The sequence below is a fragment of the Shewanella livingstonensis genome (assembly GCF_003855395.1).
GTDB lineage: Bacteria > Pseudomonadota > Gammaproteobacteria > Enterobacterales > Shewanellaceae > Shewanella > Shewanella livingstonensis.
This window is the reverse complement of the sequence record NZ_CP034015.1, coordinates 2,244,797-2,302,467: the sequence shown is the minus strand read 5'-3', so window position 1 is coordinate 2,302,467 and position 57,671 is coordinate 2,244,797. Positions and strand designations below refer to the sequence as shown.

Here is a 57,671-nt window from a genome sequence, read left to right as displayed (position 1 = left end):
TCCAGCACAAATGCGTATAGGGCACATTATAAAGCCCGCGACAGCGAATGCGACCATGATTTAATCTAATTTGTTCGCTATTTAACCAAATAAGCAAGTTTCGAAACTTTTTACCATGTTTTCTAAACCAATTTGATCATCTTCATCGAAGCGATTCAATAATGGGCTGTCAATATCTAACACTGCCACTACTTCGCCCTTCTGTAGAACAGGGATGACTATTTCAGAATTACTGGCAGAATCACATGCGATATGGCCATCAAATTGATGAACGTCGGCCACCCGTTGAGTTTTATTTTCTGCAGCGGCAGTGCCACAAACCCCTTTACCAATATTGATACGTGTACAAGCAACTTTACCTTGGAAAGGGCCTAATACTAATTGTTCACCACGCTTGATGTAAAAACCAGCCCAATTAAGGTCGGTTAAGTTGTCATTTAGCAATGCTGAAAAGTTTGCCATTGCCGCAATCAAATCATCTTCACCTTCAAGTAAAGCTTGTGCCTGACGATTTAATGTTTGGTAAAATTCGGTTTTCATTTCTATTCCTTAAGCTAACATTCACTCAAATAGTAAGTGATTAATGCGGCTATTCTGCTGATGTATTTTTAGCAGTCGTTTTTTTGGTTTTAGCTGTAGGAGCGTTTTTAACCTGTACTGCGCCTTTTAGCAAGTTAGAAAGCTCATCTTTATTGTTTGCTAGATAAAATGCTAACTGTTCGCATTTATTTTCATCAAGCCCGAGATCTGCCTTAATAAAAAATGGCACTAGGTTATCGGAAATATCAAGCATCTTATCGTAGGCATCAGCCTCTTTCTTCGATATAAATGTCATCTTTTCCACCCCTTCTCTGACCACGACAAATTGGGTTATCACTGCCATGATGTAATCCTCACTGTTTTTATATACAGTGTATAGAATCTCACATAGTTAACTTATGATGCAAGTGTTCTGATTATTCTGATATTATCAAACTCAGAAAATTGAGATTGTTTACCAACAGATTCATTTATCTGCCAATATAAAGCAAAGTAGAGACTAAGTTCTTTGTGTCCCAATAATGTGTTTCACTATGGATTAGACTAATTCTTCATGCATGAATTTGATGATCATGATTCAATAATCTTATGCCACTCATGTGACCTGGCTGTGAGAAAACGAGCTTTGCCGTCTAGCTCACGGGCTATTTGTCCGCGTTGTCACACTGTTCTGTACGATTCTCCTTATTGCTCTATTAATGGCATGTTGGCGTTATGTATTGCGGCGTTAATTATTTTTATCCCGGCTAATTTATTGCCAGTTCTCGAAATCCATTTTCTTGGCAGCGTGCGAACCACCACTGTGATCCAAGCCGCTGTGACCGTTTGGGCGGAAGGATATTGGGTTGTAGGATTAGCGGTAATGGTTGCAGCTGTTATCGCTCCAGGATTATTAATATTGTCGATTTTGACCCAAGTCATGATTGTTAAATTAAAACTGCATAGCTCATTTTGGCAAAGGGCTTATAGCACCTTATTAAAGAACCATGGTTCGATATCACAAATGACCATGTTAGAAATTTATGTTATTAGTTTTCTAGTATCAGCATTCCAATTATCTGACTTTTCAGATGTTTACTTCGGTATGGGCACCTTCAGTTTTACGATGTTGTTTGTAATCATTTTATTTTTGCAACGTGAATATAATCTAGAGCACATGTGGAGTTATGTGGATGCCTAATACACCCATTTCAGCGACTAATAACCTCTCAACGACAAGTGAAGCGACTGTTGTAGACTGCAATGATGTTACAACAACGAAAACTCAACCGCATCTACAAGGGCAAAAAATAGGCTTATGCCTATGTCCAGTCTGCCGAAAACTGAATTTGACCAGCAACAATCATTGTCGACGCTGCTTTAGCCAATTGAGCAATCGCAACTATGCCAGCATCCAGCAGAGTTGGGCGTTGTTGATCACTGCAACCATTTTACTTGTGGTAGCCAATATTTATCCGATCACCTTATTAACGAATCGTGGAGTGGTCACTAACGACACTATTTTTAGTGGTATTAGTCATTTAGTGCAAACTGGCATGTTTCCGATTGCGATTATTGTTTTTACTGCCAGTATTTTAGTGCCTTGGCTTAAAATTATTGGTTTAGCCACTTATTTAACGGCTATTAGCTTTAACCTACCAGTATCAAAAAGAAAATTAATGGTTGGTTTTCATATCATTGAATGGATCGGACGTTGGTCAATGCTCGATTTATTCGTTATTTCATTAACAGTAGCCTTAGTTAATATGGGGCAACTATTAGATGCAAAACCTGCACCTGCTGCCACTGCATTTGCGTTAGTAATATTACTGACACAACTGGCGGCAAAAGTGTTAGATACGCGTTTACTTTGGGACCGTTTGGAACAATCTGATGACACAAATTGAATCGCCGAAAATTGTTAAGAAAAAATTATTCTCACCAATATGGTTATTACCCGTAGTTGCACTGATTTTAGGTGCTTGGCTCGGGGTAAAAAGCATTAAAGAATCTGGCATTGAAATTTTGATCCACTTCCCGAGTGCTGCCGGAATAGATATTGGCAAAACCTTAGTAAAGTACCAAGGTTTGTCGGTGGGTAAAGTGACCGACATTGGTATTGATGATGATCTCAAAGGCGTTAACGTAAAAGTAGTCATGGATTATCGTGCTGATCCATTCTTAAACAAAAACAGCCTTTTTTGGTTGGTTAAACCTAAAGCGAGTATTACCGGAGTTGAAGGATTAGATACGTTGTTTTCGGGTAATTACATTGCCATTCAACCTGGTGATGGACGCTCTGCAACAGAATTTGAAGCACAACGAGAAGCACCCGCTATTTTGCCTGGTAGTGAAGGGATTATGGTTGAGCTTAAAGCGCTTAAACTGGGATCTATTGATGTTGGCTCACCCGTCTTTTTTCGTCAAGCACCGGTCGGCAGTGTTGTTAGCTATCGTTTAGACGGAAATAAACAGATTATTATCAGCGCGTTTGTTCAAGAGCAATATGCCCATTTAGTCAATAAAGACTCTCGTTTTTGGAATGTGTCTGGCTTAAAAATAGATGCCTCTTTAGCCGGTATTAAAGTCAGTACCGAAAGTATTGCATCCATTTTAGCCGGCGGGATTAGTTTTGATACCGGTAGCTACACTGAAAAAGCCCAAAATGGCGATGCTTATACCCTTTATGAAGATGAGGTTACCGCCATTGGAGGGGTACATTTTAGTTTAACTGCAGCTGGCAGCGATGATGTTAAACAAGGCACCAGCATTATCTATCGCGGTATTGCTATCGGTGAAATTGAAAACGTAACCCTAACCGACACTGGAGTACTGTTTATTGCTCGAGTTGAACATCCGTACAAAGCATTAATTACCGCAGATAGCCAGTTTTGGCTAAGTGGCGCCGAATTATCATTAAAAGGGGTTAAGCACGTCAGTAGACTAGTCACTGGCAATGTTATTAATGTTTTACCCGGCACCCAAGATTCTGTCGATGCGATGCAATTTGAACTAGCATCACATGCTCCTGATTTACTCACACAAGACAAGCTTAAACTGACGATAGTGGCCAACACGCATACTGGTGTCAGTAATGGCGCACAAGTTCGTTATAAGCAATTACCTATTGGCCAAATTATCGGCATTAGTTTAAGCAAAGACTTTTCAACGGTTGAATATCAAATTGAAATTCTGCCAGAATTTAAAAACTTAGTCACCAAAGGAAGTTTTTTTGTACCAGAAAGTGCTTTAGCCATTAACGCTTCATTAGATGGCATTAAGGTTAAGACACGTGATGTCACCACAATGCTCGAGGGCGCGATTAGCTTAATTCCAGGTAGCAATAAAACCCTTATAACAGCTAATAGCACATTAACTTTACATGAATCAATTGAGTCAGCACAGACGCTATACGCTCAACAACAGATGACGCACTTTACTTTAACCAGTATTGATGGCGCCGACTTGTCTGAAGGCTCACCTATTTATTATAAAAAAATGCAAATTGGCTCGGTGAATAATATTAATTGGTTCGCTAAAACGGATAAATTTAATATTGATATTAATATCGACAATAGATTTACAGCCTTAATAAAAACCAATACTGTTTTTTGGCGCAATGATGCTGTCGCCATCAATGCTAGCTTAGCGGGTGTTGATATCAATGTTGCACCACTAAAAGGTGCAATAAATGGCAGCATTACCCTTGGGCATATAGATGACACAGTTGATACACACAGCAATCAACCAAATCTACGTTTATATGACACAAAGTCACTCGCACTTTTGCAGGCTAAGGTGATTCATCTCACCTTACCAGTAAGTACAAAGGTAGCCGAAAAAGCGGCTATCCGTTATCAAGGTCATAAGATTGGTGAAGTATCTTATGTGAAGCTAAACCAAGATTTAAACACCCTCAACGCACAAGCTTATATCTACGGTCAATATGCAAGCCATTTTAGTGCCATTGACAGTGAATACTTTATTGTCGATGCACAGATTTCATTAGCGGGTATAAATGCGCCAGAAACACTGTTAACAGGCCCTTACATTGGGGTTATCCCAGGCGACAGTTTAGAGTTAGTTGATAACTTTATTGCTCAACCTCACTCTAACTTTGAGGCAACTGTGCCTAAGGATGCTTTAGCATTCCAACTCGTTGACGATCAGTTAGGCTCAATTAAAGTGGGTACGCCACTATTTTTCCGTGGTATTAAGGTGGGTCAAGTTGATGGTTATCAATTAGATGACTCAGGTACAGAAATTACGGTGTTTGCCCATGTTAATGCTGAATATGGTCACTTAATTAATCAAAGTAGTCAGTTTTGGGATGCATCAGGGATTAAGTTAGATGTCGGGTTATTTTCTGGAGCACAGTTAGAAACCGGCTCCCTAGAAACCATACTGGCTGGCGGAATTGCATTTGCAACACGCGATGCAACCTCTAACAGTAACCGTATTGACGCTTCAAGCCGTTTTGCCTTACATAAAAATATGCAAGACGAATGGACACAATGGCGGCCGACACAAGCTAAATAAGCTCATCTTGGGATAATACCGATTAGTACAAATGCTAAAGGCCGATATACTTATCGGCCTTTGCTTTTATTACCCGACAATATCATAAGCTTAGCTTGTTTTTAGCCTAACCATAAAACCAATAACACACAGCAATAGCTGCACTAATACCAGCAAAGTCTGCGGCTAAACCACAGCCTAATGCATGTCTACCATTACGAATACCAACAGAGCCAAAGTACACCGCAAGCACATAGAATGTGGTTTCGGTACTGCCTTGTAAAATAGCCGCTAAACGTCCTGCAAATGAATCGACACCATGATGACTCATGGTTTCTAGCATCATCGCCCGCGCGCCAGAACCACTAAAAGGCTTCATTAAAGCTGTAGGCATCGCATCAATAAAGCGCGTATCGGCACCAAGTGCGCTTACGCCGCTAGCTAACAACTGTAATGCATAATCTAATGCACCAGACGCGCGAAGAAAACCAATGGCTAATAACATTGCCAATAAATAGGGAATAAGCTGAATTGCTTGGCTAAAACCTTGCTTAGCGCCATCGACAAACTCATCATACACGGCAATTTTGCGGTAACCCGCAACTAAAATAAAACTCAAAATAAGTAATAATAATATGCCGTTACCCAACACCATGGACACTTGGCCAATTGCATCAGCCGACAATGTCACTAAGTAAGCAATGGCAGCCATGAATACACTCATAATAGTGGCGGCATAAGCCAAAATAACACTATTTAATAACGAGATACGTTGCACTAACGCGACAACTAATAATCCCACCACAGTGGAGACACTGGTGGCTAACAATATTGGCAGAAAGATATCTGCAGGATTAGCGGCACCTTGTTGGGCGCGATAAAGGAACACAGTTACCGGTACTAAGGTGACAGAAGATGTGTTTAATACTAAAAATAAAATTTGCGCATTGGTTGCTACCGATTTTACCGGGTTAAGTGTTTGCAAATCGTGCATCGCTTTTAAGCCTAGAGGCGTTGCGGCATTGTCTAATCCGAGCATGTTTGCCGTGAGATTCATACTAATGCTGCCATAGGCTAGATGTCCGCGAGGTACCTCAGGCATCAACTTAGACAGCAAAGGCTCAAATATGCGCGCAAACAAACCAACGACACCAGCCTTCTCACCCACTTGCATCAAGCCCATCCACAGGGCTAATACGCCAATTAATCCAATTGAAATGTCTGCTGCTAATTTAGCACTGGCAAATAAGGCTGTAACCGACTCACTTAATACATTGACGTTACCATCAACTAACTGGATCACAATAGACAAGGCTGCAATAATAAAAAATAATAACCACACTCTATTTAACACACATATCTCCATCACCTAGGCAGTTTTATTAACGTCAATATACAGCAATCATTGACGATCAGGGTGTACAATTCCGTGATATGATCGCCCCAATTACTGCAAAAATACGTTATCGTTTATTATTATGGCCCAATTAAATACAAACTTTATCAATCACATTGAGAAAGAGCTACCCGCTCACTTATCTTTAGAAGAGTTTATCGCCTATTGCGATAAACCACTTCGTAAATCTATTCGGGTGAATACGCTAAAAATTTGCACCCTACAATTTATCAGTATAATGACTCAAGCAGGCTGGCAACTATCGCCGATACCTTGGTGTGAAGATGGATTTTGGATTGAAGGTAAAGATGACATTCAATTAGGTAATGCTATCGAGCATATTCAAGGATTATTTTACATCCAAGAAGCTAGCTCAATGTTGCCGCCTACAGCATTGTTTTCAAATCAAGAACCCGCTGAAATTGTGTTAGATGTGGCTTCAGCGCCAGGTTCTAAAACGACTCAAATAGCGGCCTTAATGAATAATAGCGGCTTATTAGTTGCTAATGAATACTCTGCTAGTCGCGTAAAGGTATTGCATGCCAACGTGCTTCGTATGGGCGCAAGTCATACTGCCCTGACCCATTTTGATGGCAGAGTATTTGGTGAGTATTTATTTGAATCATTTGATGCCATTTTACTTGATGCACCTTGTGGCGGTGAAGGTACGGTTCGTAAAGACCCATTAGCATTAAAACATTGGGATATAGAAGATGTTACTGCTATTGGTGAAACCCAAAAAGATCTCATTGAATCGGCATTTTTAGCGTTAAAACCCGGCGGGACATTAGTGTACTCCACCTGCACGCTGAGCCAGTTAGAAAATCAACATATTTGCCAACATTTACAACAAACTTATCCTGATGCGGTTGAATTCATCTCGTTGGCATCGTTATTTGAAGGTGCAGAAAAAGCGTGTACCGAAGAAGGTTTTTTACATGTGTGGCCACAAATTTACGATAGTGAAGGATTCTTTGTCGCTAAAATTCGTAAAACCGCCTCGATTGAACGAACTAAAAAACAACCTAAACCACAAAAAAACTTCCCATTTTCGGTCGCAAATGATAAACAAAAAACAGAGTTGAAACAGTATTTTAAAGATAGTTTTTGTATCGACTTGCCCAACGATGACATCATTATGTTACGAGACGATGAATATTGGTTATTCCCGACTCAATTTATGCCTTTTATCGGTAAAATGCGCTTTCAGCGTATTGGCCTCAAACTTGCTGATGCGATGAAAAAGGGCTACAAAGCGAAACACGAAGCTATCATTGCCTTATCAGTATCAACAGTTGATGCCCCAAGAACCATTGAGTTGACGGCTCCACAAGCTAAAGACTTTTTAATGGGCCGAGATATTGCTATTAACAGCTTTGATGACACAGCACAACAGCGTTTGGCTGTCACCACGCAAGGGGAAATGTTAGTCAGCTATCATCACGTTGTTCTTGGTGTAGTAAAACACTTAGGCCATAGACTGAAAAACAATTTACCGCGTGAATTAGTCCGCGACAATGTCAACATCAGCCTATAACACAACCGTTAAAGCGATTAGAAACATTAAAGCGACTGAGGATAATAAAGTACTCACAATCAATGGTTTTGGGAAAGCACATACCGAGACTAATATTTTTTGATTAAATTATATGCAAAAACCATTTTGTCGGACTATAGTTTATTCATGTTTGATTCAATATATGGCATTTTAAGCGCGCTTAGCGCTTAAAATGCCATAACAGTAGCGCAAGGCTCTTAATCGAGCCCTTTCCCTAGGCCCAAAACAATTGGATAGTTTTGGGCCTTTTTTTGTCTTATGATCTAATCAACAGACAGGGAGCGATGAATTGCTTATTTTTACCAGACTAAAGTCAGCGTCCAATCAACTTAGCCGCATCCTTAAATAAATTAAAAAAGTTATCTGTGGTGTACTGAGCTAACTCTTCAAATTTTTCACCACGTAATTCTGCAACAAACTCTGCCACATCACGAACAAAAGCAGGTTGATTTTCTTGGCCACGATGCGGCACTGGCGCCAAATAAGGTGAATCAGTTTCAACCAATAATCTGTCTTTCGGCACTTGGCGAATAACACTGCGAAGTTCGCCAGCATTCTTAAAGGTTACGATGCCTGAAACAGAAATATAAAAACCTAAATCAATCGCCGCTTTGGCCATTTCCCAGTTTTCAGTAAAGCAATGTAACACACCACCCACTTTGTCTGCGCCACCGGCTTTAAGCATATTAATGGTATCTTCACGGGCATCACGCGTATGGACAATTAACGGTTTATTGACCTCAACGGCTAAAGCAATCTGCTGTTCAAAACATTGTTGTTGCAAGGTTTTAGTGTCATTTGAATAGAAGTAATCCAAACCCGTTTCGCCAATAGCTACCACTCGAGGATCTTCAGCAAAACGTTTAATCTCTTCAATATTCAAACCCTCTTGCACATCTAAAGGATGCACACCAGAAGATAAAAAGACATTATTAAAGGCTGACATTTTGTCTCGCATGGCTTCAAAGCCTTGTTGGCGAACATTGACGCACAATAGATAATCAACACCTTGGGATTTGGCATTGTCCATAATGGATTGTAAACTGGCTTGATCTGGAGCCGCTTTTAAGCGGTCAAGGTGACAATGGGAATCAATTAGCATGGGAATTCTTTCACAACTACATTAAATAAAACTCAATGTGCAAGAATACCTAGCTACATAGTGCAGGTCAAATCGCCAGAGGCAAGTTCACTCGATAATAACTTTTCAATATGATGTTTATGGCTTTCAACATCGGTTTTAATTTTAACCCCTATACCCGCAGGTCGCCCACCCGATGCGCCTAATGGATTAATCCATACTACAGCGCCTTTAAATTCATTGGTCTGGGTTGCATTAGGTAATCGATAAGCAATAGTAAGCTCTTGGCCTAAAAAATGACTTTCTGTAGTCGCAATAAATAAACCTGCAGGCTTAATAAACGGCATATAAGCACGATAGAGTTTATGTAATGTATCGTAGTTAACAACAAGATCGACCATAAGTAATTATTTTATTTCCATAAAAAGTTAAAAGTCAGTATAACCAAAGATATTTAATTAGTTAACTGCCTAAATGCGAGTACATATTGCTGGCATAATGCTTGGGGATTGACGCTTGGCATCGTTTCAAGCTTATGGCACATCCTCATTACTCTCCCAGCAAGCTCAATCACTTTAGCTTGAACCAGTGGATTTAACGACTGACGGCCAGCAGGATGAGCTTTTATCTTACTACTTTTTAACACATATTGGCGTAAGTACAAATACAAAACATTAAGTGCATCAACAATTTGTTGCTCAGACACCTTCAATAAACTATTGCTTAAATGACCGGTTTTTAAACTTTGAGCCCAATCTTGGCGAAATATCAGTAGTTGTTGATAATGCTGACCGCGTAAACTACTCGCTAACGCGAGTGGCCCACCAACAACACTAAGACACCAAGTCACATCGTGAGTTTTACCCTCTGCATTGGCTGCGGGTAACAACTGCTGCTCAGCTAACCAGTGATGGATAGCTAACTTGGTGGGTTCAACAAAATTCAGTACTTGGCAGCGACTCGTAATAGTGGCTAATAACTGGGCAGATGTGTTTGTTTGCAAAATAAGCACAACATCTTCACCAGGTTCTTCAAGGGTTTTCAGTAATGCATTGGCCGCGGCTAAATTTAGTCGCTCGGCGTTAACGAGTACCGCTACGCGCGCACCACCTTGTTGAGCTGTTTGGGTTAATGCTTGGCAGAGCTGACGAATTTGATCGACTTTAATTTGGTTGCCATCTGGTTCAATAATATATAAATCAGGATGGTTACCGGCAGCTAATAACAAACAACTTTTACATTGGCCGCAAGCACCTACTGGGGTAAGTTGTTGGCAAAGCACAGTATGAGCACAAGCCTTAGCGAGCTTATCACCCCCTAACGCTTGATCAATATTGAACAAATGAGCATGGCTGCTTTTTCCACGATAATGTTGATCAACAAAACGTTGATGTGGATCGGCTAGCCAAGGTAATTGGTCAATCTGATAATCACTCATGTGCCACATTTATCCTTGTCGAAATCTATCAAAACTCACCCATAAGAGTGGGCAATCTATGTTGCAACTGTAGCCGAATATCATCATGAACTTGTTCCATTGATTGGCTGGCATCAATCACTACGATGCTGTCATCGTCATGGGCTAATTGTAAGTAGGTTCGTCTGGCTCGCTCAAAAAAGTCAATCGCTTGTTGCTCTATTCTATCGAGCTTGCCACGACTGGCTGCACGGCTTAAACCGAGTGTAGGGTCAATATCCAAATACAAGGTGAGATCAGGTTTAAAGCCTCGTAAACACGCATCACTAACCGCTTTCACTAATGGCATTAACCCTCTGCCACCGCCTTGATAAGCCAATGAAGATAAATTGTGCCTGTCTCCCAACACCCATTGACCCGCGGTTAATGCTGGTTTGATAACGTTGGCGATAAGTTGTGCTCGGGCAGCATAAATCAGTAAACATTCTGCTTCGTCACATAATGGATCCGTTTCATCGGCAATTTTGACTAAATCGCGAATTTTTTCTGCCAATGGCGTACCGCCGGGTTCGCGAGTGCACACAGGAGCCCGACCAATATGCTGCTTAATCATATTGTTAACAAGAGCTATCGCACTTGATTTACCAGCACCTTCTAATCCTTCAATGACAATAAACTTGCCTTGCTGTTGACTCATTTTCTTTTTCTCTGGAATTCGTTTACGGCATTGTTATGGGCTTTCAATGTAGTTGAAAACACATGGCTGCCATCATTGCGCGATACAAAGTAGAGGTAATTTACTTTAGCGGGATTAGCCGCTGCAAATAATGATGCACGGCTAGGAGCGGCAATAGGCGTTGGCGGTAAACCATCAATGGTATAAGTATTAAATGCCGTAGCTTGACGTAAATCTTTACGGGTAATGTTGCCTTTATAACGTTCACCCATACCATAAATTACCGTAGGATCGGTTTGCAGGCGCATGCCTTTTTTAAGTCGATTATTAAATACCGCCGATACCCAATCGCGCTCTTCAGGTTTACCGGTTTCCTTTTCAATAATCGAAGCAATAATCAATAATTCATAAGGAGACGATAAAGCCAAATCAGGATCACGACCTTCCCACGCTTGCGCTAAGCTCACTTGCATCATGTTGTAACTGCGATTTAAAATAGTCTGTAAATTATCATCAGCATGATAATGGAATGTTTCCGGATAAAATTTACCCTCAGGCAAACCAGAAGTATCACCATTTTGTAATAACACTTGGTTAAAGTCGTCGTTATTGTTTGCTAGATGTTCAGTCGTTGAGAGTGTCTGTTGCCACTCGGCAATGGTTTTACCTTCAATTAGTGTCACACTAAAGACCACTTGTTGACCTAGATATAAACGTTTAAATAATGCTTCTAACGTATCGCCGGGGATCAATTGATATAAACCCGTCTTAATATTGGCAAATTTAGGTTCAAGTTTAACCAAATATTTAACTTTCCAGCTATCAGTAATCAATGATTGTTGCTCAAGCTGCTGCGCAAGTTTAATCACTGTTGTGCCAGGTTCTACCATTAACGTTTGGATTTCATTTAACTGTAATGGTTGTTTTTGATAAGTAATTAATCCGGACATGAGCCAATATCCACCGAGGCAAAGCACCGCAAATAAAGGAATAAAACTGGCTAATAATAATGTTTTTATGGTTCTAATCATAATGATAAATTCACACTCAGAACGTGCCTGAATCGCGATGTCTGCGTCCAACGGCTAAATTGAAAATCGTCTATGGCGGTTACATCAATAATGCCAAATAAACTGTTCGTTATAAATATATGCTCAGCGGCTTTAATATCACTAAGCGTGAGTTGCGTTGCCATAACAGCAATACCATGACAGAGCAAAGTATCAATCATTATTTCACGCATCACCCCGCTTACGCCTGCATGGGTTATTGCTGGGGTAAACACTTGATTATTGTTAATGACAAAAATATTAGCAATAGATGACTCTATCACATTACCGTCACAGTCAAACACCAACCAGTCTTGGTGAGTAAGAGGTAAAGGTTGGGATTTAATTAACACCTGCTCTAATCGATTAAGGTGTTTCATTCCCGCTAAAAGCGGCTGTCTACCGAGAGAAATAGGCGATGATGCTAGCGCGATACCGCTTTGCTGCCAATCATGATAATGATCAGGAATAGCATGAACTGACACCACTTCGGTCACGTTGGTATTGATAGGAGCTTGATAACCACGTCCGCCCACACCACGAGTCAGCAAAAGCTTTATACAATGTTGTGGATATTGCTTCGCAAGTTGGTTCAGCTGCTGTATTAATAAGTCGCTTGGACACCACTCAATACCTAAACGCTCACAGCTTTGCTGCAAACGACAAAGATGCCCGTCTAGGAATAACACCCCTGCGGTCATATCAGTGGATGCTGTGCGCATGGTTGCAAAAACACCATCACCATAAGCAACGCCACGATCAAATGGATTTATGAGTCCGTTTTCAATGTGGTTAACCCAAACCGGCGTCATTATTTATCCTGACTGATCCGGCTTGCGACAGCCTCTTGTTGATCTTTATATTTTGAGCTTTTACGAGTGTTATAAGGACGGGCAACCGCGGAACTTAAACGTTCAAAATTGAGCGCGCCTATGGTCATTCCCGGACGAAGTGCCAACGGTAATTTGCCACTGTTAAAAAACTCAAGTACTATTTTACCTTGCCAACCGGGATCAATACGATGCGCAGTTGCATGCACCATTAAGCCTAAGCGCGCAAGCGATGAGCGACCATCTAACCACCCTACTACGTCTGCAGGTAATGTGACACTTTCAAAGGTTACCGCTAAGGCTAACTGACCAGGATGAAGGAAAAAAGCTTGATCCTCAGCAATTTCTATTTTATCACTCATGACTCGATCAAGTGCTATTTGCATTTCTGCACTAGGACCACTCAAATCTATATAAGGTGCAGTATGGTCTTTAAATACTCGAAATTGGCTGCCTAAACGTACATCCACACTCACTCCAGAAATGGCTTCTATGCCAGGACGTGGAACGATAATAATGGTGCCATTGTCTAAACATTGTTCAATTTCTATATCGGTTAAACGCATGCTGCACTCTCTCCCAAATAAGGCTATTTAGCCAACAAATGCTGAATTCTCGTTTTTAAAATATCAGTGGCAATACGATTTTTACCGCCACGTGGAACGATAATGTCAGCATATTGCTTTGACGGTTCAATGAACTGTAAAAACATCGGGCGTACGGTTCGTTTATATTGTGAAATAACCGTTTCCATTGTTCTGCCACGCTCAGCAACATCACGAGTTAACCGACGTAAAAAGCAAATGTCTAATGGCGTATCCATAAACACACTGGCATCCATTAACTCACGTAACTTAGGGTTGGTTAATAACAGAATGCCTTCTAGAATAATCACTTTTTTAGGCTGCATATTAAGCGTTTCGCTGGTGCGAGTATGCTCAGTATAGCTATAACAAGGAATGCTAGCCGCTTCACCTCGTTTAAGCTGAGTTAAATGAGTTGCTAACAATTGATGATCTAACGCTTTTGGATGATCGTAATTGGTTTTTACTCGATCTTCCATGCTTAAATGGCTTTGATCATGATAATAGGCATCTTCGTTAATCACACCAATTTGATTGGTTCCTAAATCACGGCACAATTCTTCAAAAATTGTTTTAGCAATTAAACTTTTACCTGAAGCCGACGCACCGGCAATCCCAATAATGACACACTGCTGAGAATTCATCTCTTAACCTTACTCGTCTTCTGATATGCTAATTTTTACGGTTGATTGTACTTGTTGAAGTGCTAGCTCAGCCCCAAGCTTGCGGGCAATTTCGCGATATATCCCTGATACTTCACTTTCTGGTTCGCTCATCACACTCGGCGTACCATTATCCATAGATTCACGAATATTGATGTGCAATGGTAGTGAGCCTAATAGCGGCACGTTATAACGTTCTGCTATTTGACTACCACCATGAGTACCAAATGGGTGTTCTTTATGACCACATTCTGGACACAGATGAAAACTCATGTTCTCAATAATGCCCAATACTGGAATATTGACCTTATTGAACATGGTAATGCCTTTTTTAGCATCCGCTAAGGCAATGTCTTGTGGCGTAGTCACAATCACTGCACCGCTAACGGGCACTTTTTGCGATAAGGTTAATTGAATGTCACCGGTTCCTGGCGGCATATCGATGATTAAATAATCCAGTTCAGGCCATTGGGTTTCATTTAACAGCTGCGCTAGCGCCCCTGCTGCCATTGGCCCACGCCACACAGCCGCTTCATCACCGCTGAGCATAAAACCGATTGATTGAGCTGAAATACCATGAACCAAGGCGGGTGTCATGTGCTTGCCATCTGGCGATTGAGGACGAAAATTAGGGATACCTAACATCAATGGAATAGACGGGCCATAAATGTCAGCATCTAAAATGCCTACTTCAGCACCTTCAGCTTTTAAGGCTAAAGCAAGGTTTACCGCGGTGGTTGATTTCCCCACACCGCCTTTACCAGATGCCACAGCGATAACTTGTTTTACGTTAGGGATAGGTGCTATTGCTGGCAGCGCTGAATATACCCGTGGTTGGAAATCGATTTCACATTCCACTTCATCAATCGCGTCAAGCACAGCCAATTTGTTGGTCACTGCCATCACGGTGTCGCGGTACTGTGTCATGCACGGATAAGGATAAACTAAACTGAGTTGTAGACGTTTTCCTTCTATCGACAATGCTGTAACACATCCTGCACTGACTAAACCTTTATGCAAATAAGGATCTTCAAATGCTTCTAAAATATCTAACACAGGTGACAATAATTCATCACTTAATTGATAATTGGTATGCGTATTGACCAAAACGGCGACTCCGAAGCAGAAATTTGCACAAGTGTATCAGAACTTAGTAAAAAAATAGCGATTAATAAGGCTTTTTACGTCATGTTTTGCTGAAAAAGGTCTGCTAATCAGTTAGTATCAGGCAATATTTTTGGTGTAATTTGATATCGAGACAAAATGACAAAATCACAGCGTAAAATACTGGTCACAAGTGCCCTTCCTTATGCCAATGGCCCAATCCATCTAGGCCACATGCTTGAATATATCCAAACGGATATCTGGTCACGTTTTCAAAAATTGCGCGGCCACGAATGCCACTACATTTGTGCTGACGACGCTCATGGCACACCCATTATGCTTAAAGCACAGCAAATGGGTATTACACCAGAAGAAATGATTGCGCAGGTTCAAAAAGAACATCAGCAAGATTTCGCCGATTTCAACATCCAATTTGATAATTTTCATAGTACCCACAGTGAAGAAAATCGCATTTTAGCCAGTGACATATATATAAAATTACGAGATAGCGGTTACATTAAAACCAGAATCATTTCGCAATTATATGATCCTGAAAAGTTAATGTTCTTACCCGATCGTTTTGTTAAAGGTACCTGCCCTAAATGTAAGTCTGAAGATCAATACGGCGATAACTGTGACAATTGTGGCGCAACCTACAGCACTACGGATTTGATCAATCCCAAATCGGCCGTATCGGGTGCTACACCAATAATGAAAGACACCGAGCATTTCTTTTTTGACCTGCCAGCATTTGAAGGCATGCTAAAAGAGTGGATTCAATCGGGTTCATTACAACAAGAAATGGCTAACAAACTTAACGAATGGTTTGAACAAGGCCTCAAACAATGGGACATCTCCCGTGATGCACCTTATTTTGGTTTTGAAATCCCCGATGCACCGGGTAAGTTCTTTTATGTTTGGCTAGACGCACCTATTGGTTATATGGGTTCATTTAAAAACCTTTGTGACAAGCGTGATGACTTGAACTTTGACGATTTTTGGAGCCTAGACTCAACCGCAGAGGTGTATCACTTCATCGGTAAAGACATTGTTTATTTCCACAGTTTATTCTGGCCTGCAATGCTTGAAGGGGCTGGTATTCGTAAACCGACCAGTGTTTATGCTCACGGTTATGTCACGGTTAACGGCTCAAAAATGTCTAAATCAAAAGGCACATTTATTAAAGCGCGTACCTATTTAGATAATTTAGATCCTGAATATCTGCGTTATTACTACGCAGCTAAATTAAACAGTCGTATTGATGATTTGGATTTAAATTTAGAAGATTTCGCCCAGCGCGTTAACTCAGATTTGGTCGGTAAATTAGTTAACCTTGCATCACGCACTGCCGGTTTTATCGGTAAACGTTTCGATGGCAAATTAGCCAAGGTTGCCGACAGCAGCTTAACAGATATCTTTTTAGCCAAAAGCGAAGTGATTGCTGAATTATATGAAACTCGCGAATTTGGTAAAGCGATGCGTGAAATTATGGCGCTAGCAGATATTGCTAATGCTTATGTTGCTGATGCCGCACCTTGGCAATTAGTTAAGCAAGACGATAAACAAGATGAAGCACATCAAGTTTGTAGTAATGCATTAAATCTATTTAGAATTTTGGTGACTTACCTTAAACCTGTATTGCCTAAGCTTGCCGAAAATGTGGAAAGTTTTTTACAAGTAGCCTTAACATGGGACAATTTAAGCCTCGATTTAGCCGGTCATGAAATCGCGCCATTTAAAGCCTTAATGCAACGCATTGAACCTAAGAGCATTGAAGCGATTATCGATGCCTCTAAAGAAAACTTGCAAGCAACTAATACCGACGCACCTAAAACCGACGCGCCGACACAAACTGTTAATCAATTAGCACAAGATCCTATTAGCCCAGAAATAAGCTTTGAAGATTTTGCTAAAATTGACTTACGTATTGCTCGAATCAGCAAAGCGGAACATATTGAGAAAGCCAATAAACTACTGCGTCTTGAATTAGACTTAGGCGGCGAGACCAAACAAGTATTTGCGGGTATTAAATCGGCTTATGCACCTGAAGACTTAGTCGGTAAACTCACCGTAATGGTGGCTAACCTTGCCCCACGCACGATGAAGTTTGGTGATTCAGAAGGTATGGTATTAGCCGCAGGCCCTGGTGGTAAAGACTTGTTTATACTAGAACCTCATGAAGGCGCACAGCCTGGCATGCGAGTTAAGTAACACTTAACGCTGTAAACCAAAAGACCGCCGCGGCGGTCTTTTTTGTTTTATCATTTAAAGGTTAAAAAATATATTGGCAATATTCAAGAGCATCAATCAAATTAAATGATTAATCTACAACTATAAAGTGGTGCTAATGTTTAGAACTCACATCAACATCTGGTTTTGAAGTTGATGTAACATCAAGTTGATTACCCACATCAGCTTGATGAGCGGCATTATCATCTGCCATAGCTTGCTTTAAACGTTCCTCATACAACATAAACAGCTTAATAAAATCGTTACTAAAGCGCTCACCTGCAGACTCTTTCAACCAAAAATAGTACAAACGCTTTGAAGCTTCTTTTTCAACGCGCTTATAGGTTGCCTTTCGTCTCATAACATATTCTTCACTGTTACCAAGTAATTGTAACGATGATACGCCAAGCTCAAGAGCTGAATGATGAGTTTCCGACTCGACGACATCTGCCCCCGCTTCTTTTAACAAGTGTCCGTGACCTCGATCGAAGGCTCTGGCGACAATCTTCAGCTTGGGATAGGTTTGATGCAAATACTTAACTAACTCAACGCTACTTTCGCGATTATCGATAGCCACGACAAAAAGCGAAGCTTGTTCAATACCCGCAGTTTTTAATAAATCGGGTCGAGTTGCATCACCGTAATAAGCTTTGGTATTAATACGCCTAATGGTATCAACTTGTGACACTTGGTAATCGAGTACCACTGTTTTTATATTATTTGATATTAAAAAGCGATTGACTACTTGGCCGAAACGGCCAATACCCGCAATAATTACCGTGCCTTCGTCATCAATATCATCTTGCTCACGTTGATTGGTTTTTACTTGAAAGCGTGGATAGATAACTTTATCAAATAAGATAAATAATCCCGGGGTTAAAAACATTGATAACGCAACCACAATAGATAATATTTGGGCTAAATCAGTAGGAATAACATGTTGTTGCACACTAAAACTCAGCAGTACAAAGCCAAACTCTCCTGCTTGAGCAAGACATAAGGTAAATAGCCAACGATCGCTGCCTTTAATCCTAAAAATCAATGCTAATACATACAGCACAAGCGCTTTAATCAACATAACACCTAAGGTGATGGCAATTATTTCACCAAAATCGGCAAACAACACCCCAAAGTCAATTCCGGCACCAACGGTAATAAAAAACAACCCGAGTAATAAGCCTTTAAACGGACCTATATTGGCTTCGAGCTCGTGCTTAAATTCACTGTTTGCTAGCACTACCCCCGCGAGAAAAGTGCCTAATGCCGGTGAAATACCGACCAAACTCATTAATGCCGCAATACCGATGACAAGCATGAGTGCTGCCGCGGTGGATATTTCACGCGCACCAGATTCGGCAACTATTTTAAATAATGGTCGACTTAAATAATGGCCGCCTAATACCACGACACTAATCGCTAACAACAACACAATGGCATAAGCCCAACCAGGTAAAGAGGCGACAAGGCTCAATTGCTCGTGCTGTTCACTCATGCTGCTTACTGCGGCTTGAGCTTGCTCAACTAATTCGGGTAAGGCTAATAATGGAATAAAAGCCAGCATAGGAATAACGGCAATATCTTGAAACAACAATACCGAAAAGGCATTCTTTCCAGCATGGGTTTTATTGAGACGTTTTTCAGATAAGGTTTGCAACACGATTGCAGTAGATGAAAGAGAAAAAATTAATCCAATTGTTAATGCAATACTCAGTTGATACCCAGCATATATGGCACAAACCATCACCGCAGCAACAGACCCCACAACTTGCAAGCCACCAAGGCCTAATAGACGATTACGCATCGACCAGAGCATTTTAGGTTCAAGCTCTAAACCAACTAAAAATAGCATCATTACTACGCCAAATTCAGCAAAGTGTTGAATAGTATTGGTTTCACTACCGACTAAACCAATAATAGGTCCAATAACCACGCCGGCTATAAGGTAGCCGAGTACTGAACCTAATCCCAACTTATTCGCTAAAGGAACAGCAATGACTGCAGCGGTTAAATAAATAAAGGCTTGTAAAAAATACTCGGTCATTTACTCAATCTCAAAAAGAAACAATTTAATCCACTCATGGTCATCTATCATCAACGATACCGGCTTTATTCAATGTCGGCGAGTCAGGTAGAGAACTGACGTCACAAGCAACATTTTTTATCTATCAAAGCCTTTACAAACAAATTAAGATCGGAACCGACACGTCTAACCGTAAAGATCTTAATTACATTACACCGGATTTACAATATCGATAAAATGATGCTCAATATTATATTTCTCCGCTAAATGCTCGCCTAAAGCTTGAATACCAAAGCGTTCAGTAGCATGATGCCCAGCAGCAAAATAATGAATTCCCTGTTCCGTTGCTGTGTGGAATGTACGCTCTGATACTTCACCACTAATAAACGCATCAACACCCATTTGCGCCGCGTAATCGATGTAGTCTTGTGCGCCACCAGTACACCAAGCCAAGGTTGAGATCATTTTGGTCTCATCACCTATGTGCAAGGGTTTACGGTTTAATACTCTGCAGAGCAACTCACTAAACTCAGCAACCGTTAATGGGTGCTCTAAATGTCCATGCCATAATAAATCTTGGGCCACATGCTCATAAACCCTTGGGCTAATAATGCCCAACTGTTGGGCTAGTTGGGCATTATTGCCCACGCCATGGTGGGCATCTAACGGTAAGTGATAGCCAAATAAACTCATGTCATTATCGATTAATGCTTTGATGCGACGATATTTCATACCAGTGATCACTTCGGGTTCATTTTTCCAAAAAAAACCATGGTGAACTAAAATCGCATCGGCGTTGACCTTAACGGCTGCATCGATTAATGCCTGACATGCTGTAACGCCGGTAACAATAGTGCGAATGTTTGGCTTACCTTCAACTTGTAAGCCATTTGGCGCATAATCTTTAAAAGCATTCACGTTTAAAAACGTCTCAAGATAAGATGCTAATGCTTGGCGAGAAACAACCGGTTTTTGATAACTTGTGGACATAAAACTCCTCTAAATTTAACTAACCTCAGCCGGCAGAGGATATAGGGTTATTGATAATATTAACCATAATGACTCACACGATATTGCTAGGATGCTGAATGATAATGCTATTAGTTTACCCCAATACTGTCGGTCTCGCGAAGATTATCCAATCGAAAAAATAGTTTTAAATACGAAAAGAAGTTACCTCTTAATGAGTTCATAAAACTGGCTTTAGGCAAATGTAATCCTAGGGGCCGTTGATCTTTCAAGGTTATTGTTGCAGCAAGTTGTTGACCACTTTTATAAGGCAGAGACTTTGAGGTGTCGTTATTCTACATAAAAAGTCGATAACGCATTAAAAATGGTCAACAAACGCTGCCCGAAGGGTTCGGCTAAAAACGTTTTACTCTTTATTGAATGCATTTTGCTTAGATGACTAGGCATCAATCCATTCATCTCGAATAAAACGTTTTTACTCGAACAAAATTTAACCAGAAAAGATCAACAGGCCTTAGTATAGTCAAAGCTTAGTTATTTGAATAACGCCCCTAAAACCGTCGATAAAACCAACTTTTAGATGGATAATTCAGCATTTTCAATCCGAATTGGACTTTTGTAGTCTTAACACTTTAAAATTAGTAACAACCTTCATTTAACATGATAACAAATAGGTTATTAACTATGACAACATTGACTAAAGAAGAGGTCATCAGCCAATTACAAACGGCTCTTGAAAAGCAGTCTGGCAAAGCGGTTTCTATTGAGCAATCTGGCAGTTGGTACAAAATTGATGGTGCAAAATCAGTACGCTTTAGCGAACTTGAATCTATGCATGCTGAATTAACAACGGCTTCATCTTCAAAATCTGTGGCAACCAGCTCAACTAAAGCTGTAGCAAAACCAATTGAGAAGTTAGCAATAAAATCTGTCGCGAAAAAAACATTGGATAAAAAGGCTACATCAACCTCAGGTGGATTAACCCCTAAGCAGTTTTGGCGCCTAAAACTCGAAAAGGCATCAGGTCCACAAACATTGCCTCGTGGGTTCTAATCATTTTAAATAATGACATTTCCCACTGCACATAACACAAAAGGAGCCTAGGCTCCTTTTGTGTTATGTGCATGATTACATGGCAAGGTCGACCCTAACATAACCTGTTAAGTACACTAACCTAACCTCATCACCTGCATTAAAACTCATCCCGGGATCCACATCCTGAATCACCATCACTTGAGAACCATCGTCTAATGTAATCATTAGCTCAACGAGCTTATTTTCAAGATAGTATTCTGAACGACCCTGTTGGCTGCCCATGCCACCACCGATGAGAGCGCCTAAAACAGTAGCAACATCCTGACCCGAGCCACCACCAAACTGATGCCCTATCACACCACCCACCAAGGCACCGCCAAAGGTTTTCCAGCCGCTATGGCTGTCTTCAACCAACTGTTTTTCGCTCACGTGCTTAATGGATTCGATGTGACCGTAGATAACTTTCTCTACAGGGACAGCTTGATTTCGCTCGTAAGCAGCTTGACTTTGACCACAAAACAAACAAATAGTCAGTAATACTGCAAAAATACTCTTCACACTTACAGTTATGATTTTAAACATGGCCATTTTCCGCTAAGTTAACGATAAGGTATTACAAATAATATACTCAATTGTGAACTCACTGTCTTATTTAAATCAATCCATCGGCTTTCCGCCGCCAGAGCAAGCTCTTACCGATCCAAATGGTTTATTAGCCATCGGAGGAGACTTACGGCCAGATCGCCTAGCACAAGCCTATTACCAAGGTATATTCCCTTGGTTTAACGCTAAAGACCCCATTTTATGGTGGTCACCGGATCCTCGAGCGGTGTTCACGCCGAGTCATCCTTTTGGCAGTAAAAGCTTAATTAAATGTCTTAAGAAGTCTGCATGGCGCTTTACCATTAATCAGGCATTTTTAGATGTTGTTGCCGGTTGTGCTGGGCCCCGTAACACTCAAGATGGCACATGGATTTCAGCCGAAATCCAAATGGCTTATTACGAACTGCATTTACAAGGTAAAGCTCATTCTATTGAAGTGTGGGATGGTGAACAATTAGTGGGCGGACTGTATGGTATTCCTGTGGGAGGCGTTTTTTGTGGTGAATCGATGTTTCATCGCCAAACCAACGCATCAAAAGCTGCATTTGCTATACTGAATCAGCACTTGGTGAAACACAATTTTCAGTTAATTGATGCTCAAGTGATGAACCCTCATTTAGTGAGCCTTGGGGCTAAAGCGTTACCAAGAAGCGAATTTTTAACGCTGCTTCATCAGTACAGAGATCGTACAACTTCAGCGTCAATATGGAACAAACAAGAGGTATTTATTGAATTCTAAATCGGTCAGCGTCGGTATAAGCCAACCTTTTGATTGCAACTATATTGAAGGTAATAAAGAGCAATTGTTGGTGATTCAAGAGCCACAAATAGACCCTGCGCTGTTTGAACAACTTCTGGCGATGGGATTTCGTCGTAACGGCAATGCTGTTTATAAACCCCGTTGTCCAAGTTGCCAATCTTGTCAGTCTATTCGCTTGAATGTGAATGATTTTGCGTTATCAAAACGTCAAAAAAGAACCTTGAAAAACAACCAAGATTTACATTGGAAAGTCTCTCATACATCACGACCAGAGCACTATGATTTATATCAACGCTACATTAATGAACGTCACAACGATGGACCTATGTTTCCTGCATCGCCAACCCAATATGATGATTTTTTATTATCAGATTGGTTACCGCCGATGTTTATTGAAGTGTTTGATCAAGACCGATTAATTGGGGTAGCTGTAACCGATGAAATGGCACAGAGTTTCTCAGCAATTTACAGCTACTTTGACCCTGATTATGGCGAACGTTCGCTGGGCTCACTGATGATTTTAATTCAGTGCCAATTAGCAAAATCATTGGGTAAGCGATTTTTGTATTTGGGCTATCAAATTGATCAAAATAGAAAAATGAGTTACAAACGCCAATATCGTCCATATCAAATTTTAACAGCTCTCGGTTGGCAAGTTGGTGAAAATCTTACCGCTCTTTCTTGTTAACGCCCTTTACAGTTCAGTGTTTTTGGGGCATGATACGCCCGATTTTTCAAATTTGAAGGCTAATGGGATAACTTATTAATGGCGAAAGAAGACAACATTGAAATGCAGGGCACTATCCTTGAGACCTTGCCAAACACAATGTTCCGCGTAGAGCTTGAAAATGGACATGTGGTGATAGCCCACATCTCTGGCAAAATGCGCAAAAACTACATCCGTATTTTAACGGGTGACAAAGTCACTGTACAGTTGACTCCTTATGACCTATCAAAAGGTCGTATCGTCTTCCGCGCACGTTAATCGCTAGCCTCAACAATGTAAAAACCGACTGTCTGTCGGTTTTTTTGTTGTTATACCAAACTGCATAAATAAAGTGTATTCAACGTAAAGCAACACGCATCAAACAAGACGAATGTTCAACGTAATGGGTATCCCTTTATCAGAGCATTCAACCAAGCATCGCGATGGTTGTAATCCGTTTTGCAGAAGCACCTCATACGATCCACTACTATGTTTATTGATTTAAAAAGGGAATACCCATTTTGCTATCAATACCCATTGAATTGAACAGTAAGAAATGCTTTGAGTTGAAGGTTTATTTATAAGTAATGGTATTGGGCGCAATTAACAAACATAAAAAAAGATGACCCATGGGTCATCTTTTTTAATAGCCTATTTTTAATAGGTATGAATCGTTACGAGACTTTTTCTAACGACTCGCAATCGATATTAATCTCACCATCTTTAACGTCAATATGCGCAATACCACCTCGTTCAAGCACGCCAAACAGAATCTCATCCGCTAACGGACGTTTAATCAACTCCGTGACAACACGTGACATTGGGCGTGCGCCCATCGACTTGTCATAACCTTTCTCTGCAAGCAAGGTTCGTGCTTCATCACTAACATCCAAGGTGACACGCTTATCATCAAGCTGTGCCTGAAGCTCAACTAAGAACTTATCAACCACTTTGGCGATCACCGTCATGTCCAAATGATTAAACCATACAATTGAATCTAAGCGATTACGGAACTCAGGTGAAAAGACTTTATTGATTTCAGCTAAGGCATCTTGAGTATGATCTTGCTGTCTAAAACCAATCGATTTACGAATAGTTTCTTGTACACCAGCGTTGGTAGTCATCACTAAGGTGACATTTCTGAAATCGGCTTTGCGACCATTATTGTCAGTCAAAGTACCGTGATCCATCACTTGCAGTAGCAAGTTAAATACATCAGGGTGCGCCTTTTCAATTTCATCAAGTAATACCACACAATGCGGATTTTTAATCACAGCATCGGTTAACATACCACCTTGGTCATAACCAACATAACCTGGAGGCGCCCCGATTAAACGTGACACCGTATGGCGCTCCATATACTCGGACATATCAAAGCGAATCAGTTTAAGGTTAAGACAATTAGCTAACTGATTAGTAACTTCTGTTTTACCTACCCCAGTTGGGCCAGCAAACATAAAGCTACCTACCGGTTTTTTCTCAGAACCTAAACCGCTGCGCGATAAGCGTATCGCAGCGCTAAGGCTCTCTATCGCTTTGTCTTGACCAAATACCACCATCTTAAGGTTACGTTCAAGGTTACGTAACATATCCTTGTCAGTGGACGATACCGACTTCTCAGGGATACGCGCTAACTTAGCGATGATAGCTTCAATTTCGGCTTGGCCAATGGTTTTTTTGCGTTTGCTTTGCGGCATCATCACCATCCGAGCACCGGCTTCATCAATCACGTCAATAGCCTTGTCAGGCAAATGACGGTCATTAATGTGTTTGGCAGATAAAATAGCCGCACTGCTGATGGCAGCCTGGGTATAACGCACACCATGGTATTCTTCGTACTTAGATTTAAGCCCCATCAAAATTTTGGTGGTTTCGGCAACCGAAGGCTCGTTAATATCAATTTTTTGGAAACGACGCGCTAAAGCACGATCTTTCTCAAAAATACTTTGATATTCTTGGAACGTGGTTGAGCCCATGCAGCGTAACTTACCGCTTGATAATAATGGCTTGAGTAAATTCGATGCATCCATCACACCACCAGATGCCGCACCAGCACCAATAATGGTGTGGATTTCATCAATAAACAAAATAGCATGCTCATCAGCAGCCAATTCTTTCAATAAGCTTTTAAAGCGCTTTTCAAAGTCACCACGGTATTTGGTGCCGGCTAATAATGAGCCTAAATCTAACGAATACACGGTCGCATTCGCCATAACATCAGGCACTTGCTTGTTGACTATTCGATAAGCCAATCCTTCTGCAATAGCCGTTTTACCGACGCCAGCTTCACCCACGAGCAAAGGATTATTCTTGCGGCGACGACAAAGGGTTTGAATAGCCCGCTCAATTTCAGCATCACGGCCAATTAATGGGTCAATGGTACCGTCTTGAGCTAATTGGTTTAAATTGGCCGCAAATTGCGCCAACATACTGCGATCTTCGGCATTGTCAGATGGGTCTTCAGCATGTTCCTGATCTTGTTGCTCACCAGAATCATCCTCTTTAGCCATACCATGAGAAATAAAATTAACCACATCTAGACGAGTAATATCACAACGACGCAGTAAATAAACTGCTTGTGATTCTTGCTCACTAAAAATAGCCACCAGCACATTGGCACCCGTCACTTCGTTGCGACCAGATGATTGCACATGGAATACCGCACGTTGCAGAACACGTTGAAATCCCAAAGTAGGCTGGGTTTCACGTTCTTCTGTTGACTCTGCAATAATCGGCGTAGTTTGTTGAATGAAATTAGCCACTTCTTCTCGTAAACGATTCACATCCGCCCCACAAGCAACTAATGCTTCATAGGCAGAGGGATTGTCGATCAGCGCTAATAATAAATGTTCTACCGTCATGTATTCATGACGTGAATCTCTAGCTTGCTGAAACGCTAGGTTCAAGGTGACTTCCAGGTCTTTGTTCAGCATAAGCACCCCTTAATTTTAACCACAGACTGTGAGAATTCGATATTATGCTTTCTCTAACGTACACAGTAACGGATGTTGGTTTTCTCTTGCAAACTGATTTACTTGAAAAACTTTTGTTTCTGCTATCCCAAATGGAAATACACCACACAATCCTTTACCTTGATTATGGATAGCTAACATTATATCAACAGCTTGCTGTTCATTTTTCTCAAAGAATCGTTGTAATACTTCTACCACAAAATCCATTGGGGTGTAATCATCATTGTTTAGCACCACTTTATACATATTGGGCGGTTGTAGTTCAGATTCAACCTTTTCCGCAATATGTTCTACACTGCCTAATTTAGCCATCGTTTAATACTAGCCTCTCGTTTGGTTCCCGACCACTTGATATCATTAAATTAATTAAATGTTGCTCTTTTGTTAATTACCGCTTGACTTCTTTTCGTACTAATTTCATTCTGTTTGCTAGGCGGCGAATACTAGACCGCTGGATAATAAGTTTTACTATCTTACTGGTAAGTAGACAACAGAAGGAAGTGGAAGTATGGCAAACGGAACTGTTAAATGGTTCAACAACGCCAAAGGATTCGGGTTTATTTGCCCTGATCAGGGTGGCGAAGATGTATTTGCGCACTATTCAACTATCGAAATGGAAGGTTATCGTACCTTAAAAGCAGGTCAACCTGTGTGCTTCGAAATTGAGGAAGGCCCTAAAGGAATGCATGCTTCAGCCATCTCGCCAACAATTTAATTGGTGAGACTATAAAACAAAAAGACAGGGATTTTAATCCCTGTCTTTTTTATTGCCTAACATAGGCTAAAAAATTAATTATATCCCATCATAAAAAGGTCTATTGATTAACTTCGCCAGCCACATCAATTAGGGGGAAATATCCCCCTCGCAGAGTTAACCAATAACAAATTGATTTAATGTAGCACTTGGGCGCATTGCTTGTTCAGCTTTAGCAGCATCTAAACGGTAATAACCACCTAAATCAACTGCAGGGCCTTGAGCACCGTTCAATTCAGCAAGAATAACAGTTTCATTTGCTGCCAATGACTTAGCTAAAGGTGCAAAGTGTGCAGCAAGCTCTGGATCAGCCGTTTGCTCAGTTAATGCTTGTGCCCAATACATCGCTAGGTAAAAGTGACTACCGCGGTTATCGAGTTCACCTACACGACGAGACGGTGATTTATTGGTATCAAGAAACACACCAATAGCCACATCTAAGGTATCTGCTAATACTTGTGCTTTAGCATTATTGGTCGTTTGGCTTAAATGCTCTAAAGACGCAGCAAGTGCTAAAAATTCACCTAATGAATCCCAACGTAAATGACCTTCTTTTTCGACTTGTTGCACGTGCTTAGGTGCTGAACCACCGGCACCTGTTTCAAATAAGCCACCACCATTCATTAACGGCACGATAGATAACATTTTCGCACTTGTTCCCAGTTCAAGAATTGGGAATAAATCGGTTAAGTAGTCGCGTAACACGTTACCCGTTACCGAAATAGTGTCTTCACCTTTAATAATGCGATCTAAAGTGAAACGAGTAGCATCTTCTGGTGTCATTATTTGAATGTCTAAGCCAGCAGTATCTTGCTCTGCTAGATACTTAGTCACTTTTTTAATTAATTCAGCATCGTGAGCACGGTTGGTGTCTAACCAGAATACCGCAGGCGTATTGCTTAAACGCGAACGCTTAACCGCAAGTTTAACCCAGTCACGAATTGGCGCATCTTTGACTTGGCACATGCGATAGATATCGCCAGCTTCAACGTTATGGCTCATTAACACATCGCCAGCTTGGTTAATCACCTTAACCGTACCAGCGGCTTTAATTTCAAACGTTTTATCGTGGCTACCGTATTCTTCTGCTTTTTGAGCCATTAAGCCCACGTTAGGCACACTGCCCATCGTCGTTGGGTCAAATGCACCGTGCTTTTTACAGAACGAAATGGTTTCTTGGTAAACGCCAGCGTAGCAACGATCAGGGATCATCGCTTTAGTGTCTTGTAACTGGCCGTCTGGGCCCCACATTTTACCCGAAGAACGTATAGCTGCTGGCATTGATGCATCAATAATGATGTCACTAGGTACATGTAAGTTAGTGATACCTTTATCTGAGTCGACCATTGCAAGTGCTGGACGAGCAGCATAAACAGCAGCAATATCAGCTTCAATTTCGTTACGTTTAGCTTCTGGTAGCGTGCTGATTTTGGCATAAACATCACCAAAACCATTATTGACATCAACGCCTAGCTCAGCAAATAATTTACCGTGCTTATCGAATACATCTTTAAAGAACACTTTAACAGCAAGACCAAATAAGATTGGGTCAGACACTTTCATCATGGTCGCTTTAAGGTGTAAAGATAATAAAACATCTTCAGCTTTAGCCGCTTCAATTTCGCGAGTATAAAAATCCACTAATGCTTTTTTGCTCATCACCGACGAATCAATCACTTCGTCAGTGAGTAACGCTAAACCACTTTTCAACACGACTTCTTTGCCGTCTTGTTGAGTCAGTACAATATTAACCTTATCTGCAGCCGCTAACGTCACCGACTGTTCGCTACCGTAAAAGTCACCTTCGTTCATGTGTGCAACGTGAGACTTAGAGTCGCTGGCCCATTTACCCATTGAATGTGGATTTTTCTTGGCGTAGTTTTTTACTGACGTAGGCGCACGACGATCTGAGTTACCTTCGCGTAATACAGGGTTTACCGCACTGCCTTTAATTTTGTCATAACGAGATTGAGCTTCTACTTCAGCATCATTTTTAGGCTCATCAGGGTAGTTCGGAATGTCATAGCCTTTTGCTTGCAGTTCAGCAATACAGGCTTTTAACTGTGGCACAGACGCACTAACGTTAGGTAACTTAATAATGTTGGCTTCTGGCTTGTTAGCCAATTCACCTAATTCTGTTAGCGCATCAGCAATTTTTTGCTCTGCAGTTAATTTTTCAGGGAAGTTAGCTATAACACGACCTGACAAAGAAATATCACGAGTTTCAACTTTTACGCCTGCTGCGTTAGTAAAAGTACGGATAATCGGTAATAAAGACAAGGTGGCAAGTGCCGGTGCTTCGTCGGTTTCTGTGTATATGATCGTTGGAGTGTTATCTTTCATTTTGTTTCCTACATTATTGTAAATTAATAATTTATTAGAATAAGCTGCATAAGCATTTGACGGGCTTTGGTGGATAACACTCGCGTAAGTGAACCAAGGTTTGCAACCACGGCACACTATTAATAAGCCAAGTATGTGACATCCCCTATCCCATTTATTATTATATTTTTTCTTGAACCTCTGAGATTTGACGGTTAAAGCCGCTATCTCAGAATGATAAATTAGGTACAGATCACAATTTTTAGGCGGACATCATAGATCATTCTTAATAATTTTCAAATTCCACTAAGGGCGAATACGCAGTAAACTACCATAAATAGATTTATATTCGCTCACTTATCACTCACTTGTATTAGCAAAGGATGTTAACCATACCTTTATGTCAAAAATAGGTAAATTCAGTTCCTTTAAAAAAACATCGACTCACAGAACTGGCGCGTCAACAACATCAGTCAATTCTGAAGCAACACGAACGCCAATAAGCAGTGCTGCTATTCGTGGCAGGGCAAAATCGCGTCCCCCACAAAAACCACGACCTGAAAATCCCGTCATTGTGTTATTCAACAAACCTTTTGATGTGTTATGCCAATTTACCGATGAAGCAGGTCGCCAAACATTAAAAGATTTTATTCCAATACCTGATGTCTATGCTGCAGGGCGCCTAGACCGTGACAGTGAAGGATTATTGTTACTAACCAATGACGGACAGCTACAAGCAAAGTTAACTCAGCCGGCGCAAAAAACCTTTAAAACCTATTGGGTTCAAGTTGAAGGAGAGCCGTCGGATGATGCAATCAATGCCTTATGTAATGGGGTTGAATTAAAAGATGGTATGACATTACCGGCTAAAGTTTGCGTAATGACATCTCCTGATATTTGGCCAAGAACCCCGCCAGTACGAGAACGTAAAGCCATTCCAACGACCTGGCTTGAAGTGCAAATTTGTGAAGGTCGAAATCGCCAAGTCAGAAGGATGACCGCACATGTAGGTCATCCAACCTTAAGATTAATCCGTTATAAAATAGGTCAATGGTGTCTAGATGATTTACCTAATGGTGAATACAAAGTGATCAGCACGGCAAAGTAATCGCTGGCAGACGCTTTATACAAGAGGGAAATATGACCGAACGTTACAAACCTAATACCACTGTCGCCTGCGTTATTTATAGCCAAGGTAAGTTTTTATTAGTAGAAGAGTTAATCGATGGCACAGTTAAATTTAACCAACCAGCGGGGCATTTAGAGGCCAATGAATCGATTGTCTCTGCGTGTGCACGAGAAATTGTTGAAGAGACGGGGCTTGAGTTAATACCCGAGGCTATTGTCGGGATCTACCAATTTAGCGCCTCTGGCGAGTTAGCGTTTGTGCGTTATACATTTTGTATTGAGCTGGCCAAGCAACAACACGCCACACCTCGAGACAGCGCCATTACCGCTACCCATTGGCTTAATCTTGCTGACATTATTGCCCTTGGTAGCCAGCTCCGTAGCCCGTTAGTGCTAAAAAGTATTGAAGACTTTTTACAACAATCAGATAAAAACCATCCCGCACAGCACACACCGTTATCGTTACTCAATGTCGATTATTTTTAATGGCTTGTCTTAGGCTATTAGTATGCGCCTCAAGATAGCCCATTAAGTGAATGCGTGATAGAATATGCGCCGCACAAATGTCGTATTTATTGGCCGTTTACCAATTAATCTCTTCGATATTCGTAACTAATAGTATTCAGATTCACTACTAGCAAAAAACTAGCACAATTGCCTTGAAACATTGGCATTGCGGCACAATATACACACTATCTATCTTCAAGGTTTTTAGGATTTATGACATCAATCAACCCAGCATCAAACGGTAAAAAAGTCATTGTCGGTATGTCCGGCGGTGTGGACTCTTCAGTATCAGCTTACTTGTTAATGCAGCAAGGCTATCAGGTTGAAGGTCTGTTTATGAAAAACTGGGAAGAAGACGATACCGATGAATATTGCGCTGCAGCAGATGACTTAAAAGATGCTCAGTCGGTATGTGACAAGCTAGGTATAAAAATGCATACCGTTAATTTTGCTGCCGAATACTGGGATAACGTATTTGAGTACTTTTTAGCAGAATATAAAGCGGGTCGCACGCCAAATCCCGATATTATGTGCAATAAAGAAATCAAATTTAAAGCCTTTCTTGAATTTGCTGACGACATTTTAGACGCCGATTATATTGCCATGGGCCATTATGTCCGCCGTCGTGACAATAGCGATGGCAGCGTTGAAATGCTCCGTGGTGTTGATGGTAATAAAGATCAGAGCTACTTCTTATACACATTAAGCCACGAACAAGTTGCCCGCAGCTTGTTCCCTGTCGGTGAACTTGAAAAACATCAAGTACGTGAAATAGCCCAAAAACTGGGATTAATTACTCACGACAAAAAAGACAGCACAGGTATTTGCTTTATCGGTGAACGTAAATTTACCGACTTTTTAGCTACCTATTTACCGGCACAACCAGGTGATATTGAAACATCAGAAGGTGAAGTGATTGGCACACATCAAGGCTTGATGTACCACACGCTTGGGCAACGTAAAGGCCTAGGCATTGGTGGGCTGAAAAACAGCAATGAAGACCCATGGTATGTGGTTGAAAAAGATTTAATCCGCAACGTACTTATTGTGGCGCAAGGCGGCAATCACCCTCGTTTAATGTCAACAGGTATGACGGTCAATCAACTCCATTGGGTTGATCGTAAAGGTCCAGCCAATAACAGCACAATTACTGTAAAGACTCGTTATCGTCAACGTGATGTTGGATGTACCCTCACCTATGATGACACAGACAATATTACCGTAATGTTTGATGAACCTGTTGCTGCTGTTACGCCAGGGCAATCAGCGGTGTTTTATGATGGTGACATCTGTTTAGGTGGCGGCATAATCGATACTTTAATTCGAGGGTAATCCGTGAGCCAAACTCCAGATAACATAATGTTTGAACGCACAATGGCCTTTGCCGGGATCTTACAGGCTATCGGTCAAGTGCAGTATTTAGCACGCCACGGTGAAAGCGATAAAGACGCTTTGGCGGCGACACTTAATACCATTTTGGTTACCGAACCAGAATCGACTACAGATGTGTATCAAGATAAAGCCATTTTAGATAACGGCTACCAACTGATCCAAAATCAGCTCGGTGATGGCAGCAATAAAGATGTCGAAACGACTCGTTATCTTGTTGGTGTGTTAACCCTAGAACGAAAGCTGGCCCGCTCGCCTAATGGTTTAGGCATGCTCGCTGAGCGCATCAATCAAGTGCATCGCCAATTAGCCCACTTTGCCATTACAGATGAACAAGTCCTGGCCAATTTTGCCAGTATTTACAGTGATGTTATCAGTGAGTTGGGGCCTAAATTACAAATATCGGGCAATCCCGATTGCTTAAAGCAACCTCAGGTCCAACACAAAATTCGCGCGTTATTGCTTGCGGCTATGCGCAGTGCGGTATTATGGCGCCAATTAGGTGGCAAACGTCGCCATTTAGTGTTTGCCCGCAAGGCAATATTTGATACAGCACAACAAAGCCAAAATAAAAATTAATCGAATCACCCTACAACTAAGTTCATCAAGGAGCTTCAAATGGATCTTTCCGCACTAACTGCTATCTCTCCGGTAGACGGTCGTTATGGTAGTAAAACCGCCTCATTACGAGGGATTTTCAGCGAGTTCGGTCTTACTAAGTACCGTGTTCAAGTTGAAATTAACTGGTTAAAGCTATTATCTAGCTGCCCAGAAATTGAAGAAGTTCCCCCTTTTAGTGAAACCGCGCTAGCCTTGTTAGACAGCATCAAGGACAACTTTAGCGAACAAGACGCACTGCGTATTAAAGCGATTGAAAGCACCACTAATCACGACGTTAAAGCGGTTGAATACTTCATAAAAGAGCAAATTGCCGATAATGCTGAGTTAGTCGCTATTGATGAATTTGTCCATTTTGCCTGTACTTCTGAAGACATCAACAACTTGTCTCACGCTTTAATGCTAAAAGAAGCTCGTGAACAAGTGTTAGTGCCGCAATGTCAGCAAGTAATTGATGCCATCAAAAAATTAGCTCGTGACAATAAAAGTGTGCCGTTAATGTCTCGCACCCACGGGCAGCCAGCATCGCCATCGACTCTTGGTAAAGAAATGGCTAACGTTGCCGTACGTTTAGATCGTCAATTAAACCAAATCAACGCGGTTGAAATTATGGGTAAAATTAACGGTGCTGTGGGTAACTATAATGCGCACATCTCTGCTTACCCTGAAGTAAATTGGCATGAACTGTCACAACGTTTTGTGACTAGCCTTGGCATTAACTGGAACGCGTATACCACTCAGATTGAGCCGCATGATTACATTGCAGAATTGTTTGATGCTATCGCCCGTTTCAACACCATTTTAATCGATTTTGATCGTGATATTTGGGGTTATGTTGCACTAGGGCACTTTAAACAGCGCACTATCGCTGGCGAAATTGGTTCATCAACCATGCCGCACAAAGTCAATCCAATTGATTTTGAAAACTCGGAAGGTAACCTAGGTATCGCTAACGCGCTGATGCAACACTTAGCGGCAAAATTACCGGTATCAAGATGGCAACGTGACTTAACTGATTCGACCGTATTACGCAACTTAGGCGTAGGTATGGCTCACTCGTTAATAGCTTATCAAGCAACCTTAAAAGGCATTAGCAAATTAGAAGTCAATGAAGCACAACTTTTAGCAGAACTAGACAAAAACTGGGAAGTATTGGCAGAGCCAGTGCAAACCGTAATGCGTCGTTACGGCATTGAAAAGCCGTATGAGAAGCTTAAAGAACTGACACGTGGCAAACGTATTGATGCAGCACAACTTGCCGTATTCATCGATGGTCTTGAATTACCAGAACACGTAAAAGTTGAATTGAAAAAGATGACCCCAGCAAACTACATTGGCCGCGCAGAAGCCTTTGTTGATGAGCTAAAATAGTCTTATAAGCTTATGCATACCATTAGCGGTCGCATATGTGGCCGCTTTTTTATTGTATTACCACTCGTTAATTATCTCGACCTGAGGTCAATGATGTACACATTAAATATTGATACCCAAGCCTTTATTAAACAACATTGGCAGCAAAAACCGCTTGTTATCAAACAGGCTTTTATCGACTTTGAAGATCCTATCGCAGCAGATGAACTTGCTGGCCTAGCCTGTGAAGAAGAAATATCATCACGCGTCGTGGTCACAAAAGGTGATGACTGGGACGTCGTCCAAGGTCCATTTGAAGACTACGACCAATTTGGTGAAGACAACTGGCAGTTGTTAGTTCAAGCCGTCAACCATTGGTATCCTGACTCACAGGCTTTAGTCGAAGCATTTCGATTTTTACCAGACTGGCGCTTTGATGACTTAATGGCATCATTTGCCACGCCAGGTGGTGGTGTTGGGCCACATATTGATAACTACGATGTGTTTATCATTCAAGGTGATGGCGAACGTCGTTGGAAAGTGGGCGACAAAGGTCAACATAAGCGTCGTGGTGATAACCCTAACTCACCGCTAGTTGATGACTTTGAACCGATCATCGATGTGGTATTACAAAAAGGCGATGTGCTTTATATTCCACCAGGATACCCACACTGCGGCGAAACGTTATCGCTCGCCTTGTCGTATTCAATTGGTTTTAGAGCGCCAAGTCAGCAAGAGCTATTAACCGAATTAGCCGATGCCTTAATCGACAGTAACCAAGGTCAGAAGCGTTTCACATCATCAGATGAGCCAGCAGAGCCGGGTCTTATCAGCCAAACCCATCAGCAAGGTATTATGGATTTACTGACTCAACTAGCACAAGATCCGGCCAGCTACCAAACCATGTTAGGTAAATTGCTCAGTCAAAATCGTTTTGAACTGGATATTTGTGAAGGCGAAGAACCCTTAACAGCTGATGAGTTACTCGAAGCGATTGAACAAGGTGCCATCATTCAACGTATCGGTGGTCTAAAAGTATTACGCTTAGAAAATGATAACCAACCGCGTTTGTTTATCAATGGTGAAGTGTATACCCTCCCAGATGCGCCTAATGAGCTGTTACAACTGTTGGCCAATCAAGTGAGAATTACGCCAGAAGAGGCAAATTTATTCACTGACAATACGGCTGCGCTAGATGTAATGACGGCATTACTCAATCAAGGGTTATTCTACTTAGCAGAAGACGATTGCGAATAAGCGTTAACTAATGATCAACTGAGCAGATGAACATCAGTATCCGTTATTAATATGGGTCATTGTTCATCGCTTAAAGGCATAAAAAAAGGCACTGTAAGTGCCTTTTTTGCCTCTATTGCTTCAGCTTATTAACTGCCTGAGGTTGTTAAGCCCACAGTTTCTCATCTTGATGCATTCTGTATAAGCTTTCAGCACGCGACACCAACAATTGCGAAAATCTCAGCTGGGTAGGATCTTTTGTAACACCCGACTTATGCAAATTTTCTGCTTTAAGTTGCCACATCATCGAGAAGTGTCTAATCGCATCGCGAGCCGTTGCCGCCACTTTCACATCGACGTAATCGGATGGCAAATCACCAGACATAACCCAAAAGGTTTGTTTTTTAGGCTGTTTTGATTCCATCTTCCAAATAGCTAAATAAGGAGCAAGATAACGACTTTCGTCAGCAAGGACTTTGCTTGGGATAACCCCTTTCTCAGCCAAAAAACGGTTCGCCTTTTGGAATTGGGTACGGACCCATTCTTCTCTTAATGCTTCTGGCTCTGGCGTTGGCTGTGCAACCTTTTCGGCAACTTCTTCAGTCATAATACTTCCTATCTTATTGTTATAATGCAGATTAGAATAAAAAACTTACCTGCTATTTACTCAAAAAACAATTACGTAACACAAACTACCTTACGTTTACGTAAAGTGGCAAGCTAAATTGCCACGCTAATCACAAAAATAACTAAATCATGCTTTGTTGAGAGTATCCCTAAATGCTATCGTGCTGCAATAAATATAACAAGCAGTCGTTTGCACCTTGCGTACTCAATGACACAAGGTGTGAGAACTTTACTTCAACAAGCTAGCAAGCGGAGATGTCACGTGGCAGTTTTTAATCATGTTTCGTTCGATGAACACGAACAGGTAGTCTTTTGTCATGATAAGCAAAGTGGGTTAAAAGCCATTATTGCAGTTCATAACACTAATTTAGGCCCTGCCGTTGGCGGTTGTCGTATGTGGAACTACCAATCGGATGATGAAGCCTTAACAGACGTGTTACGTCTGTCTCGTGGAATGACTTATAAGAATGCGTTAGCCGGACTCACCATGGGTGGGGGTAAAGCCGTTATCATAGCCGATCCTAAAACCACCGACCGCGAAGCATTATTTCTTGCATTCGGACGTTTTGTAAACAGCTTAGGCGGTAAATATTATTCAGCTGAAGATGTCGGAGTGTCTACGTCAGACATTATGATAGCCAGTCGTGAAACTGAATTTGTAGCGGGTCTTGAAGGTAAATCAGGCGATCCATCGCCACTTACGGCTTTAGGCACTTACCTGGGTATTAAAGCAGCCGTAAAACATCAGCGTGGCATAGACAGTCTACAAGGGATTAAAATCTCTGTGCAAGGCGTGGGACACGTGGGTTATTACTTATGTAAGCATTTACATGATGCTGGCGCTGAGCTGATTGTGACCGACATTCATCAAGCCTCGCTTGACCGTGTTGCGACCGAATTTGGTGCAACCGTTGTTGCTCCGCAAGATATCTATACTCAGAATGTTGATGTGTATGCACCTTGTGCATTAGGTGCAACACTTAACGACACAACCTTGCCATTACTAAAAGCCACTATCGTTGCCGGTTGTGCTAATAACCAGTTAGCAGAAGTACGTCACGGAGAAAAACTAAAGCAGATGGGTATTTTGTATGCGCCAGATTATGTGATTAATGCTGGCGGCATTATCAATGTCTCATTTGAGAAAAACTACGATGCTGCAGCGGCAACCGCTAAAGTAGAGCAGATTTACAATACCCTACTGACCATTTTTGAACGTGCCGATAGCGAGAACCGCACTACCGGTTCAGTAGCCGATGAAATGGCTAAAGCAATTATTGATGCGGCTAAATAACTAAAATAACAACCCATCTTCATTTAGCCGATTCATCGCCTAATGTTAAAGGGAAATACTAAGGTATTTCCCTTTTTATTAGCTCTAATATCTATGCAAGCTTAATCAAGTTGCAACAAATCGTTCACCTTAGCGTCAAATAACTGCCCTACTCTAAATTAACACTGACGCAACCAGTGTATTAGGGTAAATGACAGATGATCTCACACAGCAATAAAAGCAATCAACAACGCCAACCTTTATCGCACTTAACTCATAGTGACAAAGTTCAGCATTTTCATGCGTTGTGGATATCGGATGTTCATCTAGGCAGCATTGATTGTAAAGCCGACTTTTTATTACATTTCCTCAATCACAGCCAATGCCAATACTTATATTTGGTCGGTGATATTGTCGATATATGGGCGTTAAAAAAACGCGTTTATTGGCCAGACAGCCACGACAAGGTGATTAAAAAAATTCTCGAACTGGCCAGTAATGGCACCCAAGTCATCTATATTCCTGGCAATCACGATGAGGCTTTTAAAGCTTATTCAGACAGTCACTTTAGGGGTATTACCCTTGCTAAACAATATATCCATGAGTCGATAAGCGGCAAACGTTTTCTAATGCTGCATGGAGACCAGTTTGACTCACAAGTGTGTGTTAGCAGAACCTATGCCAAATTAGGCGACCATTTATATGATGTATTGTTGTGGTTGAATCGCCAGCTACATAGGATAAGAAGCCGCCTAGGATATCCATATTGGTCACTCGCCAGCTACATCAAACTCCGCGTCAACAAAGCTCAGCAAGCCATTAACCAATACCGAGATGCCGTACTGCGCTATGCTATTAAAAAGCAAGTCGACATGGTGATATGTGGCCATATCCATCAGCCAGAATTATCCCAGCATACTATTCATAATCGCACCATTATCTACGCCAATGATGGTGACTGGGTTGAAAATTGCACATTAATTGCTGAAACCGAAACAGGTAATGTGCAGTTACTCAAATGGGACGAAAAAACGTTACAAGTTAACGCAGTAAACACGATTGATTTCGGCAGTTCAGAGGCTACATCAATCATCACGCCCCAAAAACAGCACGTTGCATAAATAAGGCTAAAATATGATATTTACTGTTGATAATATGGTCGAAAAAATCCTGCCAAATGTGCATAACAAGCCTTGGTTAGCCGTGCCGACTAAAGCCATGTTGCGCTACTTACTTCATGAAAAACAGTGTAATGACATTGCGAATGAACATGCGCATTTATCCGGAGTCGATTTTGTTGAACAAATTCTGGCCTGTTTAAATTTCAGCTACAGCGTGCCCAATAACGAAATTGAAAATATTCCCATTGAAGGCAGAGTGGTGATCTACGCTAATCACCCTATCGGTTCGCTGGATGCGCTGGCATTAATCAAACTGATAAGCCAAGTGAGACCAGACATAAAAGTCGTTGCCAATGAATTGCTAATGGCCATTAAACCGCTTCATTCCATTTTATTGCCAGTACGTAACATGACAGGTGGAACACCGAAACAACATTTAAATGAAATTCATCATCACCTTAAACGTGAAGGCGCGGTATTAATTTTCCCCTCGGGTGAAGTGTCGCGTTTACGCCCTACTGGCGTCACTGATTTACATTGGCACAGCGGATTTTTAAAAATGGCTCGCGCTTGTAATGCGCCGCTTTTACCCATATATGTGGATGCGAAGAACTCTGCTACATTTTATGGCGCTTCAATGATTTACAAACCATTAGCGACGTTATTGCTGGTCAAGGAAATGTTTAAACAAATGGATCATGTCATGCCAGTACGGATTGGCCAATTGATTGCAAAAGAAGTTGTCAGTACTCAAGATTTTCCGCTTAAAACCAAAGTGAATCTGCTTAAAAATCATTTATACCGCATTGGTAAAAATCGTAGCCCATTATTTATCACTCAAAATGCCATTGCTCACCCAGAGAAACGCAGTGAACTGCAACAAGCACTACAACAATGCGAATTATTAGGAAAAACCCAAGACAATAAACAAATCTATTTATACAAGCATACCCACAGCAGTGCGATTATGCGTGAGATTGGCCGACTTCGTGAAATCGCCTTCAGAGCCGTAGGCGAAGGTACCGGTAAACGTCGCGATACCGATAAATATGATAATCACTATTTTCATTTAGTGTTATGGGATAAAGACCAATTAGAGATTGTGGGGGCTTATCGTTTTGCCAGTGCCAAAATGCTCCACGAGTCTATTGGTGAAAATGCGCTGTATAGCGAATCACTATTTAAATACCACGATGCGTTTACCCCCTATTTTAACCAGGGACTCGAACTTGGCCGCAGCTTTGTCCAACCTAAATATTGGGGCCGCCGGAGTTTAGAGTATTTGTGGCAAGGTATTGGTGCTTTTTTGATTAAAAACCCGCAGTATCGTTACCTCTTTGGGCCTGTGTCGCTAAGCGATCGCCTGCCAGTACCAGCCAAAGAGATGTTAGTGTTTTTTTACCAATATCACTTTGCCACTAAACACGTTTTAGCGACTTCATTTAATTCGTATCAATTCACTGACGAACGTCAGCATCAATTGCACCAGTTATTCAATGGCGGTGACTATGCTAACAACTTCAAAATACTTAAACGGACGCTATCGAATATGGGTGTATCAGTACCGACGTTATTTAAGCAATATGGCGAATTGTGCGACAACAATGGCGTACAGTTTCTCGACTTTGGTATTGATGCAGAGTTTGGTGACTGTATCGATGGCTTAGTCTTAGTCGATATTCATCAATTAAAACCTATTAAATATCAGAAATACTTAGCGGGCCATTTAGCCGAAAGCAAAATGGCTTCCTAATCAGATAGCGGTCTAAGGTAAATAAGCGATTCGGTTAGGCCGTTAAATGATTGTTACACTAATATTTATCTGATATAAAAGAATAAATACGTGGAGAATCGCTTATGACAACGTCTACCGAAATATTAGCAGAGACATTACCTGATAACCCAACTAAACATCTCTGTGTCGCTGACATCATGACAACTAGAGTCGTCACTATTGAAATGGATGACAGACTGAAGATTGCTAAAGAAATTTTTGACCATGTCAAATTCCATCACCTCATTGTGGTGGATGATAAAAAACAACTAAGCGGTATATTGTCTCATCGAGACTTTTTGCGAGCACTTAGCCCTAATATCGGGACCGCGGCCGAATTAATTAGAGACACCGAAACCCTGCAAAAAAGGGTTCACCAAGTCATGAGCCATAATCCACTCACCATCGCGCCTCATTGCGATATAAATCAAGCAACTCGGCTTATTCTAGATAATGATATTGGTTGTTTACCAGTATTAGACAACAACATTATTGTCGGTATTATTACGTGGAAAGATCTATTAAATGCTTATTGTGTTAGGTAAGTATTGATGCGATCCTGCTTAAGTGATAATGAACATTAATCTAAACATCTAAAGCAACAGGTACCGACTTCGTTTTTTGAATCGGGCTGTTAGCTATGATTTTATACCCATATCAAGCCTATATTCTGCCACACCCTATTCTGCGTTATTTATCATCAACAGCTAATATTGAAGTGCCGAAAAAACACATTTTGGCAATAGCCTTTTCAAAAAATAAATATTACTAAGCCGGCCAACAAGATAGCTTCATTTCGTAAATTGTTCATATTTATATGCTGGAAAATGTCACATTACTCTGCTTTATTAGACACAGGGCTCGTGGCTATCATGTGATAAGGACAGCATTATGATTAAGTTTACATACCACCTCAATCAAGACAATATTGAATTGCAAGCGAGTAATTGGTGCGGACTCGAACGGGTGTTTATTAATGGCAAAGTGGTATCACGCAAATTCAACTTTGGTTTACAAAGCATGCATGATGTACTGCTCAATAATGGTAGAAAATGTCGTTTTCAATTAATTGTCGATCCACAAACAGAATTAGTCTCTTGCCGTATTTACAAACAAAACCAACTGGTGACTATTTTAAATCAAGGTAAAAAACAGCTACAAAAAAGCCAGTTCCTTATCGAAACTAGCTTCGTTGTTGTATGTGTCGGCATGCTCAGCTTGTATTGGTTAACTTAAGTTAAACATAACCAATGAGGTTGGTATAACACAAGCTGGCTTAGGTATTAACCTATGGTGAAATCAAGCTGAACGGTAGATTTTGCTTCTGTTGGCTTACCATCAACAAATTTAGGCGCATAACGCCATTGACTGAGCGCTTCTATCGATTCTTTTTCAAACTGGGCGCCACCTTTAGAGTCAATGATCTCAGGTGATTTAACAAAACCATTTTCATCAACTGTAAACTCAACTTGCACCCAACCAGATTTTCTTCTTTGGGCATATGATTGCGGGTATTTGGGTGGTTTTCTAAATAACGGGGTTTGTTCTTGTTGGTCATTCCATGGCGTCATCTTACCAATCGCAATACAATGCTCAGTGGCTTTATCGCCTAGGCCTTTTTGCTCATACAGTTTCACTAACAAGGCATGCGCACGAAGCTCGTACGGATGACTATAAGGTAATGCCTGATATTGTTTGATAACTTCAACTAAATTTGTAATTGCTTGACTAGGCTTACCCATGGACTCATATAACGCAGCAACGAGATAAGTCGCATCAACTCGTTTAATGGCATCCTCTGGTAACTTATTAGCATAAATATCGTAAGCGTCAAACGCCAAAGTTCTCACGGAGCGGGTATAATACTCGGTGTGCGATAAACGATGAAACGTAATGAGTTTTACTTCGGCAACCGTTAACTCATTGTCAGCTTTCTCAGCAATCTCTATTGCTTCAAATAATAATGTTTTCGCGTATTTATCATCTGTTGTCGATTCAGCTAACCCAATCAAAGGATCGATTAACTCGATACCATTATCGCTCACGTTTTCACGGTATACAGCTAATGCAGAAGTAAATAATTGATGCGCCTTAAGCGTCGCTTCATCTTCAATCACACGGCCCTGATTGCTTTTCTTAGGCTCAACCATTATCGCATTTGCATAATTGATGGCTAACTTAGCGCTATCAAAGCTGTCTTGACCGAATTTAATTTGACCTAACTCATACGCTTGCTGCGCATATTTCAACGTATCTTGGTTGTTGTTACTTTCAACAGATGCATTGTATTGCTGGTAAGCGTGTGAAAAACCATCTGTATCTGCAGGTTCAGCATAAGCAAACTGGCTCACAAACGCTGCAGCTATTGATAAACGTAAGAGTGTTTTCATTGTCGTCTAAATCCTTTTTATTTTTATCCTTGACCCTTTCTCATGCTATGCAGAATGTTGCTCGGGTACAGTTTTTACAATTCTAGTCTCAGTTTGGATCATTTTTATGACCTACGTCAACTTAATGATTTTTATTGTAATCAATATGTTGCGAAATACTCGTTACAGGGCAAACTGAATAAGGCCGCTTGCTATTTTGTTAGCGAACATAATGACAATAAAATCGATAAACGACAGGAGCTAAGATGTCCGCCATAAACAAATTGCTCCACGCTATGCTCAACAGCTTCAAAGACCTTATACCCATTATCTTAGTCGTCAGTTTTTTTGAAATATTTGTGCTACATCAAGCGCCTGCAGAACTGGGTTCTATTCTTGTGGGTGTGGTGTTTATTGTATTAGGGCTGACCTTTTTTGTATTTGGTTTAGAAATGGGTTTATTTCCCATTGGCGAATCACTTGCAGAAGCATTAGCCCGCAAAGGCAGTGTTTTTTGGTTAGTGATTTTCTCTTTTTCCTTGGGGTTTGGCACCACATTAGCAGAACCTGCTCTTACGGCTGTTGCAAACGAAGCGGCACAGGTTGCCGCGAATGCGGGTGCGATAGAGTCAAACCAACAATCCATGAGTTCCTATGCTATGGGACTGCGTATCACGGTTGCGATTTCGGTAGGTTTAGCCATTTTACTTGGGGTCATTCGTATTCTTAAGGGATGGCCAATCCATTATCTTATTATTGGTGGTTATGTATTGGTGATGATCCTCACCAGCTTTGCACCAGCGAACATTATCGGCATTGCATATGATTCAGGCGGTGTCACCACATCCACCATTACAGTGCCTTTAGTGACAGCACTAGGGGTTGGCCTGGCAAGTGTGATTAAAGGCCGTAATCCTATGGTAGATGGCTTTGGATTAATTGCTTTTGCGAGTCTTAGTCCAATGATTTTTGTATTGCTGTACGGCATGGTGTTTTTAAATTGATCGATATAATCAATAACGAGGAGTGCTTTTGTTTAGTGAACTCATGTCCACTCTATTACTAACAGCTCGCGATGTAATCCCTATTGCGATAATTCTGTTTGGCTTTCAGCTGGGCGTACTTAAACGCCCAATAAACCAATGGCGTAAAGTATCACTCGGATTTGTGTATGTGATTATTGGGCTAACGTTTTTTCTCGTTGGTTTGCAATTAGCGCTATTCCCTATCGGCGAGAGCATGGCAAACCAACTGACCACCACCGAATTTTTACACCCTGATGGTGGTAATGCACCGTTTATTTGGCAAGACTATTTTTGGGTCTATGTGTTTGCTGCTGCTATCGGTTTTAGCACCACTATTGCTGAACCGTCATTAATTGCAGTGGCGATAAAAGCCAACCAAGTTTCTGGTGGCACTATTGGTATCCAGGGGTTACGCATGTCAGTGGCATTCGGGGTCTCTATCGGCATTACTTTAGGCTGTTTTCGTATTGTGGTTGGCGATCCCATTCACTATTACATTATGGCTGGCTACGTCGTGGTGGTCATTCAAACCTTTTACGCCCCTAAAATGATCGTACCATTAGCCTATGACTCTGGTGGCGTCACCACCTCTACGGTCACAGTGCCATTAGTTGCTGCATTAGGGCTTGGACTTGCCACTAATGTTGAAGGCCGTAATCCGTTAATTGATGGTTTTGGTTTAATTGCCTTTGCCAGTTTATTTCCAATGATCACTGTGATGGGCTACGCCCAGGTGGTTGATTATTTATCCAAACGAAAAGCCATTAAGGAGTAACCTATGCGCTTTAAATTAATTGTCGCCTTTGTCGATGATGACTGTACCGATAAAGTACTTGATGCCGCTCGTATTGCAGGCGCAACGGGTGCAACGGTCATTAATCATGCCCGCGGTGAAGGGTTAGAAAAAAAGAAAACCTTTATGGGATTAACTTTAGATGTTCAGCGTGACGTAATTTTATGGCTCGTTGAAGAACACATGAGTCGGCACATTTTAGAAACTATCTCTAACGTGGGTGAATTTGACACTGATTCTGGTAAAGGTATTGCCATTCAAATTGATGTTGAAGATGCGGTTGGTGTGGCTCATCAAGTTCAAAAGCTAAGTAAAGATATTGAGGACAAAATATGAGTAGTACAATTCCTACCTGTAATCGCGATGTAATGAATAACCATTACGCTATGATCGACGGAATGCTCACAGTAGCAGAAGCTATTCAAGTCGCCATCAGTAAAAAGGTCAATATTTTAGTGGTCAACAAACGCAATCAACATGACGAATATGGCATGGTATTAATGAGCGATATTGCCCGAAAAGTGTTAGCCAAAGACAAATCACCAGAGCGAACTAACATTTACGAAATTATGATTAAACCGGTTTTCTCAGTTTCTGCAGATATGGATGTACGTTATACCGCCCGCCTATTTGAACGCTTCAATATTAATAAAGCTCCGGTGATTGAAGCTGGCAATATTTTAGGGTTTGTCGCTTATGATGACATTGTATTAAAAGGCATGATGAAACCGTAAACATTAAATCAATGATCGGCCAGCTGCGCCACAATAAACTCAATTAATGAGCGAGTTTTTAATGGTAAGTTTTTATCTTTATACAATAAATGAATTGGCATGGTTTCGGGTGGAGTTAAACTGGCAATACTGACTAACAGTCCTGCCTCTATTGCCTCTTTCAATACAATGCTAGGCTGTAATACAACCCCTAAACCATCAATTGCAGCTTGAGTTAGCACGACACCACTATTTGATGAGAGTCTAAAATGACGTTTACCAAAAATTTGTTGATGTGCCACTGATAATGAACCATTGGTCGAATAACTAAAACCAAGACATTGATGATCGCTAAGGTCTGTGTTCGAACAAATGTCAGGGTGAGTATCTAAGTATTGCGGCGATGCACAAAACTGCATGTCGTAATTCATGATATGACGTCCAATCAGAGCAGAATCTTCAAGCTCACCAATTCGCACTAAAACATCGACATTGTCGAGTAATGGATCGATCAGATTGTTATCTAAACGCAGGTCTACATCCACTTGCGGATACTGTAATAAAAAACGATTCACAATGGGCGCTAACACAGCATTACCGAAACTCACTGGTGCGTTAATTTTAATAATACCGCTGACTGTACCTGTCATGGTTTGTAAGGTATTTTCAGCTGCGGTGATTGCCGCCAAAATGGTTTTACATTCTTGATAATAAAGCAGACCAGATTCGCTTAACGCTTGTTGACGTGTCGTTCGATTTATTAGTTTTACACCTAAATACCCTTCTAACTGATTGATGTGCTTACTTACCATAGTACGGCTGATATTAAATTGGTGCGCAGCCGCAGCATAATTACCTTGCTCTGCTACACAACTGAACACCTGCATTGCGGTTAACTTGTCCATATTAACTCCAAATTATATAGGTCAAAGATTATAAACCTACAGTGTTTTCTGTAAACACCATTAGCTAGTGTTGCAGCTATAAAAACTGGTTTACGATGAGCTATCACCATTTAGGAGTTGTTATGGATTACAAATTAGATCAAGCAGGCATATTTATTACCGCTGAGATTCACATTAAAGATGACGTACCGTTAGACCAAGGCCTTGCTGCAATCCGTCAATTTTGTGCAGACATGAATAGCGAACCAGGCTGCTCACTTGCAATGGCAACCCAACATAAAACTAACCCTAAACATTTTGTATTTTGGGAACGTTATGACAATCAAGCAGCATTTGACGCCCACTTTGCTGCACCTCACACTCAAGCCTTTATTCAAGCTGGGTTAACCGAGCTAAAACAAGCCTTTGACTATCAACGCTTAACCTCTTAGGAATAACCAATGAGCAAAACCATAAACTGGGGTATTTTAGGCACCAGCTTTATTTCTGGTGTGATGGCCGATGCGATAAAAGCACAAGGCCAAAGTCAGATATATGCAGTAGCAGGCCGTAACACCACAACGTTAGCCGAGTTTGCAGCGCAATATGATATCGCACATCAATTTACTGATTTCGATGCATTAATTAACGATCCGCTGGTAGATGTGATTTACATTGCCCTGCCTAATCATTTGCACCACGAATATGTGATAAAAGCGGCCAATACCGGTAAAGCCATTTTATGTGAAAAGTCGCTGTCGGTAGATATGCCATCTACCATTGCCAGTCTTGATGCTGTTAAGCAAAACAAAGTGTTCTTTTTAGAAGGGCTAATGTATCTTGCACATCCACTTATACAGCAGTTAAGCCAAACCTTAGCGTCTGGCGTTATTGGTGAAGTAAAAAGTATTCGTGGCCAGTATTGCGCTGCCATCAGCCAATTTGTTAATCCAGCAAGTCTTGGCGCGCTGTTTAATCTCGGTTGCTACCCGGCATCATTAATGCAACTCGTCATGCAGCAACAATTTGGCAATAACATCAGCCAACAATATCAACTACAGGCAACAGGCCGACGTGGGCAAGATGGTAATATTTGTGAATCAACCGCTATAGTCACTTACTCAAATGGCGTGCAATGCCATTTACACACAGCTGAAGATTATGGCTTACACGCCGGATTTACCATTTTAGGCAGCTTAGGAAGCATTGAGTTCACCTCAAATCCCTGGTTACCAGAAGCTCAGGGTAATCATTTTTCGGTGAGGTTATATGAGCAAGATGCAGAAGTTGTGAACGTTGAAGCCAAAGGCAATGGTTTTTACTACCAGGTAGAAGCGGTGCTAGTGGCCCTAGACAATAAGCAATACACAGTGCCAAGGCCATTAGCACAACTGCAAGATTCACACGATATTATGCAAATACTAACCACTTGGCATCAAGCGGCTTTAAAAAGCTGCGCTGTAGACCACACCACTAAAGGCTAAGCAATCGTTTATTCGTTGTTGCTGCACCGCAGACAAATCAGCAACAGCGAAATAAGCGTAATCGCTGTGTTCATCGCTTAACATTATTTGAGCTGACTCCGGTAATTCACAGCGAAAGATAAACGCTTGCGATTGATACGCACTGTGAAAATACACTCCAGACAGATATTGCACATCCACCTCACAGCCAAGCTCTTCTATACATTCACGCTGCAGTGCTTGATGAATGGTTTCATTAGGGTCTAGCCCACCACCCGGTAAACCCCAATGTTTGTCGCCATAATTGGCTTTTAATAACAACACTTGACCATCTTCATTAGTGATTACCGCATGGGAACTGAGCCTAAATAAGTCATTAAACGCCATAATGGTTTTCCATTTTACATTAATTGCGATTGCTATGATGAAGACTGCACTAAACAATCATATTAGACATTGATCTATCGTTCAGAATACGACTTCAAATAAATACTATTCAATAAGTAATTGAGAACATAGTAATATCGATAAAACACAACTAACATTTATGCAAGAAACTCTTTTCTAAACATACACATATTCGATACTAATATTCGGTACTAATATTCGGTACTAATATTCGGTACTAATATTCGGTACTAATATTCGGTACTAATATTCGGTACTCATGATATGTTGATTAGGACAAGTCAAGCTGATTAATCTTAATTTCAGCATTTTGCGTAATCATATGGCATTATTGTTAATTAAAAAGGTAAATATTCTTAAAAAGTCACTCACTTACTCACGCTTATTTGTTACAAGGCTTGCTTTAAAATAGAGACAATATAAGTCTTAAATGAAAATTACTTTTAGGAAAAAACAATATGTACATGATAGTTAAGCACGCTCACCTAACAATAATTGCGATTACATTTCTATTTTTTATGATTAACTTTGTGTTAACGATGAAAGGGTCTGACAAGGTCAATCATAAACTACTAAAAGTAGGCCCGCATGTTTTATATACTCTCTTTATCTGCACCTTTATTTATCTGGTTGTAGTAAATCCACTTAACCTGTACCCCTTTGTGAATGGTTGGGCATCATCTAAATTAGGTGGTTTCGTACTGTATGTGCTCTCTATTACTTTTGCACTTAAGTGGGCCAAGTCAACACCGTGGCGCATTGTCGGCTTAATCAGCACAATATTTTGGTTAGCAATGACTGCACGACTGGGTTTTGCCGACCACCTTAAATCAAAAGGAATTGAAGAAGGTGCTAATATTTTTTATAACTTAGGCAAGCCTATGCTAACAGCGATTTGCTAAGCTATTGTGATTACAGTGGTTAATTAACTTTAGCCACTATTAATGTTAACCACTATTAATGTTAACCACTATTAATGTTAACCACTATTAATAATACCCATGCTTGTGCGCTCGGTATTTATTCATTAGACCGATTTAAGATATCTATTATAATGAGCCACGTATTTTAGGCATGAGCATGTCACGTCTACGAAAGTATTGAGGACAAAAATGGACTTACTCTTGGTCCAGGGGCTGATCATACTCGATCGTTTTTCACACGTCTTCTTTAAAAAAAAAGAGATAAAAAATAGCTTGATTGATCTCGCCAGTGTGATCAAATAGCGCTCTTTTTCTTTGTCTTTATACTTAATATGCTTAAACATCTCGATAAGATTACTGATTGCCGTTCCCATATAAATCAAGAACATGATGTCATTGATATCAGCTTCCTCGTCCTAAGTGCTGTGATTTCGGGTGCGCAAAGTTGGGCTGATTGCCATGAGTTAGGGACATTAAATAAACCACAATAAACCAAGCCACCCATTTTAATTATGAATTAACAAAATGCCTTTTCGCATTGATTGCGATAGCCCTAACCAAGATTTAAATGCAAAGATTGACTGAAAATCCTAAATATACTGAACTAATTAGGGGGAAATCGAGCAATACTGCAGATTAAAAGCAGCACTGGTGGCTTGATATTAATCAAGCTGGAAATGAGGTTATTATTGTAGTTTGTGTTTTATACGTTCACTCTTAAGCGCATAACCAACGCTGGCAGTTTGATGCGCCTTGTCGTCGTTTTCGCTCTAAGTGTTCACAATATTCTGTTAATGCCGGTAACGCCCCTACTGCGCCTTTAAATAATGAGCCAAACTCAGTAGTGATTTTAAGCCAGTTTTCAGCTGGAATATTGAGTCTGTTTAAAATGTGTTGGCTACTGACACTAATGGCACCGCGTTTATCCTCTCGAATAATACGACCCGTATCTTCCACAAGCACGATATAGTCTTTAACACTGAACATCAGCCCATTAGGCATATCTAGCCGCTCATTGCCGACAAAAGGCAATAATTCTTTGGGTTGCTCACCTTTTATGGCGGAGTTAATTCGACGTTGAATACTGGTGTAGTCTGAGGTTTCGGGTGTAGTGGCCATTTCGACGCGGATAGGACCTCTGTTTAAATAATGAGTAGTCAACATAAGCTATACAGGTTAAGACTGCGGCTTCATCTAACAAACTGCATATTTGACTAATAGGAATAATTTGACGCAGTTCGCTAGTCCTTTAATGCCCATTCTTCTCCAATAGAGCAATGAAATCTGCCAATGTCTTTTGGTAAAAGAAACTTATGAACTCTAATGTTTCTCTCTCAGTGTTATCTATGAATGATTCAGAGGTCACTCTTTTAAAAAAAGGTCCCAAAAAACGTCTTCGCGTCGATGCCGTTGCACCTATTTCCCATTTACCTTTATTTAAAGATGAGATAAATAATGATGCTTCGTCTGATCCTGTAGCTTGAAGAATCAACATTTTCATTGTTGATTCTTCATTCTGATTTTCCCAAATAAAACCTTTGAAAAACGAGATTGCTTCAGCTAAATCGGGTTGCAATGGTACATCTTGGTCAATTTCTTCATCATAATAACTACAAAAAATACCTTCCATGTTACATATTCCTTAATGGTAAATTTTGAAGAACAGCTAACGCCTCGTTAACCGGAGCGTAGGTTGGTATTGTTTTTGCGCTTTTGCTTTTTGCAAAAACGATGACAGCCGTTTACGCTTCCGTGTTGAACGACTTGTGTACGCCCAGCATGGGCATGAACTAATGAGGTGAAAGTCCTCTGTAGGAAGGTCACCGTTACTCTTATCAATTAGAGAATAACATACTGTTATTAAACGTTAACTACTAGCGAATGGCAAGGGCTTAATCGCGAGGTTTGGTCCGGAGGAAGCCGCTAGCCCTACTTAGTTGTCAAAGAGTGCGAGCTGATGAACAAGAACATCATATGAGGCGTAGGCTAGAGGTGAGTTGGCAGGGTCTGCCCCGCGAAGCAAGGGTACAAGACGACGAAACCACGTGATCTAATGGCCACCGTAAATGATGCAGCAGTGCAAAGAAAGTTCATGTTCTTATCTGGGGAGATCTGCTTAACACGCGATCGGTCATTAACCAGTAAGGCTCTGGTTTATAAGTGCCTTGGCTTTTCAGCATCATCGACTGAAAAGAGCGAACTAGATGGAAACCGATAGCGCATGACGGGGCAACTCGGCATGTGATTAAGCAGAAGTCAGCAGACGGCATACGACTGCATGGATGCAGGAGGTAGAGCAATGCAGGAGCAGTTGCCGAGTAGCCCAACGCCCATCGTAATGGATGGGACATGGTGAAGGCCTGAACATTTAGAAGAAGGAGGAGTCTTGTCAAACTTGTCGATACCCACTACGTCGCCAGACGATTACTATCGGCAGCGTATTGATATGCAACCGGCCTTCAACCGCGATCTATTTCAACAACTGCTCGAACCTGAAAATCTACACCGAGCTTGGCGTCAAGTGAAAGCCAATAAAGGTGCGGCGGGCATCGATGGCATGACCATCGAAGCCTTCCCGCTCTGGATGCAACAAGGCGGCTGGCAACAGTGTAAATCTCAATTAGAGCGAGGTGAATACCAACCCTCAGCGGTCAGGCGCGTAGAGATCGACAAACCCGATGGCGGTAAACGCAAATTGGGGATCCCTAACGTCATTGACCGTGTGATACAGCAAGCCATTGCTCAAATACTCACGCCACTGTTTGACCCATTCTTCTCGACCAACAGCTTTGGCTTTAGGCCGAACAGAAATGCCAAACAAGCGGTACTGCAAGTAAGGGATATCATCAAACAAAAACGCAAATTTGCCGTCGATGTTGATCTGTCTAAGTTCTTTGACCGAGTTAATCATGATCTCTTGATGACTCAGCTAAGGAATAAAGTACAGGATAAGCGCCTATTAGCGCTTATCGGTAAGTACCTACGAGCAGGTGTGATGGTCAATGACCAATTTGAAGCAAGCTTGGAAGGTGTGCCTCAAGGCGGCCCACTCTCGCCATTACTCTCTAACATTATGTTGGATAGTCTGGATAAAGAGCTGGAAAGCCGAGAGCACAAATTCGCCCGCTACGCGGACGATTTTATCATATTGGTAAAGTCTCAACGCGCAGGCGAACGAGTACTCAAGAGCATTACTCAATACCTTGCAGCTAAGTTAAAACTGGTTGTAAATGAACAGAAAAGCCAAGTGGTTAAAGTTGCTCAAAGTAAGTTTCTTGGGTTTACATTTAACCGAGGCAAGATCCAGTGGCATGCTAAAACATTACACATTTTCAAACAAAAGATGAGACGACTAACGAACCGAAATTGGGGCGTGAGTATGAGTTATCAGCTGTTTAAAGTGCGTCACCTCTTATGAAACAAGAAGGCAAGGCTGGATCAATTACTTTGGCATCGCTAACGCTTATCAAGGGTGTGTTGCCTATTCTTTATACAGAGTGACCATTGGATCCGACGTCGTGTTCGTATGTGACTTTGGGTTGAGAAAAATGGCGTCAGTGGCGAAAACCACGGACTAAGGTACAAAACTTACTTAAACGTGGCGTCAGGATCCAAGCCGCTGTTGCTTGTGGTATCACAAGTAAAGGCCCTTGGCGTAGCTCTAAAACACCTGGGATACAGCAAGCGCTGAGTAATGAATATCTGAAGAAAGCAGGATTATATTCATTGAGAGACGGATGGATCGCAGTTCAATATCCTAACCAGAAAGCTAGTTAGGTGTTCTAAATGAACCGCCCTGTGCGGAGCCGCATGCAGGGTGGTGTGGGGGCTGGAGGCTAGATACCTCCGGCTACCCGATTAGCAGTACTACTCTGCGAGGAATATTATATTTTTATTCTCGGATTCTGCTGCTTGTAATACAGATAGAAACTCTTGTTGTATCTGTTTGCAACCTTTGCTTGAATTAATGATCTCAAGTGCGCAAGTAATAAGAGTATTTAACCCTGAACTCAGCTTTGTATCTGAATACGGACCAATTTCTATTCCAGATTTTAAACGATATAAATCTAAAATAGCTAAAATATCCGAATATTGTTCATTGTTAATATATAAAAGTAGCTTACCAACTCTACTTCTTTTAAGTTCACACAATTCTAATGACATATGCTTTGTACTGCTAACGCCCCAATCAGAGGCAATAAAATAGTTGGTTAAAATTAGCGACGCAGGAGCAAAACCAACTGTTTTTTGTCCTGCTGAATTGGCTTGTTGAACGAAGCCGCTCTGCGGCAGAAAAGATAAAAACACATCTTTAGCACCATCATAAATACTTACTAGACCCTGCCTACCTTGGCATTACCTAGGAGTATCACCATGGAAACTCATGAACAACAACGCTTTGATTTTCTTTATGAACAACATCTTACCAATCTAACGCTACAAGGCAAGCGACCCGCCACCATCGATGCGTACAGTCGCGCCGTTAGGCGCATTAGTGCTTATTTTGACTGCTGTCCTGACAACCTTTCAACCAATGATTTGAAGCGGTACTTTGCTGATTTAATTGCTTCTCACTCATGGAGTACCGTTAAACTTGACCGTAATGGGTTACAGTTTTTCTACCGGTATGTGCTTAACCAGCACTGGGAGTGGCTGAGTATTGTTAAGCCACCACAGGTCAAACGCTTACCCGATATTTTGACCCCTGCCGAAGTCTCTATCGTCATTAGTCTCACCCATAAGCTGCGATATCAAGTGTGCTTTTTAACCTTGTACAGTATGGGATTGCGCCTCGGTGAAGCCATTTCATTGCACGTTGGCGATATCGATTCAGCGTTGATGCAGGTGCATATCCGTGACGCCAAAGGCGGCAAAGACAGGCTAGTCCCTTTACCACAGCGCACACTGTTAGCGCTGCGATATTACTGGCAAACTCATCGTCATCCTCAGCTTTTATTTCCTGGTAAAGACGGTAAACCTGACTCACTAATGGACCGTGGTGGTATTCAAAAGGCCATGAAAAAAGTGATTGGCGACTGCAACATTCACAAATCTATCAGCCCGCATAATCTACGTCACAGCTATGCGACTCATCTGCTCGAACAAGGTCTCGATTTACGCTCAGTACAGCATTTACTCGGTCACAACAGCCTCAACACCACGGCAAAGTATACACGTCTCACTCAAATTACCCGTAAGAACACTGTCCTGTCAATTAACCAGCTCACTGATAATTTGGTGCTTAAGTGGGAGTGTGACATATGAAGTTTATCGATATTTTACGTGACCATCTTGATGCCTTTAATCAGACTTATGAAGGCCAAATCACAGCATCAATGCGCCAAGCGATAAATGCCATGCTCAGTTGCCGCTCTCATTCACAAAGAGCCAGCCACTGGGCTTGTCAGGGTTGCACGCATACCGCTGACTTTCCGCTGTCATGTGGGCATCGCAGCTGCCCGCAATGTCAGTACAACACCACAGCTGATTGGTTAGCCAAGCAACAGGCTAAACTCTTGCCTGTTGATTACTTTATGGTGACATTTACTTTGCCATATGAACTGCGTGTTATGGCTAGATATCAACCCGAAGCGCTCTATCCAGCCATGTTTGCCGTCGCTGCCAGTGTGCTCAAAGACTTTGCGCTTAACTCACCTAAGCTTGCCGGTGATATTGGTTTCACCGGCGTACTTCATACTCACAGCAGACGGCGTGAATTGCATCCGCACATTCACTTTATTATTCCAGCGGGCAGTTTTAACAAGAGCCAAAAGCAATGGAAAAAGAACAAAGGTAAATACCTGTTTAACGCTTTTAACCTCGCCAATGTCTGGCGCGCACGTTTGCTGGAACATTTGGCAAAGCTTAATCTCACACTACCAACCTCACTGCCCAAAAAGTGGGTAGTAGACTGCCTGCATGTGGGCAAAGGCTTGCCTGCGTTGCAGTATCTATCACGCTATCTTTATCGTGGCGTACTGCCCGATAAAAGCATCGTCAGTCTTGTCGATGGTCAAGTGGGTTTCGAGTATGAAGACAGCCAAACAAAGTCGACAAAAGTACGCACCTTACCCGCCATAGAATTTCTCTGGTTAATACTGCAACACGTATTACCGAAGGGATTAAGGCGAGTCCGTGACTCTAGTAACAAACAGTGGATTACTCAGAGGTAACGCCAAAAAGCTCAGGCTACAAATACAGCTTATGCTGGCAGTTGCAGGGGCCGTGTTTCCAATCATTCCTGAGATAAAGCGCAGATTAGCGACGCGCAGTTGCCCCTGTTGCCAGCAACCAATGCGCTTTATGGGCATAGTGAAACGACCGACAAATTTACGGCTCATAACCTAATGCTGGAAAATAATAAGGATAATGGCTTAACTGAATACCGTGGAGGATTAATTTAACGCACTGAAATTAAGAGAGTTAAATAATTAGCAAATGAGCTAAGGGAACTTGCTGACTACAGAAAAGTTACCCGATAACCATCACATCAAACAGCGCGTTTTCTCGAGCTGTTATTTACATAATAAAGAGTCACTCTGAGGGTGTTCGGGCTTGTTCAACACTTGGGATAAGGACGCGGCTTCGCGCGGCCTATCCTTATTAGTTATGTGTAATTTACAAGGCAACTGATTCTAAATTTAATTTACCATTGTTGTATATTGTTAATTGATCTTGAAAATCCATACCGTTAGTTACATAGCCAAGTTCTTCTGCTTTTTTACCATCCCATAAAACTCTGTAACCAGCGTCTCCATTAACTTTAAAAGTACATTTTGTATTTGTTTTAGGTAACAATTGAGACCTAATACAAGGCTCACCTCTAATACTTATTTCAAGATTTGTAACAATCACATCAGAACTATTAGTTATTGTTAATACCGCTGTATTTTTGGGTACTATAAAATAAATTAATAATAAGATGCCTATAAATAGACTCGATAATATCAGTTTCATCATTTACACAATCGTGGTAGAGCGGGCCATTACTGACCCGACCCCACACAGATCCGAACGTGCGGAACTACCGCATCCGGCTCTTCAGTTATATATTCACTCGTGTAAAACACGATCCTAGTACCAATCAATCAACACCAAACGCTTGTTGACCTTTGGACTCTCAATTCTAAAATACTCTAACATCTTCTTGAAATTACTCCAGTTATAACTTCGCCGTCCACTACGCCTATTCAACCATTTGTACAAGTTATGCAGAACATAATCGTATAAGTAGCTCAGGCTTCGGCTGTTGTCGGGAAGACCAAAATAGTTTCTAAACCCTGTTAATTTACGTTTTAACTGCGGAAGCCAAATACTCAGTTTTAATGAGCGCTTGGCTTTAATCCATTGATAATACTCGCTCAACGTCGCCTTCTGCTTCTTCACAGCGGTTCGTCGTCTGAGTCTTGCTTTACCTTTCGAATCTCTGCCCCAGTAAAACTCAAATCCAAGAAATACAAAATGACGTTTTCGCCCAATATGAAAGCGGCTAAATCGCATCAATGATGTTTTATCTTCTGCGACGTCTAGGTTGAATTTCTTTAATCGTTTCGGCAAAACCTTATAAAAGCGTTCAGCATCATGTGCAAACTGAAACGCACAAACAAAATCATCCGCATAACGGATCATCATTGCTCGGCCTTTCATCCTTGGCTTCACTTTCTTTTCAAACCAAAGGTCTAGCGCATAATGCAAATAAATATTAGCTAACACAGGGCTGATAATGCCACCTTGTGGGCTACCACTTAATGGCTTAGTAAAGACACCATCAGGGGATTTTATTCGTGCTTTTAACCATTGGTTTATTAAATTAAGTATCGCCTTGTCATCAATTCGTTGCTCGAGCATAGCCATCAGCCATTCGTGATCAAGGTTGTCAAAGAAGCCTTTAATATCAGCTTCAACAATATAACCATAACCTTTAAATTGCAGATTGAGCGTTAAACTATGCACCGCTTGATGCGCACTTTTATTCGGTCGATAACCATAGCTATTACGCAAAAAGTCTTGTTCCCAGATGCTTTGCAGGATCTGACTGACACTTTGTTGCACTAGCTTGTCATCTACCGTTGGTAGGCCTAAAGGGCGTAATTTACCGTTCGATTTAGGAATGAAGATCCGTTTGATGTCATTAACTCGATAACATTTCTGTTTGAGTTGCTGACCTAAACGGTCGATATTTTCTATCAGCTTATCTCGGTACTTAGGCATGGTAATGCCATCGATACCTGGCTTCGCTTGCTTATTGAGTTGCCCCCAGCTTTGATACAGGCTGTCAGTATTTAGTAGTCCATATAAATTCTGAA

At 41.3% G+C, this 57,671-nt stretch carries 55 protein-coding genes and 4 pseudogenes (1 of these 59 cut by a window edge); 32 read left to right on the top strand and 27 right to left on the bottom strand.

The annotated features are described in order from the left end of the window. Window positions 1-81 precede the first annotated feature (81 nt). Together EGC82_RS09985 and EGC82_RS09980 are read right to left on the bottom strand one after the other, a co-directional pair. Window positions 82-540, bottom strand: a complete 459-nt coding sequence (locus EGC82_RS09985) for a GAF domain-containing protein (protein ID WP_124730622.1) — start codon at window positions 538-540, stop codon at window positions 82-84. A 49-nt stretch (window positions 541-589) separates the two neighbouring features. Continuing rightward, window positions 590-883, bottom strand: a complete 294-nt coding sequence (locus EGC82_RS09980; protein WP_124730621.1) for a YebG family protein — start codon at window positions 881-883, stop codon at window positions 590-592. 210 nt (window positions 884-1,093) lie between these two features. On the opposite strand from EGC82_RS09980, the gene EGC82_RS09975 reads away from it, so the two are divergent. Genes EGC82_RS09975 through EGC82_RS09965 form a run of 3 tightly spaced genes read left to right on the top strand, consistent with a single transcriptional unit; the run spans window position 1,094 to window position 5,058 of the window. After that, complete coding sequence (locus EGC82_RS09975) at window positions 1,094-1,720, top strand: paraquat-inducible protein A (RefSeq protein ID WP_124730620.1); 627 nt, start codon at window positions 1,094-1,096, stop codon at window positions 1,718-1,720. Then, on the top strand, window positions 1,713-2,426 hold the full coding sequence (locus tag EGC82_RS09970; protein ID WP_124730619.1) for a paraquat-inducible protein A: 714 nt from the start codon (window positions 1,713-1,715) through the stop codon (window positions 2,424-2,426). Before EGC82_RS09975 ends, EGC82_RS09970 begins: the two co-directional genes overlap by 8 nt. Next, window positions 2,413-5,058, top strand: a complete 2,646-nt coding sequence (locus EGC82_RS09965) for a PqiB family protein (protein WP_124730618.1) — start codon at window positions 2,413-2,415, stop codon at window positions 5,056-5,058. The genes EGC82_RS09970 and EGC82_RS09965 overlap by 14 nt, the downstream gene beginning before the upstream one ends. A 106-nt stretch (window positions 5,059-5,164) precedes the next feature. Here the strand turns inward: EGC82_RS09965 and EGC82_RS09960 are convergent, their stop codons facing one another. Next, window positions 5,165-6,391: a nucleoside recognition domain-containing protein gene (locus EGC82_RS09960; RefSeq protein ID WP_124730617.1), complete on the bottom strand. Its 1,227-nt coding sequence runs from the start codon at window positions 6,389-6,391 to the stop codon at window positions 5,165-5,167. Window positions 6,392-6,515: 124 nt separating this feature from the next. On the opposite strand from EGC82_RS09960, the gene rsmF reads away from it, so the two are divergent. Beyond that, window positions 6,516-7,970 carry a 16S rRNA (cytosine(1407)-C(5))-methyltransferase RsmF gene (rsmF, locus tag EGC82_RS09955; protein WP_124730616.1) on the top strand — a complete coding sequence of 485 codons (1,455 nt, stop codon included), beginning with the start codon at window positions 6,516-6,518 and terminating at the stop codon, window positions 7,968-7,970. 334 nt (window positions 7,971-8,304) lie between these two features. On the opposite strand, the gene EGC82_RS09950 is transcribed toward rsmF, so the two are convergent. From EGC82_RS09950 to apbC, 9 genes are read right to left on the bottom strand one after another with little or no spacing between them, the layout of a single operon-like run. After that, complete coding sequence (locus tag EGC82_RS09950) at window positions 8,305-9,093, bottom strand: TatD family hydrolase (RefSeq protein WP_124730615.1); 789 nt, start codon at window positions 9,091-9,093, stop codon at window positions 8,305-8,307. Window positions 9,094-9,146: 53 nt separating this feature from the next. Beyond that, on the bottom strand, window positions 9,147-9,473 hold the full coding sequence (locus EGC82_RS09945; protein WP_124730614.1) for a PilZ domain-containing protein: 327 nt from the start codon (window positions 9,471-9,473) through the stop codon (window positions 9,147-9,149). Between the two features lie 53 nt (window positions 9,474-9,526). Further along, the gene (gene holB / locus EGC82_RS09940) at window positions 9,527-10,519 is read right to left on the bottom strand and encodes a DNA polymerase III subunit delta' (protein ID WP_415837631.1); all 993 of its coding nucleotides are present in this window, start codon (window positions 10,517-10,519) and stop codon (window positions 9,527-9,529) included. A gap of 19 nt (window positions 10,520-10,538) precedes the next feature. Beyond that, window positions 10,539-11,186, bottom strand: a complete 648-nt coding sequence (gene tmk, locus EGC82_RS09935) for a dTMP kinase (protein WP_124730612.1) — start codon at window positions 11,184-11,186, stop codon at window positions 10,539-10,541. Beyond that, a complete protein-coding gene (gene mltG / locus EGC82_RS09930; protein WP_124730611.1) occupies window positions 11,183-12,196 on the bottom strand; it encodes an endolytic transglycosylase MltG in 1,014 nt (337 codons plus the stop codon). The genes tmk and mltG overlap by 4 nt, the downstream gene beginning before the upstream one ends. Further along, window positions 12,193-13,026 carry an aminodeoxychorismate lyase gene (gene pabC, locus EGC82_RS09925; protein WP_124730610.1) on the bottom strand — a complete coding sequence of 278 codons (834 nt, stop codon included), beginning with the start codon at window positions 13,024-13,026 and terminating at the stop codon, window positions 12,193-12,195. Before pabC ends, mltG begins: the two co-directional genes overlap by 4 nt. Next, window positions 13,026-13,610, bottom strand: coding sequence for a dCTP deaminase (dcd, locus tag EGC82_RS09920; RefSeq protein ID WP_124730609.1), 585 nt, complete (start codon window positions 13,608-13,610; stop codon window positions 13,026-13,028). The genes pabC and dcd overlap by 1 nt, the downstream gene beginning before the upstream one ends. Before the next feature lie 23 nt (window positions 13,611-13,633). After that, window positions 13,634-14,272 (bottom strand): uridine kinase, encoded by a 639-nt coding sequence (udk, locus tag EGC82_RS09915; RefSeq protein WP_124730608.1) that lies wholly within the window; start codon window positions 14,270-14,272, stop codon window positions 13,634-13,636. 9 nt (window positions 14,273-14,281) lie between these two features. Further along, window positions 14,282-15,397, bottom strand: coding sequence for an iron-sulfur cluster carrier protein ApbC (apbC, locus tag EGC82_RS09910; RefSeq protein WP_124730607.1), 1,116 nt, complete (start codon window positions 15,395-15,397; stop codon window positions 14,282-14,284). 156 nt (window positions 15,398-15,553) lie between these two features. Between apbC and metG the strand changes: the two genes are divergently transcribed. Next, window positions 15,554-17,605 (top strand): methionine--tRNA ligase, encoded by a 2,052-nt coding sequence (gene metG / locus EGC82_RS09905; protein ID WP_124730606.1) that lies wholly within the window; start codon window positions 15,554-15,556, stop codon window positions 17,603-17,605. Between the two features lie 133 nt (window positions 17,606-17,738). Here the strand turns inward: metG and EGC82_RS09900 are convergent, their stop codons facing one another. After that, window positions 17,739-19,664 carry a monovalent cation:proton antiporter-2 (CPA2) family protein gene (locus EGC82_RS09900; protein ID WP_124730605.1) on the bottom strand — a complete coding sequence of 642 codons (1,926 nt, stop codon included), beginning with the start codon at window positions 19,662-19,664 and terminating at the stop codon, window positions 17,739-17,741. Between the two features lie 189 nt (window positions 19,665-19,853). Further along, entirely contained in the window at window positions 19,854-20,633 is a 780-nt protein-coding gene (locus EGC82_RS09895) for a Nif3-like dinuclear metal center hexameric protein (RefSeq protein WP_124730604.1), read from the bottom strand. Window positions 20,634-21,296: 663 nt separating this feature from the next. On the opposite strand from EGC82_RS09895, the gene EGC82_RS09890 reads away from it, so the two are divergent. Continuing rightward, the gene (locus EGC82_RS09890; protein ID WP_124730603.1) at window positions 21,297-21,665 is read left to right on the top strand and encodes a hypothetical protein; all 369 of its coding nucleotides are present in this window, start codon (window positions 21,297-21,299) and stop codon (window positions 21,663-21,665) included. A gap of 75 nt (window positions 21,666-21,740) precedes the next feature. Here the strand turns inward: EGC82_RS09890 and EGC82_RS09885 are convergent, their stop codons facing one another. Next, window positions 21,741-22,229 (bottom strand): outer membrane lipoprotein, encoded by a 489-nt coding sequence (locus EGC82_RS09885; RefSeq protein ID WP_415837633.1) that lies wholly within the window; start codon window positions 22,227-22,229, stop codon window positions 21,741-21,743. A gap of 52 nt (window positions 22,230-22,281) precedes the next feature. Between EGC82_RS09885 and aat the strand changes: the two genes are divergently transcribed. The 3 genes from aat to infA all read left to right on the top strand — a co-directional run bounded on the left by aat (window position 22,282) and on the right by infA (window position 23,995). Beyond that, window positions 22,282-22,989: a leucyl/phenylalanyl-tRNA--protein transferase gene (aat, locus tag EGC82_RS09880; RefSeq protein WP_124730601.1), complete on the top strand. Its 708-nt coding sequence runs from the start codon at window positions 22,282-22,284 to the stop codon at window positions 22,987-22,989. Then, entirely contained in the window at window positions 22,979-23,698 is a 720-nt protein-coding gene (locus EGC82_RS09875; RefSeq protein WP_124730600.1) for an arginyltransferase, read from the top strand. The genes aat and EGC82_RS09875 overlap by 11 nt, the downstream gene beginning before the upstream one ends. A gap of 78 nt (window positions 23,699-23,776) precedes the next feature. Continuing rightward, window positions 23,777-23,995: a translation initiation factor IF-1 gene (gene infA, locus EGC82_RS09870; protein WP_011496276.1), complete on the top strand. Its 219-nt coding sequence runs from the start codon at window positions 23,777-23,779 to the stop codon at window positions 23,993-23,995. 395 nt (window positions 23,996-24,390) lie between these two features. Here the strand turns inward: infA and clpA are convergent, their stop codons facing one another. After that, window positions 24,391-26,649 (bottom strand): ATP-dependent Clp protease ATP-binding subunit ClpA, encoded by a 2,259-nt coding sequence (clpA, locus tag EGC82_RS09865; protein WP_059743871.1) that lies wholly within the window; start codon window positions 26,647-26,649, stop codon window positions 24,391-24,393. A 42-nt stretch (window positions 26,650-26,691) separates the two neighbouring features. Then, complete coding sequence (gene clpS, locus EGC82_RS09860) at window positions 26,692-27,000, bottom strand: ATP-dependent Clp protease adapter ClpS (protein WP_059743873.1); 309 nt, start codon at window positions 26,998-27,000, stop codon at window positions 26,692-26,694. A gap of 196 nt (window positions 27,001-27,196) precedes the next feature. On the opposite strand from clpS, the gene cspD reads away from it, so the two are divergent. Further along, complete coding sequence (cspD, locus tag EGC82_RS09855) at window positions 27,197-27,403, top strand: cold shock domain-containing protein CspD (RefSeq protein ID WP_124730599.1); 207 nt, start codon at window positions 27,197-27,199, stop codon at window positions 27,401-27,403. A 156-nt stretch (window positions 27,404-27,559) separates the two neighbouring features. On the opposite strand, the gene EGC82_RS09850 is transcribed toward cspD, so the two are convergent. Then, window positions 27,560-29,785: an NADP-dependent isocitrate dehydrogenase gene (locus EGC82_RS09850; protein ID WP_124730598.1), complete on the bottom strand. Its 2,226-nt coding sequence runs from the start codon at window positions 29,783-29,785 to the stop codon at window positions 27,560-27,562. A gap of 379 nt (window positions 29,786-30,164) precedes the next feature. Between EGC82_RS09850 and EGC82_RS09845 the strand changes: the two genes are divergently transcribed. From EGC82_RS09845 to EGC82_RS09820, 6 genes are all read left to right on the top strand, one after another. Continuing rightward, window positions 30,165-30,872, top strand: a complete 708-nt coding sequence (locus EGC82_RS09845; RefSeq protein ID WP_124730597.1) for a pseudouridine synthase — start codon at window positions 30,165-30,167, stop codon at window positions 30,870-30,872. Between the two features lie 32 nt (window positions 30,873-30,904). Next, on the top strand, window positions 30,905-31,378 hold the full coding sequence (locus EGC82_RS09840) for an NUDIX hydrolase (protein WP_124730596.1): 474 nt from the start codon (window positions 30,905-30,907) through the stop codon (window positions 31,376-31,378). Window positions 31,379-31,612: 234 nt separating this feature from the next. After that, window positions 31,613-32,731, top strand: coding sequence for a tRNA 2-thiouridine(34) synthase MnmA (mnmA, locus tag EGC82_RS09835; protein ID WP_124730595.1), 1,119 nt, complete (start codon window positions 31,613-31,615; stop codon window positions 32,729-32,731). 27 nt (window positions 32,732-32,758) lie between these two features. Then, window positions 32,759-33,367, top strand: a complete 609-nt coding sequence (gene hflD, locus EGC82_RS09830; protein WP_124732621.1) for a high frequency lysogenization protein HflD — start codon at window positions 32,759-32,761, stop codon at window positions 33,365-33,367. Between the two features lie 39 nt (window positions 33,368-33,406). Next, entirely contained in the window at window positions 33,407-34,777 is a 1,371-nt protein-coding gene (gene purB, locus EGC82_RS09825) for an adenylosuccinate lyase (protein ID WP_124730594.1), read from the top strand. 93 nt (window positions 34,778-34,870) lie between these two features. Further along, window positions 34,871-36,013: a ribosomal protein uL16 3-hydroxylase gene (locus tag EGC82_RS09820; protein WP_124732620.1), complete on the top strand. Its 1,143-nt coding sequence runs from the start codon at window positions 34,871-34,873 to the stop codon at window positions 36,011-36,013. A gap of 145 nt (window positions 36,014-36,158) precedes the next feature. On the opposite strand, the gene EGC82_RS09815 is transcribed toward EGC82_RS09820, so the two are convergent. Then, window positions 36,159-36,599, bottom strand: coding sequence for a DUF4826 family protein (locus EGC82_RS09815; RefSeq protein ID WP_124730593.1), 441 nt, complete (start codon window positions 36,597-36,599; stop codon window positions 36,159-36,161). 282 nt (window positions 36,600-36,881) lie between these two features. On the opposite strand from EGC82_RS09815, the gene EGC82_RS09810 reads away from it, so the two are divergent. The 5 genes from EGC82_RS09810 to EGC82_RS09790 all read left to right on the top strand — a co-directional run bounded on the left by EGC82_RS09810 (window position 36,882) and on the right by EGC82_RS09790 (window position 42,023). After that, the gene (locus tag EGC82_RS09810; RefSeq protein WP_124730592.1) at window positions 36,882-37,913 is read left to right on the top strand and encodes a Glu/Leu/Phe/Val dehydrogenase dimerization domain-containing protein; all 1,032 of its coding nucleotides are present in this window, start codon (window positions 36,882-36,884) and stop codon (window positions 37,911-37,913) included. Window positions 37,914-38,110: 197 nt separating this feature from the next. After that, window positions 38,111-39,013, top strand: a complete 903-nt coding sequence (locus EGC82_RS09805) for a UDP-2,3-diacylglucosamine diphosphatase (protein ID WP_124730591.1) — start codon at window positions 38,111-38,113, stop codon at window positions 39,011-39,013. Window positions 39,014-39,026: 13 nt separating this feature from the next. Continuing rightward, the gene (gene olsF, locus EGC82_RS09800) at window positions 39,027-40,766 is read left to right on the top strand and encodes a bifunctional ornithine lipid synthase OlsF (protein WP_124730590.1); all 1,740 of its coding nucleotides are present in this window, start codon (window positions 39,027-39,029) and stop codon (window positions 40,764-40,766) included. Between the two features lie 104 nt (window positions 40,767-40,870). Beyond that, window positions 40,871-41,332 carry a CBS domain-containing protein gene (locus EGC82_RS09795; protein ID WP_124730589.1) on the top strand — a complete coding sequence of 154 codons (462 nt, stop codon included), beginning with the start codon at window positions 40,871-40,873 and terminating at the stop codon, window positions 41,330-41,332. A gap of 346 nt (window positions 41,333-41,678) precedes the next feature. Continuing rightward, window positions 41,679-42,023, top strand: a complete 345-nt coding sequence (locus EGC82_RS09790; RefSeq protein ID WP_124730588.1) for a hypothetical protein — start codon at window positions 41,679-41,681, stop codon at window positions 42,021-42,023. Between the two features lie 47 nt (window positions 42,024-42,070). Here EGC82_RS09790 and EGC82_RS09785 read toward each other — a convergent pair whose 3' ends face one another. Next, window positions 42,071-43,177, bottom strand: coding sequence for an energy transducer TonB (locus EGC82_RS09785; protein ID WP_124730587.1), 1,107 nt, complete (start codon window positions 43,175-43,177; stop codon window positions 42,071-42,073). A 245-nt stretch (window positions 43,178-43,422) separates the two neighbouring features. Here EGC82_RS09785 and EGC82_RS09780 point away from each other — a divergent pair, with 245 nt between their 5' ends. The 4 genes from EGC82_RS09780 to EGC82_RS09765 are packed head-to-tail and all read left to right on the top strand — an operon-like array spanning window position 43,423 to window position 45,708. After that, window positions 43,423-44,160, top strand: coding sequence for a DUF1538 domain-containing protein (locus tag EGC82_RS09780; protein WP_124730586.1), 738 nt, complete (start codon window positions 43,423-43,425; stop codon window positions 44,158-44,160). A gap of 43 nt (window positions 44,161-44,203) precedes the next feature. Beyond that, a complete protein-coding gene (locus EGC82_RS09775; protein ID WP_124732619.1) occupies window positions 44,204-44,956 on the top strand; it encodes a DUF1538 domain-containing protein in 753 nt (250 codons plus the stop codon). 3 nt (window positions 44,957-44,959) lie between these two features. After that, a complete protein-coding gene (locus EGC82_RS09770) occupies window positions 44,960-45,310 on the top strand; it encodes a P-II family nitrogen regulator (protein ID WP_124730585.1) in 351 nt (116 codons plus the stop codon). Next, window positions 45,307-45,708, top strand: coding sequence for a CBS domain-containing protein (locus EGC82_RS09765; RefSeq protein WP_124730584.1), 402 nt, complete (start codon window positions 45,307-45,309; stop codon window positions 45,706-45,708). Before EGC82_RS09770 ends, EGC82_RS09765 begins: the two co-directional genes overlap by 4 nt. Before the next feature lie 8 nt (window positions 45,709-45,716). On the opposite strand, the gene EGC82_RS09760 is transcribed toward EGC82_RS09765, so the two are convergent. After that, window positions 45,717-46,592, bottom strand: a complete 876-nt coding sequence (locus EGC82_RS09760) for a LysR family transcriptional regulator (RefSeq protein ID WP_124730583.1) — start codon at window positions 46,590-46,592, stop codon at window positions 45,717-45,719. A gap of 122 nt (window positions 46,593-46,714) precedes the next feature. Between EGC82_RS09760 and EGC82_RS09755 the strand changes: the two genes are divergently transcribed. Further along, window positions 46,715-47,023 (top strand): putative quinol monooxygenase, encoded by a 309-nt coding sequence (locus EGC82_RS09755; protein ID WP_124730582.1) that lies wholly within the window; start codon window positions 46,715-46,717, stop codon window positions 47,021-47,023. Window positions 47,024-47,032: 9 nt separating this feature from the next. After that, on the top strand, window positions 47,033-48,055 hold the full coding sequence (locus EGC82_RS09750) for a Gfo/Idh/MocA family protein (protein ID WP_208646942.1): 1,023 nt from the start codon (window positions 47,033-47,035) through the stop codon (window positions 48,053-48,055). Here EGC82_RS09750 and EGC82_RS09745 read toward each other — a convergent pair. Then, a complete protein-coding gene (locus EGC82_RS09745; RefSeq protein WP_124730581.1) occupies window positions 48,017-48,421 on the bottom strand; it encodes an NUDIX hydrolase in 405 nt (134 codons plus the stop codon). The two genes, EGC82_RS09750 and EGC82_RS09745, sit on opposite strands and share 39 nt — an antisense overlap. A gap of 479 nt (window positions 48,422-48,900) precedes the next feature. Between EGC82_RS09745 and EGC82_RS09740 the strand changes: the two genes are divergently transcribed. Continuing rightward, window positions 48,901-49,344, top strand: coding sequence for a SirB2 family protein (locus tag EGC82_RS09740; protein WP_124730580.1), 444 nt, complete (start codon window positions 48,901-48,903; stop codon window positions 49,342-49,344). A 353-nt stretch (window positions 49,345-49,697) separates the two neighbouring features. Next, window positions 49,698-49,841: pseudogene (locus tag EGC82_RS09735) on the top strand (transposase family protein); the annotation flags it as partial. 241 nt (window positions 49,842-50,082) lie between these two features. Here the strand turns inward: EGC82_RS09735 and EGC82_RS09730 are convergent. Next, window positions 50,083-50,569, bottom strand: a pseudogene (locus EGC82_RS09730) (transposase); the annotation flags it as partial. Between the two features lie 45 nt (window positions 50,570-50,614). Continuing rightward, complete coding sequence (locus EGC82_RS09725) at window positions 50,615-50,995, bottom strand: hypothetical protein (protein WP_124730579.1); 381 nt, start codon at window positions 50,993-50,995, stop codon at window positions 50,615-50,617. Window positions 50,996-51,751: 756 nt separating this feature from the next. On the opposite strand from EGC82_RS09725, the pseudogene ltrA (EGC82_RS09720) reads away from it, so the two are divergent. Further along, window positions 51,752-53,142: pseudogene (gene ltrA, locus EGC82_RS09720) on the top strand (group II intron reverse transcriptase/maturase). Between the two features lie 90 nt (window positions 53,143-53,232). Here the strand turns inward: ltrA (EGC82_RS09720) and EGC82_RS09715 are convergent. Beyond that, on the bottom strand, window positions 53,233-53,673 hold the full coding sequence (locus EGC82_RS09715; RefSeq protein ID WP_124730578.1) for a hypothetical protein: 441 nt from the start codon (window positions 53,671-53,673) through the stop codon (window positions 53,233-53,235). A gap of 66 nt (window positions 53,674-53,739) precedes the next feature. On the opposite strand from EGC82_RS09715, the gene EGC82_RS09710 reads away from it, so the two are divergent. Next, window positions 53,740-54,630 (top strand): tyrosine-type recombinase/integrase, encoded by an 891-nt coding sequence (locus EGC82_RS09710; protein ID WP_124730577.1) that lies wholly within the window; start codon window positions 53,740-53,742, stop codon window positions 54,628-54,630. Then, a pseudogene (locus EGC82_RS09705) lies at window positions 54,627-55,713 on the top strand (IS91 family transposase). Before EGC82_RS09710 ends, EGC82_RS09705 begins: the two are co-directional and overlap by 4 nt. A 270-nt stretch (window positions 55,714-55,983) precedes the next feature. Here EGC82_RS09705 and EGC82_RS09700 read toward each other — a convergent pair. Both EGC82_RS09700 and ltrA (EGC82_RS09695) read right to left on the bottom strand, forming a co-directional pair. Further along, window positions 55,984-56,325: a hypothetical protein gene (locus EGC82_RS09700; protein ID WP_124730576.1), complete on the bottom strand. Its 342-nt coding sequence runs from the start codon at window positions 56,323-56,325 to the stop codon at window positions 55,984-55,986. Between the two features lie 114 nt (window positions 56,326-56,439). Continuing rightward, window positions 56,440-57,671, bottom strand: the 3' portion of a protein-coding gene (ltrA, locus tag EGC82_RS09695) for a group II intron reverse transcriptase/maturase (RefSeq protein ID WP_124730575.1). Its footprint extends 58 nt past the window's final position; only the last 1,232 of its 1,290 coding nucleotides appear in the window; its start codon lies beyond the right edge, outside the window; it ends in the stop codon at window positions 56,440-56,442.

Bases quoted from the DNA above. Each gene is read 5' to 3' on its own strand.
- dcd (WP_124730609.1), bottom strand. From the start codon at position 13,610: ATGCGTTTAACCGATATAGAAATTGAACAATGTTTAGACAATGGCACC.
- EGC82_RS09980 (WP_124730621.1), bottom strand. From the start codon at position 883: ATGGCAGTGATAACCCAATTTGTCGTGGTCAGAGAAGGGGTGGAAAAG.
- clpA (WP_059743871.1), bottom strand. From the start codon at position 26,649: ATGCTGAACAAAGACCTGGAAGTCACCTTGAACCTAGCGTTTCAGCAA.
- EGC82_RS09890 (WP_124730603.1), top strand. From the start codon at position 21,297: ATGACAACATTGACTAAAGAAGAGGTCATCAGCCAATTACAAACGGCT.
- tmk (WP_124730612.1), bottom strand. From the start codon at position 11,186: ATGAGTCAACAGCAAGGCAAGTTTATTGTCATTGAAGGATTAGAAGGT.
- holB (WP_415837631.1), bottom strand. From the start codon at position 10,519: ATGTGGCACATGAGTGATTATCAGATTGACCAATTACCTTGGCTAGCC.
- EGC82_RS09775 (WP_124732619.1), top strand. From the start codon at position 44,204: ATGTCCACTCTATTACTAACAGCTCGCGATGTAATCCCTATTGCGATA.
- EGC82_RS09760 (WP_124730583.1), bottom strand. From the start codon at position 46,592: ATGGACAAGTTAACCGCAATGCAGGTGTTCAGTTGTGTAGCAGAGCAA.
- EGC82_RS09805 (WP_124730591.1), top strand. From the start codon at position 38,111: ATGATCTCACACAGCAATAAAAGCAATCAACAACGCCAACCTTTATCG.
- EGC82_RS09790 (WP_124730588.1), top strand. From the start codon at position 41,679: ATGATTAAGTTTACATACCACCTCAATCAAGACAATATTGAATTGCAA.
- clpS (WP_059743873.1), bottom strand. From the start codon at position 27,000: ATGGCTAAATTAGGCAGTGTAGAACATATTGCGGAAAAGGTTGAATCT.
- EGC82_RS09985 (WP_124730622.1), bottom strand. From the start codon at position 540: ATGAAAACCGAATTTTACCAAACATTAAATCGTCAGGCACAAGCTTTA.
- EGC82_RS09765 (WP_124730584.1), top strand. From the start codon at position 45,307: ATGAGTAGTACAATTCCTACCTGTAATCGCGATGTAATGAATAACCAT.
- EGC82_RS09745 (WP_124730581.1), bottom strand. From the start codon at position 48,421: ATGGCGTTTAATGACTTATTTAGGCTCAGTTCCCATGCGGTAATCACT.
- EGC82_RS09845 (WP_124730597.1), top strand. From the start codon at position 30,165: ATGTCAAAAATAGGTAAATTCAGTTCCTTTAAAAAAACATCGACTCAC.
- EGC82_RS09750 (WP_208646942.1), top strand. From the start codon at position 47,033: ATGAGCAAAACCATAAACTGGGGTATTTTAGGCACCAGCTTTATTTCT.
- EGC82_RS09770 (WP_124730585.1), top strand. From the start codon at position 44,960: ATGCGCTTTAAATTAATTGTCGCCTTTGTCGATGATGACTGTACCGAT.
- purB (WP_124730594.1), top strand. From the start codon at position 33,407: ATGGATCTTTCCGCACTAACTGCTATCTCTCCGGTAGACGGTCGTTAT.
- EGC82_RS09895 (WP_124730604.1), bottom strand. From the start codon at position 20,633: ATGTCCACAAGTTATCAAAAACCGGTTGTTTCTCGCCAAGCATTAGCA.
- EGC82_RS09740 (WP_124730580.1), top strand. From the start codon at position 48,901: ATGTACATGATAGTTAAGCACGCTCACCTAACAATAATTGCGATTACA.
- EGC82_RS09950 (WP_124730615.1), bottom strand. From the start codon at position 9,093: ATGCTAATTGATTCCCATTGTCACCTTGACCGCTTAAAAGCGGCTCCA.
- mltG (WP_124730611.1), bottom strand. From the start codon at position 12,196: ATGATTAGAACCATAAAAACATTATTATTAGCCAGTTTTATTCCTTTA.
- mnmA (WP_124730595.1), top strand. From the start codon at position 31,613: ATGACATCAATCAACCCAGCATCAAACGGTAAAAAAGTCATTGTCGGT.
- EGC82_RS09700 (WP_124730576.1), bottom strand. From the start codon at position 56,325: ATGATGAAACTGATATTATCGAGTCTATTTATAGGCATCTTATTATTA.
- EGC82_RS09795 (WP_124730589.1), top strand. From the start codon at position 40,871: ATGACAACGTCTACCGAAATATTAGCAGAGACATTACCTGATAACCCA.
- rsmF (WP_124730616.1), top strand. From the start codon at position 6,516: ATGGCCCAATTAAATACAAACTTTATCAATCACATTGAGAAAGAGCTA.
- EGC82_RS09840 (WP_124730596.1), top strand. From the start codon at position 30,905: ATGACCGAACGTTACAAACCTAATACCACTGTCGCCTGCGTTATTTAT.
- EGC82_RS09725 (WP_124730579.1), bottom strand. From the start codon at position 50,995: ATGGAAGGTATTTTTTGTAGTTATTATGATGAAGAAATTGACCAAGAT.
- EGC82_RS09815 (WP_124730593.1), bottom strand. From the start codon at position 36,599: ATGACTGAAGAAGTTGCCGAAAAGGTTGCACAGCCAACGCCAGAGCCA.
- cspD (WP_124730599.1), top strand. From the start codon at position 27,197: ATGGCAAACGGAACTGTTAAATGGTTCAACAACGCCAAAGGATTCGGG.
- pabC (WP_124730610.1), bottom strand. From the start codon at position 13,026: ATGACGCCGGTTTGGGTTAACCACATTGAAAACGGACTCATAAATCCA.
- EGC82_RS09945 (WP_124730614.1), bottom strand. From the start codon at position 9,473: ATGGTCGATCTTGTTGTTAACTACGATACATTACATAAACTCTATCGT.
- hflD (WP_124732621.1), top strand. From the start codon at position 32,759: ATGTTTGAACGCACAATGGCCTTTGCCGGGATCTTACAGGCTATCGGT.
- EGC82_RS09970 (WP_124730619.1), top strand. From the start codon at position 1,713: ATGCCTAATACACCCATTTCAGCGACTAATAACCTCTCAACGACAAGT.
- EGC82_RS09785 (WP_124730587.1), bottom strand. From the start codon at position 43,177: ATGAAAACACTCTTACGTTTATCAATAGCTGCAGCGTTTGTGAGCCAG.
- EGC82_RS09975 (WP_124730620.1), top strand. From the start codon at position 1,094: ATGCATGAATTTGATGATCATGATTCAATAATCTTATGCCACTCATGT.
- EGC82_RS09885 (WP_415837633.1), bottom strand. From the start codon at position 22,229: ATGTTTAAAATCATAACTGTAAGTGTGAAGAGTATTTTTGCAGTATTA.
- EGC82_RS09780 (WP_124730586.1), top strand. From the start codon at position 43,423: ATGTCCGCCATAAACAAATTGCTCCACGCTATGCTCAACAGCTTCAAA.
- EGC82_RS09965 (WP_124730618.1), top strand. From the start codon at position 2,413: ATGACACAAATTGAATCGCCGAAAATTGTTAAGAAAAAATTATTCTCA.
- EGC82_RS09900 (WP_124730605.1), bottom strand. From the start codon at position 19,664: ATGACCGAGTATTTTTTACAAGCCTTTATTTATTTAACCGCTGCAGTC.
- EGC82_RS09820 (WP_124732620.1), top strand. From the start codon at position 34,871: ATGTACACATTAAATATTGATACCCAAGCCTTTATTAAACAACATTGG.
- infA (WP_011496276.1), top strand. From the start codon at position 23,777: ATGGCGAAAGAAGACAACATTGAAATGCAGGGCACTATCCTTGAGACC.
- udk (WP_124730608.1), bottom strand. From the start codon at position 14,272: ATGAATTCTCAGCAGTGTGTCATTATTGGGATTGCCGGTGCGTCGGCT.
- olsF (WP_124730590.1), top strand. From the start codon at position 39,027: ATGATATTTACTGTTGATAATATGGTCGAAAAAATCCTGCCAAATGTG.
- EGC82_RS09755 (WP_124730582.1), top strand. From the start codon at position 46,715: ATGGATTACAAATTAGATCAAGCAGGCATATTTATTACCGCTGAGATT.
- EGC82_RS09710 (WP_124730577.1), top strand. From the start codon at position 53,740: ATGGAAACTCATGAACAACAACGCTTTGATTTTCTTTATGAACAACAT.
- metG (WP_124730606.1), top strand. From the start codon at position 15,554: ATGACAAAATCACAGCGTAAAATACTGGTCACAAGTGCCCTTCCTTAT.
- EGC82_RS09850 (WP_124730598.1), bottom strand. From the start codon at position 29,785: ATGAAAGATAACACTCCAACGATCATATACACAGAAACCGACGAAGCA.